Origin of the sequence: Actinomyces israelii (assembly GCF_030253495.1) — a bacterium.
Lineage (GTDB): Bacteria > Actinomycetota > Actinomycetes > Actinomycetales > Actinomycetaceae > Actinomyces > Actinomyces israelii.
On the sequence record NZ_CP124548.1, the window covers coordinates 230,126 to 287,796 of the forward strand.

38 protein-coding genes (2 of these 38 running past the window's edge) are annotated in these 57,671 nt (G+C 72.2%); 21 read left to right on the forward strand and 17 right to left on the reverse strand.

Going from position 1 to position 57,671, the window contains the following annotated elements:
• Together pulA and AIF0345_RS00930 are read right to left on the reverse strand one after the other, a co-directional pair.
• A protein-coding gene (gene pulA, locus AIF0345_RS00925; RefSeq protein ID WP_285296859.1) for a pullulanase-type alpha-1,6-glucosidase crosses the window boundary here: on the reverse strand, nt 1–696 show its 5' portion. Its footprint begins 2,223 nt before the window's first position; only the first 696 of its 2,919 coding nucleotides appear in the window; the start codon lies at nt 694–696; its stop codon lies beyond the left edge, outside the window.
• 36 nt (nt 697–732) lie between these two features.
• Nucleotides 733–1,410 carry an SDR family oxidoreductase gene (locus tag AIF0345_RS00930; protein ID WP_285296860.1) on the reverse strand — a complete coding sequence of 226 codons (678 nt, stop codon included), beginning with the start codon at nt 1,408–1,410 and terminating at the stop codon, nt 733–735.
• A 388-nt stretch (nt 1,411–1,798) separates the two neighbouring features.
• Here AIF0345_RS00930 and AIF0345_RS00935 point away from each other — a divergent pair, with 388 nt between their 5' ends.
• Together AIF0345_RS00935 and AIF0345_RS00940 are read left to right on the forward strand one after the other, a co-directional pair.
• Entirely contained in the window at nt 1,799–2,299 is a 501-nt protein-coding gene (locus AIF0345_RS00935) for a hypothetical protein (protein ID WP_285296861.1), read from the forward strand.
• Between the two features lie 359 nt (nt 2,300–2,658).
• On the forward strand, nt 2,659–3,108 hold the full coding sequence (locus tag AIF0345_RS00940; protein ID WP_285296862.1) for a hypothetical protein: 450 nt from the start codon (nt 2,659–2,661) through the stop codon (nt 3,106–3,108).
• Between the two features lie 24 nt (nt 3,109–3,132).
• Here AIF0345_RS00940 and AIF0345_RS00945 read toward each other — a convergent pair whose 3' ends face one another.
• The 4 genes from AIF0345_RS00945 to AIF0345_RS00960 form a co-directional block, all read right to left on the reverse strand.
• A complete protein-coding gene (locus AIF0345_RS00945) occupies nt 3,133–4,533 on the reverse strand; it encodes a cysteine protease (protein ID WP_285296863.1) in 1,401 nt (466 codons plus the stop codon).
• Nucleotides 4,534–5,550: 1,017 nt separating this feature from the next.
• Entirely contained in the window at nt 5,551–8,220 is a 2,670-nt protein-coding gene (locus AIF0345_RS00950) for a heterodisulfide reductase-related iron-sulfur binding cluster (RefSeq protein ID WP_285296864.1), read from the reverse strand.
• A gap of 385 nt (nt 8,221–8,605) precedes the next feature.
• Entirely contained in the window at nt 8,606–10,012 is a 1,407-nt protein-coding gene (locus AIF0345_RS00955; protein ID WP_285296865.1) for a hypothetical protein, read from the reverse strand.
• A 34-nt stretch (nt 10,013–10,046) separates the two neighbouring features.
• Nucleotides 10,047–11,729, reverse strand: a complete 1,683-nt coding sequence (locus AIF0345_RS00960; protein WP_285296866.1) for an AAA family ATPase — start codon at nt 11,727–11,729, stop codon at nt 10,047–10,049.
• Nucleotides 11,730–12,409: 680 nt separating this feature from the next.
• Between AIF0345_RS00960 and AIF0345_RS00965 the strand changes: the two genes are divergently transcribed.
• From AIF0345_RS00965 to AIF0345_RS01005, 9 genes are all read left to right on the forward strand, one after another.
• Nucleotides 12,410–13,069: a hypothetical protein gene (locus tag AIF0345_RS00965; protein WP_285296867.1), complete on the forward strand. Its 660-nt coding sequence runs from the start codon at nt 12,410–12,412 to the stop codon at nt 13,067–13,069.
• Nucleotides 13,070–13,308: 239 nt separating this feature from the next.
• Nucleotides 13,309–15,144: a hypothetical protein gene (locus tag AIF0345_RS00970; protein ID WP_285296868.1), complete on the forward strand. Its 1,836-nt coding sequence runs from the start codon at nt 13,309–13,311 to the stop codon at nt 15,142–15,144.
• Entirely contained in the window at nt 15,141–16,607 is a 1,467-nt protein-coding gene (locus AIF0345_RS00975; RefSeq protein ID WP_285296869.1) for a hypothetical protein, read from the forward strand. The genes AIF0345_RS00970 and AIF0345_RS00975 overlap by 4 nt, the downstream gene beginning before the upstream one ends.
• A gap of 606 nt (nt 16,608–17,213) precedes the next feature.
• The gene (locus AIF0345_RS00980; protein WP_285296870.1) at nt 17,214–17,888 is read left to right on the forward strand and encodes a hypothetical protein; all 675 of its coding nucleotides are present in this window, start codon (nt 17,214–17,216) and stop codon (nt 17,886–17,888) included.
• 30 nt (nt 17,889–17,918) lie between these two features.
• Nucleotides 17,919–18,701: a hypothetical protein gene (locus AIF0345_RS00985; RefSeq protein WP_043562583.1), complete on the forward strand. Its 783-nt coding sequence runs from the start codon at nt 17,919–17,921 to the stop codon at nt 18,699–18,701.
• A gap of 249 nt (nt 18,702–18,950) precedes the next feature.
• Nucleotides 18,951–20,633: a hypothetical protein gene (locus AIF0345_RS00990; protein WP_285296871.1), complete on the forward strand. Its 1,683-nt coding sequence runs from the start codon at nt 18,951–18,953 to the stop codon at nt 20,631–20,633.
• 44 nt (nt 20,634–20,677) lie between these two features.
• Complete coding sequence (locus tag AIF0345_RS00995; RefSeq protein ID WP_268918296.1) at nt 20,678–22,360, forward strand: serine/threonine-protein kinase; 1,683 nt, start codon at nt 20,678–20,680, stop codon at nt 22,358–22,360.
• On the forward strand, nt 22,357–24,156 hold the full coding sequence (locus tag AIF0345_RS01000; protein WP_285296872.1) for a hypothetical protein: 1,800 nt from the start codon (nt 22,357–22,359) through the stop codon (nt 24,154–24,156). Before AIF0345_RS00995 ends, AIF0345_RS01000 begins: the two co-directional genes overlap by 4 nt.
• Complete coding sequence (locus tag AIF0345_RS01005) at nt 24,156–26,108, forward strand: hypothetical protein (RefSeq protein ID WP_285296873.1); 1,953 nt, start codon at nt 24,156–24,158, stop codon at nt 26,106–26,108. The genes AIF0345_RS01000 and AIF0345_RS01005 overlap by 1 nt, the downstream gene beginning before the upstream one ends.
• Before the next feature lie 242 nt (nt 26,109–26,350).
• Here the strand turns inward: AIF0345_RS01005 and AIF0345_RS01010 are convergent, their stop codons facing one another.
• Nucleotides 26,351–26,878 (reverse strand): hypothetical protein, encoded by a 528-nt coding sequence (locus AIF0345_RS01010; protein ID WP_285296874.1) that lies wholly within the window; start codon nt 26,876–26,878, stop codon nt 26,351–26,353.
• A gap of 1,263 nt (nt 26,879–28,141) precedes the next feature.
• On the opposite strand from AIF0345_RS01010, the gene AIF0345_RS01015 reads away from it, so the two are divergent.
• On the forward strand, nt 28,142–28,300 hold the full coding sequence (locus AIF0345_RS01015; RefSeq protein WP_268918300.1) for a hypothetical protein: 159 nt from the start codon (nt 28,142–28,144) through the stop codon (nt 28,298–28,300).
• A 210-nt stretch (nt 28,301–28,510) separates the two neighbouring features.
• Here AIF0345_RS01015 and AIF0345_RS01020 read toward each other — a convergent pair whose 3' ends face one another.
• The 5 genes from AIF0345_RS01020 to AIF0345_RS01040 all read right to left on the reverse strand — a co-directional run bounded on the left by AIF0345_RS01020 (nt 28,511) and on the right by AIF0345_RS01040 (nt 36,480).
• Nucleotides 28,511–29,491, reverse strand: coding sequence for a hypothetical protein (locus AIF0345_RS01020; RefSeq protein ID WP_285296875.1), 981 nt, complete (start codon nt 29,489–29,491; stop codon nt 28,511–28,513).
• Nucleotides 29,492–29,499: 8 nt separating this feature from the next.
• On the reverse strand, nt 29,500–30,405 hold the full coding sequence (locus tag AIF0345_RS01025; RefSeq protein ID WP_285296876.1) for a hypothetical protein: 906 nt from the start codon (nt 30,403–30,405) through the stop codon (nt 29,500–29,502).
• Nucleotides 30,402–32,174: an Hsp70 family protein gene (locus AIF0345_RS01030; RefSeq protein ID WP_043562569.1), complete on the reverse strand. Its 1,773-nt coding sequence runs from the start codon at nt 32,172–32,174 to the stop codon at nt 30,402–30,404. Before AIF0345_RS01030 ends, AIF0345_RS01025 begins: the two co-directional genes overlap by 4 nt.
• Nucleotides 32,168–35,383: an AAA family ATPase gene (locus AIF0345_RS01035; protein WP_285296877.1), complete on the reverse strand. Its 3,216-nt coding sequence runs from the start codon at nt 35,381–35,383 to the stop codon at nt 32,168–32,170. Before AIF0345_RS01035 ends, AIF0345_RS01030 begins: the two co-directional genes overlap by 7 nt.
• Before the next feature lie 251 nt (nt 35,384–35,634).
• A complete protein-coding gene (locus tag AIF0345_RS01040) occupies nt 35,635–36,480 on the reverse strand; it encodes a hypothetical protein (RefSeq protein WP_268918304.1) in 846 nt (281 codons plus the stop codon).
• Nucleotides 36,481–37,662: 1,182 nt separating this feature from the next.
• Here AIF0345_RS01040 and AIF0345_RS01045 point away from each other — a divergent pair.
• Genes AIF0345_RS01045 through AIF0345_RS01055 form a run of 3 tightly spaced genes read left to right on the forward strand, consistent with a single transcriptional unit; the run spans nt 37,663 to nt 41,408 of the window.
• The gene (locus AIF0345_RS01045) at nt 37,663–39,300 is read left to right on the forward strand and encodes a hypothetical protein (RefSeq protein ID WP_285296878.1); all 1,638 of its coding nucleotides are present in this window, start codon (nt 37,663–37,665) and stop codon (nt 39,298–39,300) included.
• The gene (locus AIF0345_RS01050; protein ID WP_268918306.1) at nt 39,287–39,520 is read left to right on the forward strand and encodes a hypothetical protein; all 234 of its coding nucleotides are present in this window, start codon (nt 39,287–39,289) and stop codon (nt 39,518–39,520) included. Before AIF0345_RS01045 ends, AIF0345_RS01050 begins: the two co-directional genes overlap by 14 nt.
• Nucleotide 39,521: 1 nt before the next feature.
• Nucleotides 39,522–41,408 carry a hypothetical protein gene (locus tag AIF0345_RS01055; protein WP_268918307.1) on the forward strand — a complete coding sequence of 629 codons (1,887 nt, stop codon included), beginning with the start codon at nt 39,522–39,524 and terminating at the stop codon, nt 41,406–41,408.
• Nucleotides 41,409–42,082: 674 nt separating this feature from the next.
• Here AIF0345_RS01055 and AIF0345_RS01060 read toward each other — a convergent pair.
• On the reverse strand, nt 42,083–42,385 hold the full coding sequence (locus AIF0345_RS01060; RefSeq protein ID WP_043562555.1) for a DUF4235 domain-containing protein: 303 nt from the start codon (nt 42,383–42,385) through the stop codon (nt 42,083–42,085).
• Nucleotides 42,386–42,561: 176 nt separating this feature from the next.
• On the opposite strand from AIF0345_RS01060, the gene AIF0345_RS01065 reads away from it, so the two are divergent.
• The 4 genes from AIF0345_RS01065 (at nt 42,562) to AIF0345_RS01080 (ending at nt 48,523) form a co-directional block, all read left to right on the forward strand.
• Nucleotides 42,562–43,902 (forward strand): YbjN domain-containing protein, encoded by a 1,341-nt coding sequence (locus AIF0345_RS01065; protein ID WP_268918308.1) that lies wholly within the window; start codon nt 42,562–42,564, stop codon nt 43,900–43,902.
• A 694-nt stretch (nt 43,903–44,596) separates the two neighbouring features.
• Nucleotides 44,597–45,739, forward strand: coding sequence for a thiamine ABC transporter substrate-binding protein (locus AIF0345_RS01070; protein ID WP_285296879.1), 1,143 nt, complete (start codon nt 44,597–44,599; stop codon nt 45,737–45,739).
• Nucleotides 45,740–45,927: 188 nt separating this feature from the next.
• Complete coding sequence (locus AIF0345_RS01075; RefSeq protein ID WP_268918309.1) at nt 45,928–47,640, forward strand: ABC transporter permease; 1,713 nt, start codon at nt 45,928–45,930, stop codon at nt 47,638–47,640.
• A 10-nt stretch (nt 47,641–47,650) separates the two neighbouring features.
• Entirely contained in the window at nt 47,651–48,523 is an 873-nt protein-coding gene (locus AIF0345_RS01080; RefSeq protein ID WP_229118491.1) for an ABC transporter ATP-binding protein, read from the forward strand.
• A 628-nt stretch (nt 48,524–49,151) separates the two neighbouring features.
• Here the strand turns inward: AIF0345_RS01080 and AIF0345_RS01085 are convergent.
• A complete protein-coding gene (locus tag AIF0345_RS01085; RefSeq protein WP_268918750.1) occupies nt 49,152–49,550 on the reverse strand; it encodes a hypothetical protein in 399 nt (132 codons plus the stop codon).
• Nucleotides 49,551–50,150: 600 nt separating this feature from the next.
• Here AIF0345_RS01085 and AIF0345_RS01090 point away from each other — a divergent pair.
• Nucleotides 50,151–50,537 (forward strand): hypothetical protein, encoded by a 387-nt coding sequence (locus AIF0345_RS01090; protein WP_268918751.1) that lies wholly within the window; start codon nt 50,151–50,153, stop codon nt 50,535–50,537.
• Nucleotides 50,538–50,841: 304 nt separating this feature from the next.
• Nucleotides 50,842–51,282, forward strand: coding sequence for a hypothetical protein (locus AIF0345_RS01095; RefSeq protein ID WP_268918752.1), 441 nt, complete (start codon nt 50,842–50,844; stop codon nt 51,280–51,282).
• Nucleotides 51,283–51,846: 564 nt separating this feature from the next.
• Here AIF0345_RS01095 and AIF0345_RS01100 read toward each other — a convergent pair.
• The 3 genes from AIF0345_RS01100 to AIF0345_RS01110 form a co-directional block, all read right to left on the reverse strand.
• Nucleotides 51,847–52,686 carry a hypothetical protein gene (locus tag AIF0345_RS01100; RefSeq protein WP_268918753.1) on the reverse strand — a complete coding sequence of 280 codons (840 nt, stop codon included), beginning with the start codon at nt 52,684–52,686 and terminating at the stop codon, nt 51,847–51,849.
• Nucleotides 52,687–52,787: 101 nt separating this feature from the next.
• Nucleotides 52,788–57,065: an RHS repeat-associated core domain-containing protein gene (locus AIF0345_RS01105; protein ID WP_404975961.1), complete on the reverse strand. Its 4,278-nt coding sequence runs from the start codon at nt 57,063–57,065 to the stop codon at nt 52,788–52,790.
• A gap of 51 nt (nt 57,066–57,116) precedes the next feature.
• On the reverse strand, nt 57,117–57,671 hold the 3' end of the coding sequence (locus AIF0345_RS01110; RefSeq protein ID WP_268917943.1) for a DUF6531 domain-containing protein. The gene runs 960 nt beyond the window's last position; only the last 555 of its 1,515 coding nucleotides appear in the window; its start codon lies off the right edge, out of view; its stop codon occupies nt 57,117–57,119.

Consider the following 57,671-nt stretch of genomic DNA (forward strand, 5'->3'; position numbering starts at 1 on the left):
GGTCAGGAGGGTGACTGCCCTGGCGGTGGGCGCCCACAGGGCGAAGGAGGGGCGGCCGAGGCCGTCGTCGACGGCGTGGAAGGCGACGCCCAGCTCGGCGCGGGAGGCGGCCTCGGCGTAGAGGCGGTCCAGGAGGATGGCGGTCTGCACGCCGGTCAAGGCGTCCAGGTGCCCCGGGTCGTCGGGGCCGCCGCCTGAGTTGCCCGGGCCGCCCTCGCCGTCGGGCCCCTCCGCGCCGCCATCCGCGTACTGGGCCACCGCGACCTGGCCGGTCAGGGCCGCGGCGACGGCGTCGTCGTCGAGCAGGGCGGTGCCGTCGTCGTCGGTCAGGCTCAGGGCGATGTAGCCCTCCAGGTGGGGGTGGGCGTCCAGGACGTCTCGGGGCAGGTTGCCGACGATGCGCAGCGGCGTGATCGTGGGGGCGGGCAGGCCGTCGGCGCCCAGGATGCGGCCGTGCACGGCCGCCGCGCCGCCGTCGGGGGCGGTGATCAGCCGCAGGGTCAGGCCGGCGCCGGGGACGGGCTCGCCCGAGGCGGACACGACGCTCTCGCGGCCCGTCCCCCGGGGGAGCAGGGACAGCGGCCAGGCCAAGAGGTCGGGGGCCACCCAGTAGGCGCGCTGCTCCTCGCTGCCGACGACGGCAGGGAAGGCCGACGTGGCCTCGAGCCTGCAGGTGAGCGTGTAGGTGAAGGTCATGGTGCGGTCCTACCGGGGCGACCGGGGCGGGGCCGCTCAGGACAGGTCGGCGTAGGCCCGCGGCACGTCGGCGACCGCCCGGGCGATGGGGGTGTCGCCGTCGCGGAAGGGGATGACCCTCCCGATGCTGGCGGGCTCGGCGAGCACCGCCGCGATGACGCGGGCGACGTTGGCGCGGGAGGTGGGCGCGCCGGCGTCGGAGTCGACGCGCCCCACGGTGATGGCGCCGGTGGGCGCATCCAGCGTCAGCCGGCCGGGGCCGAGGATCGTCCAGTCCAGGCCGGTGGACTGCAGGTGGCGGTCCGCGGCGATCTTGGCGATCGCGTAGGCGCGGATCGGGTGGTCGGCGGGCACTTCGCCGTAGGCGCCGATGAAGGAGACCATGACGTAGCGGCGCACCCCGGCGGCGGCCGCGGCCTCCATGGAGCGGATCGCGGCGGCGCGGTCGACGGCGTCGGTGCGCTGCGGCCCGCCCCTGCCGGCGGCCCCGGCGGACCAGACGACGGCGTCGGCGCCAGCCAGGGCCCGGGTGAGCTCGTCGGTGCCGGCGTCCTCCACGGACAGGACCAGGGGGGTGGCGCCGGTGGCGGTGATGTCGTCGGCCTGTGCGGGGTCGCGGATGATGGAGACGACCTCGTGGCCGGCGGCCACGAGCAGCGGGGCGGTCAGGAGGGCGACCTTGCCGTGGCCGCCGATGATGGCGATACGAGACATGCATTGACTGTACTCAACGGCCTCCGGGTCCCTCTACGGTCCTATGCCGAGCGCGGAACCGGGCCCGGGCGGGCGCTGCGGTTGAGCGGGCGGGGTCGGGCGTGCGCTTACTACGCTCATTTGTTCCTTCCTGTACGGCTCTACAGGGCGTAGTAAGGGACAAACGGGCGTAGTAAGCGGGATCGAGCGACGACGGCGGGCCGGTGGCGAGGGCGGGCCGGCCGTGGTTGACTGTGGACGCGCCGAGCCTCGGGCAGTACCTGTTCGACACCTGTTTCGGCTGTCTGCTCGACGCCGTCGCCGCCCGCCGGGAGTCTCTTGTCGCCCGCGCGGTTGTGAGAATCATGCCCGCCCGTACTTCCGTGGATGAGTCTTTATGCCTAGTGTTATGTCTAGTGTTGTCGGTCTGCTGATTTTCGGGATCATATGCGTCGGTGTGCCCGTCGCTCTTGTCGCGGCGATGTCGGTGGTGCTGCGGCGGGCCGGTCATGCCGGCGGGCCGAGCTGGCTGCTGTACCTGGCCTGCGGGCTGTTCATGGTGTCATGGTTCCTGCCGTCGCCGCTGATAGGGGGGCGGGACACCAGCTTCACCACCCATTTCGTGGGGGGCGGTATGTTCACGGGAGTCCTGTGGTGCTATCTGAAGCTGACGCTCGGGTGGCGGGGGCGCTGGCCGGTCGAGGCGTTCTCGGTGTTCGCCCTGGTGTCGGCTCTCGGTTGCATTAATGAGCTGTTCGAGCTCGGCATAGTGGAGATCGGCCTGTCGCGTCTCACTCTGGACGACACGAACTGGGACATCCTGGCCAACTCGCTGGGCGCCCTCGTGGTCTATATCGCGTATCTGCTTGTCGACTTGCGGAGAAATCATCGCAAAAGCCGGCCCGGCTGAGAATGAAGAGGATTGTGTGTGATCATGCATGGCGCAGGGCGAGTTCGACCGCGAGTCGAGAGGCATAACAGGGCCGCCTGGCGTGGCACAATGAACCACGGTCCGAAAAATCTCCCGGCGCCCGCTCGTGCGACGGCTTTTGTCTTCCGGTGTGGGTGTCTGGGGTGTTATGCTGGTGGTTGTTCCTGGTTGGCGAGTGCGCGGGGTGGGTGATGATGGTGCGGCGTGGCAGCGGGGTCGATGACGGCGGGGTGGGCGAGGCCGGCGGTGTCCGGGCCGGGTGGGCCGGTCCTGCTCGGGTGCCGTCCGGTGGCTCAGTGGTGCGGCGGGCCTGGTCTCGGCGGTGGGTGCGTGCGCTGGTGGCTTTCGTGGTTGTGGTGGTGGTGGCTGCGACGGGGGCGGACGGCTGGTTGTGGTGGACCCACCCGCCGACGCGCAGCGTCCCCCTGCCCGCGGGCGTTGAGAGGGGCGAGTATGTTGCCCTGGGCGGCTCGGATCCATCTTTTCGGACGGCGGCAGACGGGGACCTGTCGTCCGCGGGAATGCACTCTGAGAACCATGAGTGGGTGGCGGCGGTGCGCTGGAGGCCCAGATACTACGATCCCGAGGGCGAGGAGGAGGTCTACAGGCTGCACCTGGGCGAGAGCGTTCATATTGATGGGCTGGGGACCCGCACGCTGCTGGCCGTTAACCCCGGCCCCATTACCCTGCCGGACTTGCCCTTTATCGGCCCTCCGAAGGCCAGACCCAGCACCCCTCCGAACTCGTTCTTCAACCTCGTTCTTGATCCGGGGGTTGATCTTGAGTGATGGCGATAAGTCGGGCTGGTGGGTTCAGGGCGCCTCGCCGATGGTGGTGTGGGAGAAGTACTTCTCGTAGTCGGCGCGGCTGATGCGGATCAGGCCGTCGTTGTCAGCCCGAGGCAGGTTGGGGTCGGCATTGTCGTTGTGTCCCCATGGGTTGCGCAGGGTGACGCCCTCGTCGTCGACGGCCACGATCGTGTACTGGTGGCCGGACTCCGGAGTCGTGGGGTCGTGGTCGTAGTCGCTTCCGACGATGCGGTAGGTGCCCTCCTGGTCGGTTTCCTTGATCGGGGTCTGGTCGGGGCCGTCCCCCACCGTGCCGCTCCTGTTGGTGTCGGTCGTGGCGGTGACCGCGTCGCCGTGGCTGAAGTCGCCTCTGCCCGTTAGCCCGACCACGGGCCTGCCGTCCTGCACGGCCTGCTGGATCTCATCCCACTGGGCGTCGGTGTACTGGTGGTCCTCCTTCCGCGGCCACCTGAACCAGCCCGACCCTCCCCACGTGCTCAGGGTGTGCGCATCACCGCCGGTGATGTTTTGCATTACGCCGCTCGGCCAGTCGGCACCCAGAGGACCTGCGCCGTAGTGGATGCTGTAGGCGCGCTCGTAGATGTCGATCATGCTGGTCTGTCCCCGGCTGCCATTGGTGTAGGTGTCGCGGACCTCGACATCCACGGGCCTGCCGTGGTCGTAGAGGGTGACGACGAAGGCCTGCTTGTCCTCGTCCCAGCGCACGTGGTCGCGCAGGTGCTGCTGGCCCTCCGGGGTCTGGGAGTAGGCCTGCAAGGCGGCCAGCAGGTAGCAGTTACCACCGAGGCGGCCCTGGCTGGCCTGGGGGGACCAGGCCCTGTGCCCATCGGCCTCCTTCCTGATCCTCGCGATGTCGTTGGCATCCAAGGGCGTGGTGGGAAGAGGCGCAGGCGGCCCGCTCGCCCCGCCGCCCGCCTGCGGGTTGTTGTCGTCTGCTGCGGCCTGGAGGGTGGTGGCGGTGCGGAGGGCGGCGAGGCGGACCTCTGCGAGGATGTTGGTCCAGGCGCCTGCGGTGCGGGCGATCACGGCGACGGCGACGGGCGCGGTGGCGGGAGCCGCCTGGGCGGCGGCCAGGACGGGTGCCAGGGCCGCGCGCAGCTGGTCGGCGGCGACAACGGCCCGATCCAGGACCCGGGCGTAGCCCTCCAGGGCCCGGGCGCCCGCCTCGAGGCGCTCGGCACCGTCATCCAGATCACCGGTCAGGGCGGTGGCGGCGGCGGTGAAGGCCCGGGCGGCGGCCCCCTGCCAGGAGGCGGTCGCCGCCCGGGCGCCGGCCGCCAGGTCGGCGCCCTCGACCAGGGCGCGCCCCGTCAGTCTCCAGGAGTCGGCCAGGGCCCGCACCCCGCCCGGGCAGCCGGGCACCGCGCCGACCACCACACCCGCCAGAGCGTCCCCGCCCGTCACCGCAGACCCCCCCAAGGCCCCGCGGCCCGGCCCCGGCGCTCAAAGCGGCCAGGGCGCGGGCGCCGTCGGCGGCCCGCTGGTCGGCCTCGGCCAGCAGGGCCCCCGCCCGCCGCACGCCGTCGGCCAGGCCCCGCGCCCCGGCCGCGGCCCGCCGGGCCGCGCCGGTGCGCACCGAGGCGAACGAGGCCGCGGCACCGACCAGGGCCGCCTCACCCAGGGCGCCGCCGTCGCCGGCCTCCACAACCACCCCGGCGACCTCCTGCCCGCACCCATCAGCCAGGCGCGCGGCACGAGCCAGCTCATCGAAGACCACATCCAGATCCACAGCACACACCCCCACACCCAGTCGGCCACGGGGCCTATCGCAGAGACAACAGAAAGAACACAATGTAGCCCAGCCCACACCACCCCGAAACACCACAGAACCGAACACACCCACCAGACCCCACCCCACCCACAACGAACCGGCACGAACATGACAGCCGGTAGCCCGTGAGCCGGTGGGACGGGCCGCCCCGCGGGGCGCAGCCCTCCGCTGGCACGACCCTCCACCCGCCCCGCGCGGCACCCGGGCCACGGTCTCCTGGCCCGCGCCAACGACAGCGCACCTGATCTCACCGCCATCTGGCACGTGCGCCTGCGAGCGCGTCCAAGGCGCCGACGGGATGGTCGATGCCCGGGTCGTGGATGAGCATCTCGGGGAAGTCCTCAAGAGTGGGACGCAGCCCGGGGCCGCCGACGGGGAAGTGGATGTCGGGGGGGCGGGCGTTTTCCCAGCTGCACCCTGACGGCTGACGGCGCGTCGTCTGCTCCCCTCCCCGTGCCGGCACATGAGGAAGGTCCAGGCGTCGCGATGGGCGTGGATCTGAAGGTGGGGGCACGGGATGCTGGACCTGGGACGCTGATGCGGTGCGTACCGCCTGCTGGGCGGGGCTCCGGCGCCTGAACCGCCGCATCGCCCGGGCGGTCCGGAACGCCCCGCACTCGGGCCGCTGCCCGCGGCGGTCGGCGGGGTCCTCACTCCTGTCCACGGCGGACGGCCTCCAGCATGAGGGTGGCGACGTCGGCCACCCGCACGTCCGCGCCCTCGCTGGCGACGCCGTCGGAAAGCATGGTGGTGCAGAACGGGCAGGCGGTGGCGATCACCTGCGCGCCCGTGCCAATGGCCTCCCGGGAGCGCTCGACCGCGATACGCGTGCCGATCGACTCCTCCATGAACGCCTTCGCCCCGCCGCCGCCGCAGCAGAAGGAGGTCTCGCGGCTGCGCGGCATCTCCACCGTGGTCGCCCCGGTCGCCTCCAGCAGCTCGCGCGGCGGGGAGTAGACCCGGTTGTGGCGGCCCAGGTAGCAGGCGTCGTGGTAGGTGACGGTCGGGGCGGCCTGCTGCCCGGCCTGCTCATCGGGCTCGACGACGTCGGCCGCCCCGGCGGGCTCGGCCGCCTTGGCCGGCTTCTCCGTACTCTTCGACGACGCCGGTGCCGCGCTCCCCGGGGCGGCGTCCACCGGGGTGGCGGCGCTGCCGGCCACGACCCCCGCCGTTGGCGCCGCGCCGGCCCCTGCACCCGCCGTCGCCGGCCCGACAACATTCCCCGGCCCGGCCACGACCCCCGCCGCCGTCGACCCCTCCTGCAGCCCCGGCCCCGCACCGCCCTGCGGCGCCACCGGCCTCAGCCGCCCCTCGCGCACGAGGCGGCTCAGCAGCTGGGTGTAGTGCAGCACCTCGAAGCGCCCGCCGACCTGCGGGTACTCCCGCGAGATCGTGTTGAAGCAGTGGGCGCAGGTCACCACAATGCGCTGGGCCTTGGCCTCGGTGAGGGTCTCGACGTTCTGGGAGGCGAGCATCTGGTAGAGGATCTCATTGCCGGCCCGCCGCGCCGGGTCGCCCGTGCAGGACTCGGCGTTGCCCAGCACCGCGAAGCTCACCCCGGCGACGTGCAGCAGCTCGGCTACCGCCCGTGTCGTCCGCTTGGCCCGGTCCTCGAAGGCGCCCGCGCACCCCACCCAGAACAGGTAGTCGACCTCGGAGGCGTCCTCGACGTCGGCCCCCACCACCGGCACCTCGAAGTCCAGCCCCTTGGCCCAGTCCATCCGCTTGCGCGGCGCCAGCCCCCACGGGTTCCCCCTGGACTCCAGCTTGCGGAACATCTGCCCCAGCTCCTTGGGGAAGGCCGACTCCATGAGGACCTGCTGGCGGCGCACGTCGATGACGTGGTCGAGGTGCTCGATATCGACCGGGCACTGGTCCACGCACGCCCCGCAGGTGGTGCACGACCACAGCACGTCGGCCGGGATGACCTCCCCGGCCAGCGGCGCCGGGCGCGCGGCCACGCCCGACTCGGAGGGGGCGGCCCTGGCGGCCAGCAGCGCGCCCAGCACGTCGCCGGTGTGGGCGCTGCCCGGCGCCAGGCCCAGCCGGTCGCTGCGCTCCAGGCCGTCGGTCATGCCGCTCAGGCGGCCCGCGAGCCCCCCGCCGGCGCGCCGCTCGGCCAGCACCTCCTCGGTGACCTCCTCCGGGGCGACGCCGAGCGCGCCGGCGGCCCGCAGGTAGGGGGCGACGGCGGCGTGGTGGTCGCGCAGCGCCAGCACGAAGAGCTTGGGGGACAGGGGCTTGCCCGTGTTCCACGCCGGGCACAGGTCTTGGCAGCGGCCGCACTCGGTGCAGGTGGAGAAGTCCAGCAGGCCCTTCCAGGTGAAGTCCTGGATCCTCCCCACGCCCAGGGTCACCTCGCCGCCCGACTCCTCGGCGGCCTCCATGGCGGCGTCCAGGTCGTCCATGGTTCCGGCGGTCAGCGGCGCGCCGTCGGGCAGGAGCAGCGGCTGGGCCGGGCCGAGCGCCTTGGTGCCGTCGGTGTTGCGGCGCGCGTAGAGGTTGACGAAGGCCAGGAAGCGGTGCCAGGCCACGCCCATGGACGGCTGCAGTCCGACGACGACGAACCAGCTCATGGAGATGACGACCTTGATGGTGGCCACCACGGTGATGGCGATGGCCAGGCCGGTGGCGCCCAGCGGCTCCAGCAGCGGGCCGCTCCAGGCGGTCAGCGGGAAGTGGGTCCAGCCCGCCAGCGCGCGCTCGGCGCCGTCGTCGGAGACCGCCAGGCGCGCGTGCTCCAGCATGCGCAGCACCAGGACGCAGGCGACGACGCCGGCCACCACGGCCTCCACGAAGTGCGCCTGGGCGGCCGAGGAGCCGGCGAAGCGGGAGGTGCGAGGACGCCCTGCGCCCTCCTCGGCGTCGGGGAAGGGCGGGGCGGTGGCGCGGCGGGTCTTCCGCCGTCGGACCACGATGAGGTGGAGGATGCCGGCGGTGCTCAGCCAGGCGGTGACCTCCACGACCCAGGCCCACCAGGCCTGGTGGCCGAGCCACGGCAGTCCCCAGGTCGGGCGCGCCAGCACCTGCCCGTAGCCGGTCACCAGGGTCAGGAAGAGCAGCGGGAAGCTCACCATGACCAGCCAGTGGGCGGCGCGGATCCAGGGGCGGCCCCTGAAGGCGGTGTGCCCGACGACCTCGGCGAGCATGCGCACCAGGCGGCGGCCGACCGGGTGCAGGCGCTCGCGCGCCACGGGCCGGCCCACGCGCATGCGGGCCACGATCGTGCAACAGGCGCGCGCGAAGACGGCCACGCCCACCACGGTGGTGAGGGCGACCACGACGGCGCAGATGAGGTGCACGATCGCAAGGGGGGTCATGCCGTCAGCCTAGTTGTCTGCGCCGGCGGGGCCCGCGAGGCGGCTCACGGGGCGGCCCGCGGGGTCGCCGGCGGTTCCGCGCCTCCGCTCATTCGCGCGTCTTCCCGCCTGGACCGCCCCGGCGCCCCGTCCGCCGTCGCCTGTTACCCCTCCGCCGCCCCCTTCGCCGAGATCGGTCAATATCCGCACCGAGATCGGTCGTATTCCGCACCGAGATCGGTTCGGGGCGGAGCTCGACCGATCTCGACGACGGAGGCGCGCCTGGGCGCCCGAGCGCCCGGGTGCCCAGGTGACCGCGTGGAGCGGGCGGGAGCAGGCGGGGACGTGGACGTACCTCCGTTGAGGTCGGGGCCCGCCGTCCGCCCAGCCCGCCCCGCGCCCTGCCTCAGGCCCGCCGGTGCGCGCCGGCCTCCCGTGCGCCGGCCCCCCGCGCACCCACCGACGCCACGAGGTCGTCCGCCCACTCGGCCGCCAGGCGGCGAACCTCCGCCCGTGTCAGGGCGTGGCACGAGAGCTCTGCGGGCGCGTTCAGGGACACGACGGCGCCGATCTCGGCCTGCGCGAGCTCCAGCACCCGCGCCCGCTCGCCCTCCGGGTCGGCCGCGCAGCCGGCGGCGCTGAAGGCCTCGATGACCTGGTTCTTGGCCCGGCCGAGCTGGGAGAGGAAGGACTCGCCGACGTCCTCGTACCCGGTCCCGTCCACCGGAAGGTGATCGCCGCCCTGGCCCGACGCGGCCGACAGCTCGCCGCCCAGGACGTCGCCGACAGTTCTCGGGCTGTCCGCCTTGACGTCGTAGGGCGCCTGGAGGGACGCGGGGCCAGCGGCGTTGCGCTCAAGGGGGTCGGCCACCCTCCTGGTCCACCAGTCGGTGCCGCCGGTGGGCACCGTGCTCAGCTCGGCCTGCGCCTCCGCCAGGATCCGCCTGACCCGGGCGCCCGCCGTCCGGGAGTCGCACGTGTGCCGCATGGCGTAGTGGTCGGCGAGGGCGTCGAGGGGGATGGTGGTGCACCGGCGGTCCGTGAGCTTGTTGACCAGCAGCGCAACCACCTCCTTGGCGTCCGCGGGCAGGCCGCCGGGAACCCGCTTGGCGTCCATCCGGGTGGGGTCCCCGGCCTTGCCCGCCAGGTGGCGGTACATGGAGGTCGTCTCCCTCTCGACGGTCCTGCGGTAGTACCCGGCGAGGTTGGTCACCAGCGGCAGCGGCGCCCGGCCGCGCCTGTTGAGCTTGGCGATGACCCCCGGCGTCGTGACGACGGCGCCGGTGTCCTCGTTGCGCGACACCAGGCCGAATACCACGTTCCAGGCGAAGTCGGCGCAGGCCGGGCACTCCGCGGCGATCCCGGTCCCGAAGGTCTCGGCGCCCCCCGGACCCGACGACGGGCGGGAGAAGGGGCTCGCCCCGCAGCTCCCGCCGTGGCGCCGGAAGCTGTGGAGCTGGCGCGTGATCTTGCTGCGGTAGGCGAAGTCGAGGAGAGTGCGGACCCGGTCGTAGAACTCGTCCTCGTTGACGTACTCGACCCGCTCGAAGGAGGAGGCGACCCGCGCCTCCCGCCCCGACCAGACCATGCCCGCGGCGCCCTGGGCGCTCCGCGCGGCGATGTACACGGTCTGGGGCGCGGCAGCCGGTCCGAGACCCGCGCCCCGCGCGCGCCCGGCGCCCTCCAGGTGCGGTGGGACCGTCAGCATGTACTGGGATGCGAGAATCTCGGCCTCGGTGTAGAGGCTGCGCTTGCCCATGGTGACTCCTTCGGCGGCGGCCCGGGCCGGGTGCTCGGACCTGTCGAGGGACAAGCGCGGTGTTTATTCGTCAGCCGGCCCGGGGCCGTCAGCAGTCGGTGCAGCACTCCTCGCACGGCACGACGGCGATTCCCCCGGCGCCCGCATCCGCCCGGTACGTCCCGGCGGGCCGGCCGAGCAGGGGCGCGGCCAGGGCCTGCTCGACGATCCGCTGCAGCCGGCGGGCGCCGTCGGGCCTGCTGACGGCCTCGTCGAGCAGCAGCTCGCGCGCCCGGGCCCCGATCTCCAGCTCGTAGCCGGCCGCCGTCGCGACCCGGGACAGGTCCGCCAGGACGGCGTCGAGCACCCCGGCCATGCGGGGGCGGGTGAGGTTGTTCATGAGGACGACGGCGTCGAGGCGGTTGAAGACCTCGGGCGGCAGGAGGCGCCGGATCTCGGTCTCGGCGGCGCGGCGGCGGTCCTCGTCGTCGCCGAAGCCGGTGGCCGAGCGGGTCAGGGCGCGGGCCCCGGTGTTGGCGGTCAGAACGATGTGGAGCCCGGAGGCGTCCACGGTCCGCCCCGAGTAGTCGGTCAGCGTGCCGTTGCCGAGGATCTCGAGCAGGAGCGCGTCGCGCAGGACGGGCGCGGCCTTGTCCACCTCGTCGAGCAGGAGGACGGCGCGCGGGCTGCGGCGGATCCGGGTGGTCAGCCAGTCGTCGCGGTTCTCCGAGCCGACGTAGCCGGGCGGCGAGCCGAGCAGCGCGGCCCCGAGGTGGTCGGAGGTCAGGGACCCCATGTCCACCCGGATGAGCGGCTCGGCACCCTCGCCGACCTGCTCGGCCAGGGTGCGCGCCAGCAGCGTCTTGCCGGTCCCGGTGCCCCCCGCCAGCAGCAGGGCGCAGCGGGGGCGGTCGGCGACCAGGCGCAGCCCGGAGGCCCCCAGGGCGACCTGGGTGGCGGCCGTGCGGCACGCCTCCTCCTGACCCAGCACCCTGGAGGACAGCGACTCGAAGAGGGCCTCGACGTCCAGCCCGACGGCGGCGCCCCGCCCGGAGTCCTCGGCCGCCTCTCCGGCCTCGGGGGGAAGGATGCGCGAGCGCCCCAGCAGCGCCCCCTGGCACGCCCACAGGTCCAGCAGGCTCTCCCCGAAGGCCGGCTGGGACGGGTCCCCCTTGCCCGGGACGGCCGCGGCGGCGGTGCCAATGGTCGGTTCGGGGATGGAGACCCCGTGGTACTGCTCCAGGCGCTCGGCCGCTGCGCGCAGGTAGTCCACGATCTCCTTCGACCCGGGCGCGGGGCGGGCGTCCACAATGGCCGTCCCCGGGAGCAGGGCGCTGCACGAGCCCAGGTCGTCGAGCTCGTCCCAGCCCTCGCTGGTGACCACGATGAGCGCTGGGACGCCGAGCTCGCGGGCCGCCGCCCGGGCCGCGTGAGGGATGCCCGACTCGACGGGGTCGGGTCCGTCATCCATCGCCACGAGGATGTGGCGCTGGTCGGCGGGCGAGAGGGGGGTGCTGTGGGCGCACTGCCGCAGGTCGGACAGGTCGTGGCAGCGGTGCAGGACGCACGGCCGCGCGGTGCGCGGCGCGACCTCCGCCAGGCCGGCCTCCAGGCGGTCGACGAGGTCGTCGGGCGTCAGGTGCTCGGGGGCGATGAGCAGGATGTCCTGCGGGTTGCGGGCGATGAGGCGGGTGAGCGCGTCGAGCAGCCATCCGCTCAGAGGACGTTGGTCGGCCGCCGGCGGTGCGGGCGGGGTGCGGTCCTGAGCGAGGACGAGCGGTTGTGTTTTCACACCGCGTATGACGGACACGGGCGGGCATCGATCCGCAGCTCGCAGCAATCAACATGATGTGGCGTGGATCTCCCTGATGCATCTCGGCCACCGGACGTCCTGTCCGCCGAGATCGGTCCGGCTCCGCACCGAGATCGGTTCAAAACGTCCGGTGGGTGGTGGGGCGGTTGTGGGGTGTGGGAGCTGTGCCGGGGTGGGGGCGGTCTTCTCCGGTCCTCTCCGGTGTTGCACATGGGAGGGCGGGGCCTTCGCGGGGCGAGGGTGGGATTTTGGCGGGATCATGCGTTTTCCCGTCGATCGACGTGCTCGGTTGCCGGGCTCCCATGTGCGTTGAGGGGGGACTGCGCACATGGGAGCCGGGTCCTGGCTGCCGCTGAAACCGCTTTTCCGCATGATTCCTGGGTTTTCGCTAACACGAACCGTGCGCGAATGTGCAACATCCATCGTCCCGGCACTCACGGGGCCCGGCAGAGCCGCTCTGCGGCGGTGCGCCACGGCTCGCGCGTCCATCTTGGCGGCAGAGAGCGTCCCCTGACGTCGTTGGGCCGGAACCGAACCGATCTCGGCGAAGGGGGGTGCGGGACTGCGCGGGCGCCCGGGCAGCGTGTCCGGGGCGCCCGGGCAGCGTGTCCGTCAACAGGTTCATCGGGACTCGTCGTGAGGAGACGTGAGGAGGAGGAATGCGCCACGCCAGCCGCTCCGGCGGCTCGAAGAAGGGGGCGGAACGCGCCCGACCGGCACCGAGAGCGAGCAAGGGCAGGGCCCTGAAGGTCGTGGCGACATCGTCGGCCGGTCTGTTCATCCCCTTCGTCCTCGGGGTGCTGCTGACCGTCGACCACGCCGCGTCCGCCCGCACGTGCGTCGCCAGCCGGCGGTACTCGACCTTCATGTCCCAGTTCTCCCCGGGCGGTGGACGGGGAGCGCTGTGGGCGATTATGCGCGTCGGCGCGTCGGTTCTTCAGGCGGCCGCCCCGCTGGTCATCGCGCTTGTCGTCTTCGTCGCCCTCTGCTGGGTGCTCCAGCTGCCCGTGCTGAGTTATATCGGGTTCGCAAAGGGTCCTCTGAATCTCGGTAGCGCGGTGGGTTTCCACACCCTCATTGTGCTCGTGACGCCGGTGGCCCTCGTCCTGATCCTTCAGCACGCCGGCATTATTCTCGCGTTCCAGGGGTGCGAGCTCCCCGCCCTGAAGACGTCGTGGATCCCCTGGGCCCCGGCCGGGTGGTTCCGCACCGGCATGTCGTGGATTCTCTTCGCCGTCTCCACCTTCCTCCTGACGTTCATCGCGAGCGTGCTTCCGGGCAGGGGTCCGCTGCTGTTGAAGGACAGGGACTTCGAGTGACCTCCGTCGGCCAGGATCTGGGCGGGAGGCCCGGGGCCTCGGGGCGCTTGCGGGGGAGTCCCGCAGCCCGCGGCCCGCGCCGGGCGGTGCTCGCGGAGCGGGCGGGCCGCCGGGCAACAGGGCGCCCGCGCCCCCGGGCAACAGGGCGCCCGGGCACCTGGACGACGGCTCGCTCGGGCCGCCCACAACCGGGGCGGACGGGCCGCGGCGCGGGCTGTGTCCCGATGCGATGCCATACCATGTCACTCAGTTCGTCGGAGTGCCCGGAGGTAGGTGTGGTCAGCGCGGAGAGGCCCCTCAGGAGCGGCTGGGAGCGGGTGCGCGCGCATGATCCCGAGCTCGTCGACAGGTGGACGCAGCGGCCGGGCCGCAGCGGCCGCCCGGCGAGAGGCGAGGGCGTGCCGGTCGCGGTGCTCCGCAAGCAGCTGCTTCCGCTGCTCCTCGCAGGGGAGTTCCCGGATCCCTCCGCGCTGCTCAACAAGTCCGGCTACCGCAGCCTCAACCATGACGAGGCCAGAAGGCTGGAGGAGGGGATCGCCCTCGGCGCGCCCAGGATCGTCGCCGCGCTGCGCCTGGTCGAGGCCCTGGACGAGGCCGCCGGCAGGAGCTGGCTGTGGAGGGAGTGCTTCTCGGACCGGTCCAGGCAGTGGCGGAACCGGAAGTTCGTCGCAAGGGCGAGAAAGGGACTCGCCGCCGGGCAGTCCCTTCCCTCGACCCGCGAGGAGGCCGGCACCCTCCTGGAGGAGATCCTGGAACGGGAGAGCGTGCGGCCCACCCTCGACATGGCCCGCCGTCTGCTCGATGAGCCGGAGATCGCCGCAGATCTCGCCGACCGTCTGCGCCGGTCCTGGCGGCCCGCCTGCGACGGCGTCGTCGGGCCCCGGGCGGCTGCCGCCCGTGCGCTGGGCCGTCAGCTGCGCGAGCTCGTGGGCCTCCCCTTCCAGGCTATGGACGTGGCCGGCCGGGAGACGGATCTGCCCGAGATGACCGAGCGGTGGCGGGCCATGCGGGCGAGCGCCGGCGGAGCGGACGAGCCGGCGGACAGGCTCCTGCGGGACCGGACCGGCGCGCTCGGGCTCACGCGGGACGCGGAGGCCTCGTCGATGAGCGCACCGGTGCGCCTGCGCGGGAAGAGCGAGAGCCGCGCGCCCCTGGACTGGAGCTTCGAGGAGCGGGTCGCCTCCGCCCTGAGGCGGCTTCCCGAGGACTACCGCACTACCGGCCTGCCCGACGACCTGCGCGGCGAGGCCGCCAGGTGCGCCCACTGGATGGGCCTGGGGCGCCCCGATGACCGGCTGGTTCTGCTCCTGGCGGCCGTCGTCGTCGAGGAGGCGCAGCGGCTGGGCTGGCGGCGACGCGGGGCGATCGGCCGGCCGGAGCGGCGCACCCTCGTCGACTGGCTGATCGCCGCCCACGGCCGGGTCGAGCGGATGGTCGCGACGGCGTCGTCGGAGTCCGTGCTCTACGACGCCCGCTGGAGGGGCCGGGTGGTGGGTGTGGACAGCCTGGTCGACCTGCGCGGGCAGCCGGACGCCGGCCACCGGGTGGAGACGCGGCTCCTGGGCGAGATCGGCCGCACCGCCTGGCGGAGGCTGCACCGGCGCGAGTACGTCGGCGACCCGGGCGGGCAGGACCTGACGAGCTTCTCCCGCGACCTCGCCCGCTGGATGCGCGACGCCGCCCGCTTCCTCGTGGAGCGCCAGAGGCGGGACGGCGAGCGGGTCGGCGGGCCCGCCGTGGCCGGCGACGCCGCGGACGCGCTCATGCGGGGCCTGTACTCGCCCGCCGAGCAGCACAGCGGCCTGGGAAGGCGGGCCCTCGGCGCCTACCTGGTGGCGCTGCGGCGCTGCCGTGACGTCGATGAGCCGGCGGAGGAGGACCGCGGGGCGCTGGCCGCCGCGCGCAGGGGGATCGGGGAGATGCTTCGGCGCTGGCGGCGTGAGGGCGTGATGAGGGCGGCCGGTGCGGAGCTGACGGTGAGCGCCGTCGTCGCCGTGCTTGAGAGAGCCGACGGCGCGGATGGTGCCGACGGCGCCGGGGATGCCGGCGGCGCGGGGGAAGGAGCCGAGCAATGAGCCCCGAGTCGGAACGCCGCGGGCCCGGGACCCCCTCCGGGCTGGACGTCGTCCGCCTCCGCCTGGCCGACGACGGCCTGGTCATCGCCCCCGGCGGGCGCGGGCCCGATGAGGGCGGTGCGGGCAGCGGGGGCGGCGGGGACCTGGTGCGGCCCGCCCTGCCCGTGGACGGCGGCGAGCTCGTCTGCGACCCGGGGATCGCGGACCCGGCCGCGGCGGGCTGCATGAGCGCCCGCGTCCTGGCCGCGGAGGTTCCCCAGTGGGTCGGCCTGGTCTACGGGCCCGACGTCGCCCGCGCCGCCCACGAGCTGCTGGCCGGGTCGGCCGGGGGCGCCGACGGCCCGGCGCGCACCGTGCGCACCACCTGGTTCACCCGCCCGTCCCCGGCCGCCTGGACCCTCCTGCGCATCGCCCAGGGGCTGTGGATGCGCCGCTACTGGCCGACCCCCGCCGCCCGGCCCGTGCCCGCGCCCGACCCCTTCCTCCTTGACCTGGAGCTGGGCGCCCTCATGCAGGCCGAGCCGGTGCCCGCCTGCTTCGGCACCGACGTCATGGAGCTGCTGGTCTACGGCCCCCACCGGGACCGGATCCGCGGGGCCGCCGAGCAGCTGCGCGACCACGGCGCGCCGGACGTCCTGGCGCGCAGGCTGCATATTCTGCTGCGGCGCGCGCTGGCCTGGCTCATTGCGCGGATCGAGGACGACGACGGCGAGGGTGTCGGGGCCGGGGCCGATAGCGGGACCGGGGCCGACGACATCGGGGCGCTGTGGGCCCTGTACGACGACCTCGGCGGGCTGCCCCGGCCCGTGAGCGAGTCCTACTACGCCTCGACGGCGCGCGGTCCCGCCCGGGATGGGGGCGCGCCGCGCGCCGCTGCCGGGCCCGAGGGCGAGTGGGGCGGCGGTGCGCCCGTGCGCCACGGCGTCGACACCCTGGACTGGTCGCAGAACCTGCACGGGCTCCTCGACACCGGGGACGGCGCCGTACGGTGGTTCGTCGCTCCCGCCGACGACGGCCGGCTCAGGCTCGAGGTCTCCGCGCCCCTGGCCGAGCGGCTCGTGCGCGACACCGAGGGGGTCAGGGCTCTGGCCCGCGTCCCGATCCCGGCAGGGCTGCCCGTGCTGGTCGAGCTCGCGCCCGATGAGACCGGGACGCGTCTGACGGGGTGGGCCGCCGTGTCGGCCGACGAGGCGCGGGTCGTGGACACCGTTGACGTGGTGAGCGCGCCGGGCGGGCGCGGGCCGCTGCGGGGGGCGGCGCGCGAGCGGATGCGGGCGGCTCAGCGCGAGGCGGCGGCGTGGGCGCGCCGTCGGGCGGGGGCGGTGCGGCGGCAGGGGGGTGCGGACCCCGAGGGGTCGCCGTGGGATCGTCCGGTCCCCAGGCGGATCCCGTCGGGCCTGGACCTGAGCATGCCCTGGGCGGCCGAGGTCGCGGCCGTCGTCGGCACGCCCCTGCGGTCGTAGGCGCCCGTGCCCGTCAGTCGGGGTGGCGGCCGGGACGGGCTCCGGGGCTGCGGGCGGGCCCGCCGCCCTGGTGACCGCGTGGAGCGGGCGGGAACAGGCCGGAACGTGAACGTACCTCTGCGACGTGAACGTGCCTTTCTCCCGTCCTTCTGGGGGTAGGCCTCAGAAGGGTGGGAGAAAGACGCGTTCACGTGACGAACCTCCGTTGGTGTTGGGGCCCACTGTCTGCCCAGTCCGCCCCGCGCCTCCGGAATAGATAGTCCCGGGTGCTCGATAAGAGGCCTTTTACGGCGCTTTCCAGTCGCGCTAGTAGTTCGTCCTCGACCTGCGGGTGATCGCTGGTTGGGGGTCGAGAAGGAGGAGAACGGCGGGTGACGCCTCATTTGGATGATGCCCGATCCGTTCTCGTCGTCGGGCGAGTGGGCGCGCTTGACGCCCCGGTCTCGATGCGGCGGCCGCGGGCCGGCGCCTGGACGCCTCGCCCGGAGGTCGCACCCCATGGGGCGGTGCGGTGGGGACCGGCTCCCCGGTGATGTGGCACCTCGGAGCTCGCACCCCGTGGGGCGGTGCGGGTTACTCTTGACGGGACTGTGGAGCGGAGGACGTGTGCTGGTACTGGCTGAGGAGCCCCGGATCGATCTCATTGTCAGGATCACGGGAGCGTGCGGCGGCGACGGGGCGCACGCCTTCGCGCTGCGGAGGGATGAGGCGGGGCGGTGGGTGGAGGGCGATGCGCTCGGCGGTGCGCCCCATCCGGTCGAGGTGGACCTGTCGGAGCCGGACCGGATCTCCATTGTGCTCAGAATGGACCGGGAGTACCACCTGACCGCGATGCGGAAACGGGGCTCGCTGTTCGCCGGCGTTGAGGTGAGCAGCCTCGGTGAGCGCCCCTATGCGGTGATCGCTCTGAAAGGTGCCGAGAGGATTCCCCTGCCGGTTGAGAATCGTGACGGCACCTGTCTCGTGATCCGTTCGGAAGGGGCGACGGTGCTCGGGGACTTTGAGAGGCGGCAGAACAACGAGGGGTCCTTCTTCGAGGGAAGTGAGCTGTTCTGGGGGAGCGGAAGAGCGAAGAAGGTGGCGAAGTGGTATGTGGAGCGTTCTCTCGACTGTGCGATGAGCGTGCTGGCCTTCGAAAAAGGAGGCGCCATTAAGGACGCCACTCTTTGGCCCGCGGAGGACTGCTGGCTGGGCGTGGAGAGAGGGGCTGCGGGAGAGGCGGGCCACCTCATCTGCATCACGTCCGCCCCCTTCTCGCCGTTGAGCGGACGAATCAGTTGATGCCGCTGAGCGCGGCGGAACGGAGGAGATGTGCTGGTACTGGCTGAGGAGCCCCGGATCGATCTGATTATCAAGATCGCGGGCGCGCACGGCGGTGACGGGGCGCACGCGTCCATTATTCAGAAGGACGGGACGGGGCAGTGGATGGAGAGGGGCGCATTCGATGACGACGACGCCCCGCCTCATTCGGACGAGGTGGAGGTGGACCTGTCGGACCCGGACCGGATTGTTATGACAACCGGGCCGGGCCGCAGGTGCCAGCTGCTGGCAGCGACACGAGTGCGAGACTCGCTGTTCGCAGGCGGCGAGCGCACAGGTGCTAAGAGTCAGCTGCTGGCATGGGCGCGAAAGCGAGGCTCCCGGCTCCCGAACCGCGAGCGAATCGATCCCGGCGACATGCCGTTCACGCTGCTCGCCCTGAACCTCGACAGCGCCAAGAGGGCGCCCCTGCCGTTCGATATTCATGAGGGCACCCACCTTGTAGTACGCCCCGACAGGGTGACAGTGCTCAAGAAGTCGGCCATGAAGGCAGTGGAGCGCAGTCCGCTAAGGCATCTGGAGTCGGTCGGGTTCTCTCTCGGGCAGGAGCTCCCCTGGGAGAGCGGGACGGGGGAGAGCGCAACAGAGTGCGCGGTCTCGCGCTCATTCCAGGGCGGGATGAACATGATCACCGATGAGGGCCTGATGACCTTCGCCCGTCTGTGGCCCGTGGACGGGCGCTGGGCGGGGGTCGAGGAGAGCAATGGCAGGGGCCGCCTGATCTGGATCACCCCCGACCCGTTCCCTCCGATGGGCGACTGCACCGGCCTGTAGCGCTGGGCCGCCGGCCGCTCCTGGACGCCGGCCGGCCCGGGCTGGACGCCGGGCGGCCTGGCCCCCGGGCGGGCCATGCGCCGGCTGCAGCGTCAGGCTCAGGACCTGTGGCGGCGGCGGCCCCCGGGCCGCCGGCTGTTCTCGGTCCCGGGCGTGTCCGTCAACCATGACGTAACACCCCAGACGACGGAGACAGATCGGCCGACGAAGCGATGCGACCCCGTTCACCCCTCCCCAGCGAGGACTCCCATGACGAGCACCGTGTTCCCGGCGGCCGACTCCGGTAGGCGGCGGGGTGCGCCGGTCGCCGTCGAGAACGCCCTGTCACTGGCAATGCGCCTGGAGGAGGTGGCCGGCCGCCGAGACTCCGACGTGCTGCACCGCGCGGCGGCATTGGTGCGGGAGTCCGCCGAGGAGCTCCGATCCGCGGGCCGTGACTCGGAGGCCGTGCTCCGCGAGTGCATGCGCCTGGCCAGCGACGCCCTCGACGCGGCGGACTCGATCCTGGAGGCGGAGGCGGAGTGCTGGATCACCCTGGCGGACCTCCACGACCTGCGGCAGGAGCCGACGGACTTCAGGGGGCGGGGCATCGCCTGCCTCATCCGGGCGATCCCGCTCTACGACGACGAGGAGCCCGACCCGGGGCACGCCGGGTGGAGGCTCTTCGCAGGACGACACCGGAGTGACCGGACGGCGTGGCGGGCGGGGCTCATCCTGCGGGCGGCGACTCAGCTCCAGGCCGAGGGGAGGGCGCAGGAGGCCGGCCAGTACGCCGAGGAGGCCCGCTCCCTGTTCGCCGAGGCGGGCGAGCACGGCAGGGCCGAGGAGTGCCGGAGGCTCTCCGAGCTGGTCGGGCGGACGCCGGCGTGCCCAAGTCCTCCGCCCGCCCCGACCCAGCACGCGCCCGCCCCGACCCAGCACGCGCCCGCCCCGACCCAGCACGCGCCCGCGGCGCCGTCGTCGAGAAGGGCCCCGCGGCGGGCGCCACTCGCGACGGTGCGCAGCGGGACGGGCCCCCTCGACGCGATCCGCGACCTCAGGCCGTTGCCGTACACGGAGATGGACCGGGCCGACGCCGCACGGAGGCGCGAGGCCGGCTTGGTCGTCCCCGAGGGCGATCGCGCCCGGTTCGAGGAGGCGGGGCGCCTCGCACAGGCCGCCCTGGCGCAGACCGAGGCCGGACGGCACCGCGATGCCCTCCTCCTCTACGCCATGGCGCAGCCCCTGTGGGCCGGGATCGCAGGGGCTGAGCTCGCCGGGGCCGCATGCCGCTACGGATTGTCGACCACCTGCAGCGCTCTCAACATGCCCATTGAGGCCTGCGCGGCAGCGCGGACCGCGCTCGGGCTCGTGGACGCGGTTCCTGCCGCCGCCCCCTACCGCGCCGCGTGCAGCAGCAGGGTCGAGGACCTGCGCGGGGTCATCGCCGAGCGCTATCCCCGGCCCGAGCCGGCCGGGAGGGGCTCGACGACGACGGCGGAGATGCTGCTGGAGGTGACCGAGCGGTCCTTCCGGCTGGCTCAGGCCGGGGATCTCGGCGCTGACCTCGACCGGGACGTCCTGGGCAGGACCATCGCCATGGCGCGCAGCGCCCGCTTCGAGCTCGAGCCGGCTGCGGCGGTCTTCTCCGGCGAGCAGGTGAGGCTCGCCCGCTGCCTCTTCATTATCGGCGCGTGCCTCGTTCTCGTCGCCGGGCACGGGCACAGGATCGAGGGCCCGGTGAAGGCGGATGAGGCCTGGGCCTCCCTCCTCGGCGCCATCGTCCTGGCCGAGAGCGGCTCCGGGGCGCGGGTCCTGCGGGCCAGATGCGGCTCCATGATGGCGCTCATGGCGCGCCTCGACTTCTTCGCCGACGAGGCCCGGCGCAGTGATGTCCTCCGCGAGTCGCTGGACCGTTACCTGGCGGTGCCGGCGCCCGCGGCGCGTGTCTGACGTGCTGATGTCGAAGCGGTTCCTCGACTCGAAAGGAGATCGGAATGAATGAGCCTGCGGCGCGTCCTCAGCCTTCTGGCGGCCCGCACGAGTCCTTCGCCCCGGGAACATACGTCCTGGGAGGGCGGTACTGGATCGAGGGCCTGATCGGCCAGAATGCCGGGAGCGGCTCGCACGTCCACCGGGCCGTCGCGGTGGCGGGCGTGCCCGGTGCCGGGCTCGCCCAGGGCGACCGCGTGGTGATCAAGGTGATGCCCTCCGCCGACCTCAAGATGGCGCAGGACGAGTACGCCTTCCTGCGTCAGGCCGTGGACAACTGGTGGGACGCCAATGTCGCCCAGCCGGTGGAGGTGACCCTGAGCGGCGGCGGGGCGTGCATTGTCACCCGCTATGTGAGCGGAGACTCGCTGAGGGGGGTTCTTGATCGGGCTCCCGACGGCCTTGAGGCCGATCGTGCGCTCCGGCTCGCCTACAGCATCCTCAACGGTCTCGATGTTCTCCACAGGGTTCCCAGGGACAAGGCGAATCACGGGGTCATCCACCGCGACGTCAAGCCCGAGAACATTATTGTGACCAGCCCCGGGACGCACGACGAGAAGGCGGTGATCATCGACCTCGGCATCGCGTCCACGGCGACCAAGGCCTTCGCGGCCCCGTTGAGAGCCACGCTCCCCTATGCGTCGCCGGAGCAGCTTCTGAGCCCGGGGGATGTCACGGTCAGGTCCGACCTGTTCGCCGCGGCGATCGTCCTGTACGAGATGCTGTGCGGTGCGCGCCCGTTCGGCCGGGGCGTCGCCCAGTTCGTCGTCGGAGCCGACGGGACCGCGGTCGAGGTGCCCGGACTTGCGGGCCCGGCGGCCCGCAGCGGCGAGGTGGGCGCCATCAACGGCTTCCTCCGGCGGGCGCTCACGCTCGACCCGGCGAGAAGGGCCCGGTCGGCGGAGGCGATGATGAAGGAGCTCCGGGGCATCCACAGCTTCGGCGGCGGCGTGGTCCTGAGCGTCGGCGACGGCGTTCTCGATCTCGGCTCGTGGGGCGGGCGCGCCGGTCCTGACGGCCCGCCCCCCGGTCCTGCGGGCGGGCCGGGCCGCGGCGGCCCGGTTCCCCGGGTGCCGGGACCCGACCCGGCTGCTCCCGGCCGGGGCCGCACGGCGTCGCCGCCGGGACCCGGGGCGGTCGCTGATGGTCAGCATCGCACGGCGCTGCTGCCGGGAGCCGAGGCGGACGGCTTCGGGCGGCCCTGCCCGGTTCCGGGGCTGATTCCGGGGGCCGGGCCGGGCGATCCCGCTCGGCTCCCCCCGATTCCCGAGCCCGACGAGTACAGCAGGCTCATCGACGCGAGCATCACCGGGAGGAGGTCCGCGGACTGGGAGGCCGAGATCGGGAAGGCGGTGGCCCGCAAGAGCCTGGAGACCGCCCGGGAGGCCTATCTGGACAACCTCGTGTGCCACGTCCTGGGCAGGATTCGCGGCCGGGGCTGGCTCAGTGCGCGGGCGGAGGCCTGCGCGTCCGCCGCGGCGCCGTTCAGCATGACCGACGTCGAGCGCCGCAGCCTGCGGAACGACCAGTACGTCCTCGAGCTCCGGGCGCACATGAGGCAGCACGACGCCGACGTGCGCGGCCGGGCGCAGGCCGACGCCGCCCGCGTCTCCTCCCGGGTGACAGCCGTGTGCGGGGGCGCCCTCGCCGTCATTGTACTGTTTCTCATCTTTTGGAGCGTGTCATGACCCGTTCGCTTTTTCCCGATGAGCCCTCTCCGCTTCAGCGCGAGAGTAGGTGCGAGGTCCCCCACTGCGACTTGTGCAGCTCGCCGCGCGCCTGGTTGAGAATCGAGGAGCGCGAGGGATTCGGAATGGGCCAGCAGTCGATCCGCATATTCGAGGTGGGCCACCCCGAGAACTTCTGGGAGTCTCCCGGGGCCGATTCGAGTGTCGCGCCGACCCGCTCCTATGACGTGTGCTCCCACGGCCACGTCCGCGAGAGCATGGACTCCCCCGGAGGCAGCGGGGACGATCGCATCAAGGTGTGCCTCCTCGGGCCCGTCGGCGGCGGGAAGTCCCAGCTGCGGGAGACGCTGCTGCGCATCCAGGCGCCGATCCGCAGCGATGCGGGCGGGGGAGACGACCTCGTGCGCAATGCGAGGTTCGCCCGACCGGTGCAGAAGTACAGCCCCGCCGGGGCCTCGGACCGGGAGTCGATCGGCGCGACCCGGGCGGCCTCGGGCGAGGACATGAGGACGACGATCGAGACGGGGCTGCAGCGCCTTCCGGGGCGCGGAGGGACCGGCGACGTCCTGGCCGGCTTCGAGAAGGTCCTCCGGGACGCCATCCGGGCGACGCCGGAGGGGCGGGCCCTGTCGGCCGAGGACGTGGACGCCCGGGTCGGCGACTGGGGCTGGGGGCGTCCGCCCTACCTGCGGCCGGTCCGCGTCGAGTACAGCAACGACAACCGGGAGGGCGAGAGGAAGAGCGGCTTCGACGTCGCCTTCGTGGACCTGCCGGGCGAGGCGACCGATGCGTGGACGAGCCCGGGCGACGAGCACTACGTGGGCTCGCAGGCCGACGTCGTTCAGCTGCGCCAGTCCGCGCACTACCTCGCCGTCATCGACCCGCTCGCCGCCGACTGGTGCCTCGACTCGCTCAAGGACTCCCCCGCGCTCGATCTGTCCCTGCGGGCCGTCGGCGCCCCGGATGACGCTCAGGGCCGGTGGAGGGACCTGGAGGCGCGCGGCCGCCTCGCGCGCGACGCCACCGAGGACATGATCGCGGTCATGACCGACACGATGGACGAGGAGGAGTCGGTCGGCGCGACAATCGTGCTCACCAAGTGCGACGCGATCCGGGCCCTCCTCGCCAGGACCCCCGAGAGCGACGACCCGCTCGGCCGGTGGGCGCAGCTCGTTCCCGCAGAGGACCACGAGGACTTCCGGGAGTGCGCCCGCACCGCGCTCCTGGGGTGCGAGAGGTCCTGGACCGTGCGCAGCTCCGACCCGGCCACCTGGGACTTCCTGACGGCGGTCGTGCGGTCCGGCGTCGCGCGCCAGATGGAGGCCGTGGCACGACTGCTGTCGCAGTTCTCCGACCCCGACAGGTTCTGGGCGCTGGCCCACTCCGGGGCCGCCGTCGAGGTTCCCCTCGAGGACGAGCTCGCGACCGCCCCGATGGGCTCGACCGGGCCGCAGGACCGGTCGGGGACCCGGGTGGTGCCCGGGGCGTCCTTCGCAGGCGCGCTCACGGTGCCGACGAGCGGCGACACGTGGTACAGCGGGCTGGGGGCGCAGCGGCTGCAGATGCGCGACGTCATGAGCGCCGTCGTCGTCAGCGCGATCCTGTCGACCATGGTGCGGCGCAACGACCTCGAGCAGCTCCTCGGCCAGCGCGAGGTGCGCTTCGCCCTGGCGAGCGCGTGGACGCGCGTGGACAGGGACGGCCGGAAGATGAGGGACCGGAGGGACGACGACGCCGGGTGCCTCCAGGTGTTCCGGCACATCCTGGCCCCGTTCCTGGGACACGGAGGGCACTGATGGGCTGGGTGATGCGCACGGACAGGGACAACTCCGCCCTGGGGGGCGGCTTCAGGGAGGACCCCGAGTACACCAGCGAGGCGACCGGCGCGGAGCGCCAGGCCCTGTCCAGGTGCTCCAGCGGCTTCACCCAGCTGAGCGTCGACATGTCCACCTCGCCGAGGGCCCTGCGCTCGGTGACCTTCGTCCACGACCGGGGCACCGGCCGCTGGGCGGTCATCGTCATCGGGTCGGGCGGCGAGTACGGCTCCGCGGGCACCATCCAGGTCGTGCTCGCGCCCGAGGGCCTGTCCCTGACCGGGGCCGCGCACCACGTGCTCGGTGCGCTCGACAGCGGCCCGCTGCTGTCGCCGTCGTCGCTCAATGCCGCGGCCCCGGGCCGACCGCTGCCCCAGGCGGGCCCCGAGGCGGACGGGAGTGCGCTGGCGCAGGAGCTCGCCACCGTCCTGAGCATGGACGAGACGCGCCGCCACACCGTGCTCGACCTGCCCGGGGCGGAGGACGAGCGGGCCCTCGTCGCGCTCATGGGCGCCGTGCCCGAGGCCATGGCCCGGCTGGTCCAGTGGTCGACCGCCTACCCGCGTCCCGACCGCAACCCGGGGAGCAAGGTGGTCACCTGCCCGTGGCCCCCCGTGCTCGCGCAGCGCCATCCGCGCGAGCACGACTCCGCCATGGGCGCGGCGCGGCTGCTCGCGCCGTCGGTCCCGCTGTCGGAGGTGCCCAGGGGTCTGGTCTGGTACGCGGGGCTCGTGCTCACCGCGCGCCCCGAGGCGGATTCCGCGCGGCAGAGGGCCTGCGGGCTCTTCGAGGCGCAGCTCGACGGCGCCCCCACCGCCGCCGACTGGGGGCGGGCCGCGACGACGTGGGAGGCGGTCCTGGAGCGGCTGCGTCCGCTGAGCGATGACGAGCTCGGCGCCGTCGTCGACGGCGCCGAGGTGCCGCCGTCCGTGTCCGAGCGCTGGAACGACGCGGCCGCCTCGCGCCTGCTGCACCTGCGGCGCGGCTGCCTGCGCGACCTGCTCACGCATTCCGACGACGCCGTGCGCGCCTCTGCCTGGCGGGTCGCCGCGGGGGAGGGCGCGCTGTACCCCGACCTCGTGAGTTGGCAGGCCGAGCTGGTCGGGGCCGGGCGCCCGGCGCCCCGTGAGGCTGCGGATCTCGCCCGGAGCACCTCCCTGGTGACGGACGTCCTGGCCGCGACCGCGGCCAGGGGGACGCCGGGCTCCCGCTGGGGGCCGCGCGCCGTCGCCTGGATCAAGTCGCTCGGAGCCGACCCGCGGGCCTACGGCGAGGCGCTTCCCCAGTGGCAGGAGAGGGTCCTGGACGACCTCGAGCGGGAGCCGGCACGGGCCGCCGAGGTCGTCGCCTACGCGCGGTCGGCCCCGGACGGCGCCGAGACCCTGATGAGGGCGGTGCGGCAGGTGCCGGAGTCGCTCGGGCCGCTGCTGTGCGGGCTGTGGCAGGGGCCGGCCGGGGGCGTGACGTGGCAGCAGCTCCTCCGGGGCGTCCTGCCCGCGGACGCCCCGCCCTCCCGGGTGGTCGAGGTCCTGTCCCTGATCGACGACTCGGCGCCCGGGGGCGGCCCTGCGGCGCCCGCGGCCCAGGATTGTGGGGGCGGGCCGGCCGGAAGCCCGGTTCCAATGGAGCTGCGGCGGGCCATTGCGGATCTCCTCGTGACCGGTTGGTCCCGGGTGGTCTGCGCCGAGACGGCGGCGGCCCTGCTGGCCTTCGAGCGCGCGCTGCCGCTGCCCCGGCCCTGTGCGGGCAGCGCGCCGCCCGCGCGGCGCCCGGCCCCGCGCGCCGCGGCGCAGCCGCGAGTATCGTCGACGGCGGATGACCCGCCCTGCTGGCGGCACTGCCTGGAGTGCGTGCAGAGCTCCTCGGCGCTGGGCGCGAGCCTGGTGCTCAATGCGGTCTTGCTGGTGCTGGCGCTCGTGCTCTGGCTCGGCTGAGCGTCGAGATCGGTTCAAGGAGTCCGGCGGGACGCCTGACTGGTGCCGTGCCTGGAGGAATAGTGCCATGACCGGAATTAAACAAAATGGCATTCTGGGGCGGCTGCTGCGGGACTGGACTGCCGGGCGTGTCTCGGACAGCCCTGAAAGCGGTCTTTCAGGGCTGTCCGAGACACGCCCGGCAGTCCAAATACCATTTCGTTTAATACCGGCCAAAGAGCCGGGTCCCGTGCTGCAGGTCGTCAGGGTATCGGGTTGTAGTACAGATCTATCCCGATGTTGCACAGCAGTCCGACCAAGGCGCCGGCCAGAAGGAAGACAGTCGATACGATCACAATAGTCAGCCGCCTCACAACGCGCCACACGCTGCGCCGCGGCGCCGGACGGTCAGACTCGCGCAGAAAGACGACGAAGCCGAGGACCGCACAGAGCGCCCAGCACACAAAGCCTGCGACAAGCGCAGCCAGAATACGCTCCTCGGTGAGCGTCAACATCAATAGAAAACGATCCACATCCCCCGTCGACGTATCGAGCCGCGGCGGAAGAGACGCAAAGAAACCGTAAATCGCATCTTCGTTATAGAGCGCTGCCGGGCCGGGGAGCAGCAGCACCAGACCGGCCCACCACAGAATCCGCTTCAGCACCAGCAGCGTCCTGCCGCGCGACCACGGCCCCGCCGAACGGGCCTCCCCCGTCTTCGGCTCCCCTGTCAGGCCCTTCTCACCGGAGTGCCGGGGCTGAAGAGCATCATTCTCTGTCTCCGGGCCCACTGGGCCTCACCTGACGATGTGCCAGATAACGAGGAACAGGAAGAAGATGATCCACCCGACGTAGGGGCCGACCCCCTTGTTCCGGCCGTGTCCGACAGACTGAGAAGGACGAGCCCGACCGGGGCGGCCGTCGACCCCAGGAAGCGCGTACGGGTCGGCGCCCACAGGCGCCACCCGGCCGGAACCGACCCGCCGGCCCGGCAGGCCGGAACCGGCCGGCTGTCCAGGCGCTCCCGGTGCGCCGCCGTAGCCCATCGGGCCTCCGGGCCCGCCGCCGTAGCCCATCGGTTGACCAGGGCGGCCGCCGTATCCGCCGCCGTACCCGCCGGGCGGCCCCGGCCGTCGGCCGTAGGACGACTGCGGCACCGGCGCGGGCGCGGTCACGGGCGCGGACTGCCGCACAGGTCTCACAGGCTGCCGCGCGCCCCGAGAGCGCCGCCCGCTCGCAGCAGCGCCCAGCCCTACCCCAGGGGCGCGCCCGTACCCCGAAGACCGCGGAGCCGCCCGCCGACCCCGCGGGACTCCGCGCCGCACGACCTGCACCCGCTCTTCAGCCTGCGCACGCAGCACCGCAGCCGGATCGGACTGGGCGCCCTCGGCCGATGCCGCTCGGCCCCCACGCGCACTCTTCCGGTCCTCCAGCCGATGCTCAAAGGGATCATCGAGCACCGCGACATCGAACAACGGCGAACCCATAAGAGGATCACCGAGCACAGACCCGAAAGGCGCCTCATCGAAACCCGGGTCACCAGGCACCCACCCGACGGGAGCCCAGGTGACAACACCTCCGCGACCACTCAATGTCCTCATAGGACCAGGATCTCACACCCACCCCGCCCAGCCCCCCACCCCCCGAGCCCCCTTCGAGCCTCCCCGCCCGCCGGACAGAGCCCCCGCGTTCAAACCAGAGCCCCACGACCGCGAGGGACCCCCGGAGGCGGGACACCCCCCACGATCACCGACCCGCACGAGTAACCCCAGACCGACAACAGGAGATAGGCCCCACCATCAGCAGAGCCCCGTCACACGAACACATCCTTCTCCCATCCTTCCGAGAGCAGACCCCAGAAGAATGAGAGAAAGGTATGGCTTGGGCTGCCGGGTGCGTCGGATGGGCGGGAATGAGAGGAAGGGAAAGATGGCCGGGTCTGGTGGCGAGCAGTGGACGACGTGGCCCGATTGTACTGGCATGGGGCGGATGGGGCCCAGGAGTGCGTAAAAGTCGACTGGAAGGGCATCTAGAAGTACGCTCTGCCTCATGTCATGACCTCCGGCGGGGTGGCGGCGGAGGACTACTTCCCCGTGGCGGCCTCCCTGACCCAGATCGACATGATTCTCCTGGGTCGTCTGGGCGCCTCAGTCGTGAACACGGTCGCCCGGGTTCGCGGTGAGATCATCCTCCCGCGTTCCGAGGGGCCGTGACTCGCGGGTGGGTGGGGACCTGCCCTAACGTCAACGGAACCTCGTCGCATGAACGTATCCTTCTCGCATCCTGCTGAGAGTAGAGATCAGTAGGATGCAAGAAAGGTACGTTGACGCTGAAGAGGTACGTTCACGTTTCTCGCGTTTTAGGCGGGCGCCCTGAACCGATCTCGGTGCGGAATACGACCGATCTCGGCGGAAGTCCTCCGCTCATCGCCCCGGCTCCCCGGGCGGGACCCGGCGGAACTTCTTGTCCGCCTCGTCGTCGGGCAGGTCCCGGGCGAGGGCGCGGATGTCGCGCAGCAGGCGCTCCGCCTCGGCCGACGCCGGTACCGAGCTGAGCCGGCTCAGCTCGCCGAACAGGGCCTCCGCCTCCTCCAGGCGCTGCCGCACCTGCTCGCGGTGCTCCTCCAGCGCCCGGGTCTCCTCCTTCGTCCGGCGGACGCGCTCCTCCAGCGCGTCGATCTCGCCCCGGGCGCGGTCCCGCTCAGCCGCGGCCTCCTCGGCCCGGTGCTCCAGGCGCGTGCGCTCGGCGTCGAGGTCGGAGACGGCGTGCCTGGCCGTCGCGAGCGCGGCCTCCCGGTCCTTGACAGAGGCGAGAAGCGTCTGCTGCTCCTCCTGCACAGCGTCGATGCTCTCCTGCAGCTGCTCCAGGCGGGCGCGCTCCGCGGACAGGTCGACGCCGCTGACCGCGTCGGCCTCGTGCTGGAGGCGGGTCTCCTTCTCCTGCAGGGCGACCAGCTCGGAGTACGCGCCGTCGAGGTCGTCCGCCAGGAGCTCCGCCTTCCTCTTCTCGAGCTCGGCGATCTTCGCCCCCAGCTCCAGCTCGGTGACCCGGGCCGTGTCCAGGACGATGCCGAGATCGGCGAGATGCCGCTGAAGGTCGCGGAGCAGGTCCGCATTGCGTCCGGCCGAGCCGGCGGCGTCGTCGAGAAGGGTCTCCCGGATCGCGTCGCGGGCGGGCAGGGCCTCCGTGCCGGCGACGGCGAGCCGGCGCAGCACGTCCGCGTAGACGCTGCTGTCCTCGTAGAGGCGGCGGATGACGAGATTCTGCGAGTCCTCGTCGAGGGCCGCCCAGGCGCGCGCCCATGACTCGGGGTCCTGCGCCTCGACGACGAGGGGCAGCCATCCGATCCAGGGGATCGGGCCGGAGGAGCCGGCGAGGTCGGAGAGGAAGTCGGTCAGTGGCATGGCGTCTCTCAGTCCCTACCGACCCGGAGGCGGCCCATGAGTGCGGGGCCCCTCCTGTCCGCGAGCGGCGGCGCCGCGCCCAGCTGGGTGAGGGCCTGACCCGTGCCCGTGAGCTGAGCTGAGGCCTGGTCCAGGGCGGACTGAAGATCGTGGATGAGCCTGTCCAGGCCCTGGGCGACGGCCTGAACCTGGGCGACGCGCTGCTGAGTCTCGGTCACCTGCGTCCGGAGGGACTCCAGGCGGGCCTGCTTCTGCTGCCACTCCGCCTGGACCTCGGCGAGCTCCTGCTTGGCGTGCTCGTGCTCCTGGCGCGCTTCGCGAATGCTCTCCTCGAGACGCATCTTGTTGGCCTTCAGGGCCTCCGTGTCGCCTGCGAGCCGCCTCTGCTCGGCTTCCCGCGCCTTCCAGTCGTACGCCTGCAGGGTCGACATGAGGGCCTTGAGGCGGGTGATCTCCTTCTCGAGGGCGTTGCGCTCCGCGAGCTCGGGATCGCGCGCGGCCTGGGCCCTGAGCCGCTCCGCCTCCTGCCTGAGACTCTCGATGTCGATATGCGCCTCGAGCGCGGCGCGCGCCTCCCCGGTGTCGAGCTCCGCCCTCCGCCCGATCCGCTTCAGACGCTCCAGCTGCCTGGCGGTGGCCGCCGCCGCGTCCTCGTGCGCCAGCTCGAGGGTCGGGTCGTCGAGCTCTGTCAGCTCCCTGGGCAGGATGCTGCGGATGACGTGGTCGGCGAGCGGGCCGGCGTCATTGTGGAGACGGGTCAGGAGGGCCTCGCGATCGTCCGCGTCGAGCCTCTCCCAGGCCCCGCGCCACTGGTCCGGCTCCTCGTGCGCGGCAAGCGCCAGGACGTACCACTCGTCCCAGTCCAGTTCGGACTGCGATCGCGCAAGTCGTGCGAGCATTGTCTGAAGAGTCATCGTGACGCCTTTCTGGCCTCGGCGATCTGCTGGGGGGTTCTTACTGGGGCGAGGGGCCGCTCCGACTCGTCGCGCAGAAGGATGCCGCCCGCCTGAGGACGGCGCGGACGGTGGAGCTTGCCGTCGACCTCGACGAGCCTGCGCCCGTTGTTCCCGGTGACGGTGAAGTGGAGCATGCCCTCGGTGTCCGCGGTGAGCCTCACGTCAACGTTCTTGAGCGCGTCCCCGGAACCGGACAGGGAGCGCTCCCAGGTCTGGTCGTAGGGGCTCCTCATGTCGTCGAAGACGACAATGAGCTGGGTGAACAGGTCGTTGGCCTCGATGTCCAGCGTCCCGAAGCCGAGGTCCTTCAGGCCGACCGTCGCCGGCAGGCGGGCCCCCTTGACCAGGAGCGGCGAGGCGATGCAGCGGCGGGAGTCGTCCAGGTCGAGCTTGTCCGCCATGCTCTCGGGGACCGTCACCTCCAGCCCGACGTCCCACAGGAGGCGCTCCTCAATGGTGATTCTTCCCGAGGCGACGAGCGCGGCGCCCATGGCGACCGCCGTGGAGAGCCTCGACTCGTTGAGCCGGAGCCTGCCGAGGCGGTCGAGGATGCTGCGCGCCTCCGAGCGCGTGGTGAGCTCGCGGATCACGGGCTCGATCACCTGGGAGCGCAGGCCGCCGATCCTGCTGCCGCCTCCCGTCATGAGGACCGCGTAGGGGAGGTGGCCCGGCTCCCCGATCCGGGACAGGAAGCGGGTGAGGAGCTCCTTGGCGCTCTCGAAGAAGGGGCCCAGGCGCGCGAGGTAGTCCGAGCGCGACATCGGCGTCGTCACGAGGGCGTCCCCCACGGTCGAGCTGATCGGGACGACGCGACGCCCCCAGCTGCCCTTCACCCGGTCATCGAGGTCGTTGCGCCCCTCGGCCATCCTGAAGGCCTCGGACAGCGTGTGCAGGTAGCCGGTCTCCGCCGCGGCGAAGGCCTCGCGGAGCCAGCCGTTCTCCTCGCCCTCCAGCGAGCTCAGCACCGCCTCGGCGGTGCTCGGCACGCCGATCCCGGTCTGGGCGGCGATCGCCTCGAGGTGCTTGCCGAGCAGGAGCGCGGTGGCGTAGTCGCCGCCGACGTCGTTGTTGATCGCATCGACGACGACGAGCTCGCTGGGGGACTTGATCCGCACCAGGCTCAGGTCGGTGGTCCCGCCGCCGATATCGACGATCAGCAGGTCCTTGCCGGTGAAGGCCGAGGCGTCGCCGACGGCGTGCAGCGCATACGCGGCGGCCGCGACGGGCTCGTCGACCGTCCTGTCCAGGACCTTCGTCTCCAGGGGGCGGCCGCCCGCCCGCGCCGCTCGCGCGGCCTCCCGGGTCGCCAGGCACTTCTCGACGTGCTCGCGGCGCCAGCCGTGAGGCACGGTGACGACGACGGACTCCACCTCCTCGCCGCCCAGGCCCCCGGTGATGCTCTTCATGACGTGCTCCACGAGCCATGTCGTCAGCAGCTCGGGGGTGATGGGCCTCGGGCCGTCCCCCCAGTCCTGGGTCGCGAGGATCGTCTGGTTCGCCATGGACATCTTCCACCTGCGGAAGGTCTCCGCGGGGTTCGCGTCCGGGTCGGCCCAGAAGTTGCGGGCCGCCGCGCCCACGGTGAGGTTGCCGCCGGTCTCCTCGACGTGGATGACCGACGGCAGCAGGTCGCTGTCCTCGAACTTGTGGATTGCGACCTCCCCCTTGCCGTCGACTTTGGCCACGACCGTGTTCGACGTCCCGATGTCGATCCCGATGCTCACCACGATGAATCCGCCTCCTTGACTTCCGATTGACTCCGGTCCTGTTCCGGCACCCCGGTGCCCTCGCGGTCGCGCCCGTCGCGCTCCAGCAGGCTGCGCACCTGCTCGATGCGCACCATCACCTTGACGGTGCTGCCCACCCCGCCCCGCACGAGGCCGACCGCGGCCCCCTGCGAGGGGTCGATGAGGGGGCCTCCGCTGGCGCCGTGCTCGACGGCGCCGGCGACGTCGAAGACCTTCTTCGACCGCATGTTGCGGCTGACCCGGACCTGGACGATGTGGGGGTCCTCGCCGGGCTGCCAGTGGTGGTACCCCGCCGCCCACAGCTCGCTGCTCACGGGCACGTCCCGGCTGTGCCCGAGCGGCAGCGGCCGGCGGCCGGCCACCGCCTGCGCGGGGACCCGCAGCAGCGCCGTGTCCGTCTCCTCATCGACCGCCACGACGCCGGCGCTGATCTGTTTCGGGCCGATGTGGGCGGTCACCCGCGTCGCGTCCTGGAGGACGTGGGCGGCCGTGGCCACCAGCCCGGAGCCGACGACGAGGAACCCGGTCCCCATGGCCTGGCAGTCCTCCTGGTCGACCACGAGCGGCAGGACCGCGTCGCGCAGGCACTCCTCGCACTCCGAGGCGCTCATCGCCCCCGACGGCGGGGGCGGCGCCGCGTCAGGGCGGGACGGGGCGGCCGGGTCGAGAAGCCGCGCGAGCCGCGGATCGGCGTCGTGCACCGCGGCGAGCAGGTCCTCGCCGGTCAGGCGGGCCGCGTCATCGTCGGGATGCGCGCGGGTGCGCGAGATCATGGCCTCCTTCGCCTGCCGGTACATGCCGACCGCCCACCGCGCGTTGCCGAAGCCGGGCCCGGCGACGCTGCGCGCGATCGGCGCCAGTGAGACGAAGCGCTGCTCGAAGCCGGCGGCCAGGCGGTACCTCTCCGCCTGCGCGCGCCCGCGCATGATCGCCAGCAGCTCGGCGGTGGACAGGGGCTCGAAGACGATCTCCCGGGGGAACCTGTCCTTCAGGCCCGGATTGCGGGTCAGGAAGTCATCCATCTCCGCCTTGTAGCCGGCCAGGACGACCAGCGTGCGGCGGTTGGCCGGCCGGGTGGTCTCCGCGACCAGGGTGTCGATGACCTCGGCGCCGTAGCCGTGCTCGGCCGGGACGCTGTAGGCCTCGTCGATGAGGAGCACGCCGCCGCGGGCCGCCCGGAAGAGCTCCCTGACCTTCTCCGGGGTCTGGCCTGAGTAGCCGGCCTGGAGGTTGGCGCCCGTGGCGGCCGTGACGGTCGGGCGGTCGAGGAGGCCGACGCCGTACAGGTAGGGCGCGATGACCGTCGTCGCGATGGAGGTCTTGCCGGTGCCGGGCGGCCCGACGAAGCGCAGCCCGTCGGCGGCCGGGCGGGGGCGGCCCGTGCGCAGGCAGTGCGCGAGGTAGTCCCGCTGGGACTCCAGGTAGCGGCGCAGGGCGTCCAGGCCCGTGTACTTCCCGAGCGCCTCCAGCGCCTGCGCGACCAGGGCGCCGTCGGTGCTGATGACCGCCGGGATGTCCTCAGCCCCGATGACGCCGGGGGCGGCCTGCGGCCTGGAGTCGTGCGCGCGGCGGATCTCCTGCCAGGTATTGCGGGCCCCGCCGGCGTTGCCGAAGCCCGCGTCCAGGCGCCGGTCCGCGAGCAGCCGAGCCAGGGGCGCCTCCGCGGTCCGGTCGAGGGCGAAGCCGTCGTCCCGCGCCATCGCGCGCACGACCCGCCCGAGCTCCTCGACCGTGTAGTCGTGGAAGGACAGGACGTTGGGGAAGCGGCGCGGCAGGCCCGGGTCGGCGCGCATGAGCCGGTCGATCTGATCGGAGTAGCCGGCGAGGATGATGACGGTGTTGCTGCGGTGGTCCTCGGCGAAGACCAGCAGGGGGTCGATCGCCTCCCGGGAGTGCCGGTCCCTCATCAGGTGGTGCGCCTCGTCGATGAGGACGACGCCGCCGACGCCCTCGCCGAGCCTGGCCTGCATCCGCGCGCCGGTCTCGCCGGCGTGCATGACCTCGCCGAGGGGGATCTCGACGACCTTGTCGGTGGGCAGGAGCCCGAGCGCGTGGAAGAGCCGGGCGGCGATGCGGGCGACCGAGGTCTTGCCCGTGCCCGCGGGGCCCTTGAAGACCATGTGCATGGTGGCCTGCGGGATCGTGCCGCGCTCGCGCAGGTCGGCCCGGCGGCGCCGGGCGAGGGCGGGCAGGCTGTGCATATAGGCCTTGATGTCCTTCAGGCCGATGAGCGAGTCGAGGTCGCGGAAGACGGCGTCCACCCGGTCCGCGTCCGGCTCGGGCAGCCTCAGGAACGCGTCCGCGGTCATGATCCGGGAGTCCCGGGCCGCGGAGGCGGCCCGCCTGAGGGCGCCGTGCAGGTCGGTGCCCGCGGCCAGGTGGGCTGCGATGCTCCCGGTGTGGCGGATGGCCAGATCGTGGCGCAACGAGACCCGTATCAGGGCGGCCTCGACCTCCTCCGGCCGCGGGGTCGGCAGCCCGAGGGCCTTCACGGGGCTGTTCCACAGGGCGAAGGCCTCGAGCTCGTCGCGGGGGTCGAGCAGGACGAGCAGGAGGCCGGTGCTCGCCCGGGCGCGCTGGACCAGCATCCGCATGGTCCGCTGGAGGTCGCGCAGGGCCTCGGGGCCGGCCTCCTCGCACTGCTCCGGCAGGCCCTCGACGACGGCGATGATGCTGCGGCCCTTCGGGTTGCCGAATGCGGCGGCCAGGCGGGCGAGCTGGTTGAGGTAGCCCTGGCCGTCGGCGCGCGAGCGGGCTGTCTCCGCAGCACGCCGGGCGGGCTGGCCGGCCTGTTCGGTCTGCTCTGCCTGGCCGGCAGGCTGGGCCTGCGGTGGGCCGGCCGGCTGGGCCGCCTGAGTCGCCTGGGGCGTGTGAGCCTCGCGGCCGTCGTCGGAGCCCGGGGTGCCGGCGGGATCGTAGCGGTGGGCCGGCCGGCCTCTGGGCTGGAGCAGGTCCAGGAGGGCGGCGGCATCGTCGTCGGGGCTGAGATCGCCCTGGGCGGTGAGGGTCACGGCGACGACGTCGGGGTCCTGCTCCCGCGCCCAGTGCCGGATGGTCTCCGCCAGCGGGAGGCAGCCGAGGTAGGCGTCGTGGAAGAAGATGTCGTCCGTGTTCGCCGTCAGACGCCACACGGGCTCCACGGCATTGAGCTCGCGACCGTAGAGGAAGCGGTGAGCTCGTGAAACCATGGGCGGCTCCTTCGAGGGCGGACGGCGCGGACGAGGCGGGCTGAACGGCGGACGTGTTGGCGGTCAGGATGCCAGCATCCTGTGACGGACGTGAAGGCCGGCCGGCGTCGCGCTCCCACTGTGACGGATGCGGATGCGGGCCGGGGTCGCGCCCCTGGGCGCCCAGCGGGGGCCTCTGGGCGCCCGGAGGCGTCGGGCTGAGACGTATTGCCGCCGTGAGAGCCCGTCGCCTCCTTTCCCGGCCGCGATCGTTAGTCGAAGTCCTCTCCTGTGCCTACCAGCAGTGGGCCGGGGGCCGAGAACATGAATGCCACGATTGATGCAGCGAGTGTGAGAAGAAGGGTGGAGGCAATGAAGAGGACCCAGGACATTCCGGTGCGGAACCACGGGGCGGGGCTCCAGGGGAACCACGAGGTTGTGAGGGCGGGGAGCTCGCAGCCCTGGAGCGCCGGGATGACGTCGGCGTGCTGAAAGGCGAGGACGAGGGATACTGGTGTTACGAGCGCAATCATTGCCCGAAGCGCCTCCACGAGGAGGCGGTCTGGACTGCCTTTTCTGAGTCCTATGTAGGCGAAAGTGGGCAGCTGGAGGATGCAGCAGAGCGCGATGAACCCCACGAACATGATGAGCAGTGGGGCGACCGTCTGGAGGGCGGACGCTCCGAGGCGGATAATCGTCCACTGGCCGTCGTCGGGCGCGAGATGGGCCATGAGAGCCGAGTACTGATCCTTCGCGACGCACGAGCGGGCGGGCGCGGAGCGGTCGACAGTGAGAAGGACCCCGAGGACGAAGGGGATGAAGAGCGAGGCCTGGGCTATAACGACGTGCTTTCTGGCTCTGCGCTTCTTGCGCCTTATTGATGATCTCCTGATTCGCTGAGGTCTCCGAGATTCTTTCGGCCGCGAGGACTCGGGGGAGGTGCGGTCGTCGGGGGTCTCGGGAGACTTCTCCCCCGGGGTGCCGGGAGGCTCAGGCTTCCTCTTCGGGATGCCGGGGCGTCTGGGCTCCTTTACCGGCGTGCTGGGGCGTCTGGGCTCCTTCGCGGAGTCGCTGGAGGGCTCCGGCTTCTTCTCCTGGTCGCGGATGACAATTCCCAACTGGACTCCTCGGGCGGTTGGGGGCCTCTCGGGCGGGCGGCCGAGGGGCGCTATAGGACAGATACGGTTACAGATACGGTCATGACCGCCGTATTGCGCGGCGGCGGGATGGGTGCTGATGAGTCGCGTCGGCGTCGTCCGGCCGGGCATGAGCGCCGTGCGGTGGGCGTGCACGTCCGTGCGGGCCTGCGCCCGGGGCGGCGAATCCTCATGGTGATGTGGCGGCCTCACCTCTCGTACATCGCCCGCTGCGCCGGCGAGCGCTGAGGCGGTGCCCCGTTGCGTGAGTCCCCGCTGGCGAGTACATCTGGCCTCCTTCGCCTGTCGCTGGTGCGCGTTGCGGCGCAGCGAGTCTAGATGGCGCCCGCCGGGCTGTGGAGCGGAATACCTGTATAAGTTGTTGTACTTGTGATGGAGTCGGTGTCGTATGACAATGCCGGCTCTCGGCAGAAGAGGTGCGGAGACGATCCGGCCCGTTCCGTTGAGGCCGATCGTCTCGTTGATCGGCGTCGCCCACCACCGTGGAGACTACGAGGGCATGGTCCCTGCCCGATGAGTGATTCTGAGGGCCGGGTCGGGCGGGCGGTGGGCCCCGACGTCAACGGGGGTTCGTTCACGTTGCAAAGGTACGTTCATGTTCCGGCGCGCCCCGTACGGGTGCCCGGGCGCCGCGCCCCGCCCCCGGCGACCTCCGCCGCCCTCTTGGCCGAGATCGGTAGATCTCCGGCTCGAGACCGGTTCAAGAGGGCTTGCGGACGCCCGCCGCCGGGCCTCCGCCCGACCTCCGGGACGCTTCAAGACAAGACCCCCGGGAGGTCGACACCGACCTGAGGGGCCGCAGCGCCAGGCGGCGCCTCGAACCGATCTCGACGCGGAGTGCGGAGATCAGCCGATCTCGAGCGGCCCGTGTCCGTCACAGGAACACGGGAGCCCCGCCCCGGCGCAGTGGGGCAGCGGGAGCCCTGGGAGCCCTGCCCCGGCACGGAGGGGTGCTCGTCCGTGACGGCGCCTCACCGGGGCGCAGGCCCGGTTCGGCGCGGCGGGCCGACCCCATCCCGGAAGAGGAGGTACCGGCAGTCAATGAGATGCCATAACATGGCGCTGGGACCCTGTGAGTGCCCGGGGGTGGGGATGAGTCCGGAGTTCGTGTCCGACCGAGGGCATCAGCGGCGCACCGCGGAGGTGAGCAGGCTTGACAACGTGCTGCGCTCGGCGTGGGGATCGCTGCTTGAGCAGGCCGAGGACGACGTCAGGATGTGGACCATCGGCCTGCAGCGGCGGGGCCGGTCGCCCAAGTCGGGCGCAAGGGTCGGGCTCCCCAGCCAGGATGTGTGGTCGGCGTTCCTCGGCGACATCCTCGACTCCCGCGGGCTGGCGACCAGGGCGCGGATGGTCGAGCGCCACTCGGTCGCCGCCGCGGAGGCGGCGCGCATCGGCGAGGCTATCGACTCCCAGCGGGACAGCATCCTCAGCTGCCTGGGCTGGGCGACCGCATTCGTCGGTCTTTACTACGAGGACGAGGAAGCCGCCGATTTCCGCGAGGCCCTGGAGACCGACCGCCGGCTCCCCAGGCAGGAGCTGCGCAGGCGCCTGCTTCCCGAGGTCTGGCGGGCTGTGGCCGACGAGAGGCTCGAGCCGTGGGACAGTGGCATCGACCGGTCCGCACTGCGCGAGTGCCTCATCAATATGCTCGTCCTGGTGGCTGACAAGGCGACGGTCGGCGACGTTATCGAGCTCGTGGGCGACCAGGAGATCCACGACGAGCTCGACGGCGCTCTGTCCCGCTGGGTCGCGCCCCCGGGCCGGGAGGGGGCGGGGAGCGTGGGCGCGGCGGCCGGCGGCCCGCCGGTGCTGGACGCGTTCTGGGCCGTGGCCTGCCAGAACCGGAGCGCTGACGGGGGGATGGAAAGGGCGTGGGACGAGGCCCGGCGACTCATCGAGCCCGACGCCGACGCCGACGACGACGGCGTGCGCGCCCGCGTCGCGCAGATGGAGGCGGGTCTCGAGCTTCAGGCGGAACAGCTGCTGGTCGATAAGGCCGAGGCCTCGTCCTTGAGCCGACGCGTGCCGTTCGGGCGGATCGACGCCCCGCGGGCCCGGCGCGACGCCGACCAGGCCGAGTGCGCCGACAATGCCGACAATGCCGGTATTGCCGGTATTGCCGGTATTGCCGGTATTGCCGACGACACAGCGGGAACCGCCGTCCTCGAGCTCGACTTCATGGGGCGGGTCCGGCGCTGCATGCGCGGGGCCGTCAGCCGCAGGGCCCTGAGAGGGACTCTGGCCGACGAGGCGTCGCGGTGCGGCCACTGGTCCGGGCTGGGGGACCGGACCGATCGGGCCGTTCTCCTCGAGGGCATGATGTCGTCCGCCCTCGTGCCGGGCGACATCGAGAGGCGCAACAATGTCGCCGCGCGCCGCCTGCACGACTACTCGCCCGCCCCGTGCGGCGGGCTGGCCGGCATTCTCTCCTTCCACTGCTGGGAGGCGCTGCCGACAATGAGATACGCGCTGGAGGCCTCGAGCTCGGTCATCTACGACGACGAGGACGAGGACCTCGACGACCCCTGGTCCGCGAGCACCCTCAGCCTCGGCTCGCTCCGGGCCCAGGACCTGGCGCAGCGGATTCCTCCGCGCTTTGCGCGCACCCTGTGGAGCCGACTCCACTACTGGGAGTTCATCAAGCGCGACCGAACCTGGACGTGGAGCACAATGGTCAGCAAGTTCTCCCTGATACTGAAAGACGTCAACAGATGGATCGAGAAGGGCCGCGAGGACGCTGACGAGACCGCCGTCGTGTACGGAGGTGAGCGGTCATGAGCCGTCCGGTCCCGCCCCCGCCGCCTCCGGCCGGGGCTTCTTCTCCGGCCGCGCCGCCGCCGGGCTCGCCCCCGCCACCGCCCCCGATCTCGCCACCGCCGTCGGGGCCAGTCCCGCCTCCACCGCCCTCGGGGGCGGCCCCGCCATCGCCCCCGGTCCCGCCCCCGCCGCCGTCGAGCGCGCCCCCGCCCCCCGGTGCGGCGGACGAGGGGCCGGATAGGGTGATCGTCCGGCGGGACGAGTACGGCGTGCTCATCTGCCCGGACGGGCGCGAGCCGGCCGAGAGCCTCGGGTGCCCGTCGCTGCCGGTGGACGGGGGCTCCGTCTTCTGCGACCTGGGCATGGGCCCCGCCGCCGCTGCCGCCCCGGCCTACATCGGGGCCACGATCGTGACCGGCACCGTCCCCGCCTGGGTGGAGGCCGTCTACGGCCCGTCCGTCGCCTCGGCCGCGGAGCGGGCGCTCGCCGGAGACCCCGCCGCCGGGACCGTCCAGACGCTCCGGACCGACTGGCGCCGGCGCCCCACCGCCGCCGCCCGGGCCCTCCACCGCCTGGCGGTGGGAACCTGGATGCGCCGCTACTGGCCCTCCCCGGACGACGGCCGCCCCTGGGCGACCCCCGACCGGACGCTGATCGACCTTGAGACGGCGGCCCTGGCCGCGGCCCCCGAGCTCGCCCCCTGCTTCGCCGACAGCGCCCTGGCCCGCCACCTGCTGCGGCGCTCCCGGAGGGGTCTGCGCGCCGTGTGCCAGGACGTCCTGGAGCGCGGCGCCGGCTCCCGGGTGGCCGACCGGCTGCGCACGGTGCTCTCCGCGGACCTCGCCCTGGCCTGTGAGGAGGCCGAGGAGCACGGCGACGAGGCGCGGCTCGCAGAGCTGGGGGCCCTGGCCGACAGGCTCGACGCCGGCTTCGACGTCGTGCCCGCGCCGCCTGCGGGGCCCCGGGCGCAGGGGCCCGCCGTGCCCGCGCCGTCCGGCCTGGGCGCAGTGTGGACCGAGGCCCCGCGCGGGCCCGCCGGCGGGAGCGGGGTGTGGGACGAGCGGGACACCATCGACTGGGGGAACAACGCCCGCGCCCTCTTCGACACCCGCACCGGCGCCGTGCGCCGCGATGTCTACGAGCGCGACGGCGCTCGCGGGCTCCTCATCGAGGCGCCCCTGGCCCCCGGGCTGCCCCCGGGGCGCCGCATTCCGCGCTGCACCGCCCGGGTCTGCCTGGAGGGGGTGCGGGCTCCGCTGCTCGTCGCGCTCACCCGGCGCGGGGACCGCATGGTAGGGGAGGCCGCCCTGGAGGGGACGGCGCGCGTCGAGTGCGTCGACGTCGTGAGCGTGCCCCGGCCGGGGCCGCCGCGGCTCGGGGCGCGCCGGGAGGCGATGCGCGCCGAGCAGGAGGTGGCGACCCAGTGGGCCTGGCGGCGCGGGCTCGACGACATCCCGCAGGAGCTGCCCGCCGAGCTCGTGCCGGAGGTCTTCGACGCCGGGCTGCCCTGGCTCGGCGAGCTCGTCACGGCCGAGGACCCGAGGGGGCCGGCGGCTCCGGGGGCTGCGTCTGCCGGGCCCGCCGCCGGGGCCGCGGAGTCCGCTGCCGAGCCCGGGGACTCCGACGCCGGGGCCGCCTTCGCCGGGCCGCGGGTCCGCCTGGACCGCTTCGTGCTCGCCGCCGCCGAGCACACGACGACGTCGGTCGAGGGGCGCAACCGCGTCGGGGACCTCGAGCTGCACGTGGTCGGCCTCACCGCCTCGCGCGTCGTCGTCACCGTGACCGCGGACCCGAGGATCGCCCGCAACCTGGATGTCGCCATGCTCAGAAGCGCCGCCGACGGCGAGGGCGGCGAGGGCGAGGAGCTGGAGCTCGCCGTCGTCCTCACCCCCGACGCCGGGGGGCTGCTGTCCGGCGGCACGGTCATCTCGGGCCACAACCGCTGGGTCGATGTCACCCTGGGGGCGCCGCGGCCGCTGCGGGACCTCGACGAGGACCTCGCCCCGGTCATCTCCGCCAGCGTGCGGTCGGTCTCCACCCAGGAGGGCCGGCGGGCCTGGATCGACGCGGCCCGCACCCTGCCCAAGGGGCACCGCCTGCGCGCCGCCGTCCGCGAGGGGCTCTCCTGATGGGAGTGCGGCGCACGACGGCGTCGAGGGCGCTGACCGTACTGAGGGCGCTCGCGGCCTGCTGCCTGCTCGCGTCCTGCACGGGCGTGTCGGGCGACCAGGGCGGGTCGGGCGGGCGCGGCGTGTCGGGCGGGCAGAGCACGACGGCGAGCTCCGCGGGGACGACGGTCGATCCCTACGGGCTGCTGAACGCGGAGGTCCCCGCGCTGTGCGACCACTCCGCCGGCGGCCGTCTGATCAACGGCAGCCTGCCCGACGCCGGCGCGCAGGGAGGGCGGGTGAGCCTCCGGAAGGACGTCCTGTCGGCGGTGACCAGCGCGTCGTCGTCGGACGTCCTGGCCATTGGCACGGACCCCTCCGCCGCTATCGCCGCCGCGGTGTCGTGCGAGCAGCAGGAGGGCGCGGCCCGCTCCGAGAGGCATATGTCCTGGCCCGATGCGGTAGTGGTGTGGGACGACGCCTTCAACCTCGTGGCCTGGGTCGACCTGAGCGGCACCGAGGGCGAGCGCGGGCGCATCAACGCCATTGAGATCAGCGGCACCGACATGCAGATCAAATGGACCTACGCGGGCGACGGCGACCAGACGACCAGCAGCGGCACCTACTCCGCGCAGGGGCATGTCGATGTCGCCGAGGAGCAGGGCGGGCGGGCCGGCCCCGGCGTCGTCCCCGGCTCAGGCCTCCAGGGCCCCGGGGCGCCCGCCGTCCGAACGGCTCAGGCTGCGCCTGCTGCGCCACCTGGCGGCCTGGCGCAGGGTGAGCTGGCGCGTGAGGGACATGGCCGCACCCGAGACGACCGCGAAGGCGACGACCTCGCCGAGCCGGTAGTTCAGCACCTGGTCGTCGTCCTGGGGCGCGGGCCGCCCGGTGGCGGCCTTCCAGCCGGCGGCGACAACCTTCTCGGCGACAATGCTGGAGGCCAGCAGGATCAGGGCCGAGGCGGCCGCCCAGGCGAAGTCGTTCTTGCTGTCGGACATTATGGCTCCGTTCTTCGATTCGTGGGCCGACGGCGGCGTGCGCGGCTCCCGGCGTCGAGATAGACATTTTAGGACGAGATAGACGGTGTCACCGCCGACCTCGTACGAAAATGTCTATCTCGACAGTGCGGGGGCGCCGTGAGACTGTGAGGCTCCGCAACCGTCTGGAGGAACCCTTGGCACGACGCAGCAGGAAGCAGAAGACAGGCACCCGGTCCCACAGCGGCGGCACGCCCGCCCGGCTGACCCCCAAGCGCCTGGAGCGGGCGGCGGCCGAAGTCTTCGGCCAGGACTACGCGGTGGCGCCCGACAAGTCGGTCTGGGTGAGCCTCGGCAGCAGCAGGGGCGTGTTCATGGTGGACAACGACTGTCTCAGGCTTGTGGTCCAGTGGGCGCCGCGGGCCCCCTCGGCGCTCGAGGGGGTGATGGGGGTCGTTGTCAACACCTGGAACCGTCGTCTGGGCGTCCCGGCTGCCAGCGTCGTCGTCGATGAGGACGTCCTGCTGCAGCTCAGTGGCGTCCTGAGCGTGCCTCTCGGGGGCGGGGTGACGGACGCGCAGCTCGTCTTCCACCTGCGGGACGCCGTTGACAGCAGCCGCGAGATGTTCGACTACCTGGAGAACGTGCTCCCGGAGAGCAGGTTCGACGAGATCGCGAAGAGAGTGGGCATCGACCTCTACGGCGAGACCAGCCCCGATGCGGTCATCGCCACCGCCAAGCGGTACATGGCGCAGGCCGAGGGGCTCATGTACGCGGACTCCGACAAGGCGGCCGAGCTGATCGGACGCGCGGGTGAGTGCGTGACGCGCGCCGGGCTGGATCCGGAGGAGATCGGCATCGATGCGGGGCTCGCCCGAGTGCTGAACAAGCAGCTCCGCGACCGGGGAACGTCCCGGGAGGAGCTCGCCGGCGAGCTCGAACGTCTTCTGCGCCGGGACAGGGACGGGGCGGCGTTCGAGAACAAGTTGTTGCGGGATTCTCACGAGTCTCGGAACCGGCCCGAGAACAGGCGGACGCGGATGGCGCAGCGCGTGGCGGCCCTCCTGGAGGGGCTCGGCGTGCAGCCGGCCGCCGACCCCGAGGACAACGAGCGCCTCGTCGCCCGGCTCGACGGGAGCACGCTGACGATCAGCACCACGGATCAGCGGCTGGACGTCGTCTGCCGTTTCGACGACCTCACCGTGCCCGCCCCGGACGACGATCAGACCTCCACCGCGCTTGTGGTCGCCAGAGCCTGGAATCAGGGTTTCAGCGCCCTGGCCGTACGGGTCACCGGGGCGGGGCCGGCAGATGGCAGGTACAGGGGCGAGCCCGGTGCAGGTCTGGGGACGGGCGCCGATGCTCCGCTCGGGGTCGAGGGCTACGCCTGCTGGCTCGAGCGTCCCGGAATGACCGACCGGCAGCTGACGGCCCTGCTCGAGGCTGTTCTCACCGAGGCGCCGAAGCTGTCCACCTTCTGGAGGGAGAACGTCGCCGACGCCGAGGACGAGCGTGAGTTCCTGAGGCGTCAAGGCTGATTCCGACGCCCCCTCTGCCGAGATCGGTCGAGGCTGTTCGGGTGGGTACGGGGCCGGGCTGCACATGGGAGAGCGGGAACTTTACGGAGCCAATGCGATCTTTCGTTGGAATTCTGCGGATATGCGAAAGCCGTCAAGATTAGTTGACGGGCTCCCATGTGCGCCGAGGGGGTCTGTGCACATGGGAGAGGCGCGCCGGTGCTTGTTGAGATTCCGTTCCCGCGCGATTCCGCGGTTCTGTTCAGCACGGGTCGCAAACGAATGTGCAACATCCCCGCTCCGGCGCTCGCGGGCACCGGCCGGGCACCGGCCGACTGCTTGCCGCGCCGCCTTTTCCGGCCGAGGCCGGCCTCCTGGAGGTTTCGGAAAGTCTCGGAGAGTCTCGGAGTGCCGATGGAGCTCCGACAGCGGGCGCCCGCCGGGATCGGTCCGGCTCCAGCGTGAGGACTCCAGAATCGACCACCTGGGAACCGATCATCTAGGCTTGCCCCTGCGACAGGGGAGCGCCCCGACGTCGGCCCCGGGGCCCGAGCCGCCCCGCACCGGCGGCAGCGGCGCTGAGAGTGCGGGCGACCGCAGACCCTCGAACCTGCTCCGGTTAGCACCGGCGAAGGAAGTCGAGTCGAATCTCCCCGGGCGCGCGGACACCGGCCCGTCGCGCCCGGGCCCTCCCGGCACCCATCCAGGAGGAACCATGACCACCCATTTCACCAGTGCACTGCCCGACCGCGCATGGTCCCCGCGCCGCGCCTCGCTTCCGCGCCGCACCCGGACGTCCCGCCGCACCCTGCTGGCCGGCTCCGCGGCCACCGCCGTCGGCCTGGCGCTCGCGGCCTGCGGCTCCAAGGGCTCCGGCGGCTCGGGCTCGGCCGGCGACACCGTCACCGTCGTCACCCACGACTCCTTCTCCGTGCCCGACGACCTCATCACCGCCTTCAAGGAGGACACCGGCTACACCCTGAAGACGGTCGCCTCCGGGGACGCCGGGGAGCTGACCAACAAGCTCGTCCTGACCAAGGACGCGCCGCTGGGCGACGCCTTCTTCGGCGTGGACAACTCCTTCGCCTCCCGCATCCTGGACGAGGGGGTCCTCGACACCTCCGTCGCCGTCGACCTGCCCGAGGGCGCCGACCAGTACGTCATCGACGGCACCCCGGCGCTGACCCCCATCGACTTCGGCGAGGTCAGCATCAATGTCGACACCGCCTGGTTCGCCGCGCACGGCGCCACCCCGCCCACCGCCTTCGAGGACCTGGCCAAGGCCGAGCACAAGGACCGGTTCGTCGCCATCAACCCCTCGACATCCTCCACCGGCCTGGCCTTCCTGCTGGCGACCGTCGCGCACTTCGGCACGGCGGAGACCGGCGGCTTCGCCGACTACTGGAAGCAGCTCGCCGCCAACGGCATGCGGGTCGACAAGGGCTGGACCGATGCCTACTACACCGACTTCTCCGGCGGCGGGAAGGGCGGCGCCTACCCGATCGTCGTGTCCTACTCCTCCTCGCCCGCCGCGACCCTGACCGAGGACGGCTCGGCCTCGACCACCGCCGCGCTGCCGGCCACGGCCATCCGCCAGGTCGAGTACGCCGGCGTCCTCGCCGGGGCCGCCAACCCCGATGGCGCCAAGGCCTTCCTGACGTGGATGCTGTCGGCCGACGTCCAGAGCTCCATCCCCGAGAGCATGTACATGTACCCGGTCAGCCCCGACGCCGTGCTGAGCGAGGAGATCAAGAAGTTCGGCGCCGCCTCCGACAAGCCGGTGACCGTCGCCGCCGACGACATCGCCGCCAACCGCGAGGCCTGGCTGGAGACCTGGACGGAGGCCGTCGGCGCGTGAGGGGCCCGCTGGGCGGCTGGCTGGGCAGCCGGTTGAGGAGCCTGCGCGCGCGGCGCACCCGGGAGGCGGCCCGCCCGGACGGGCCGCGCCGTCGGCCCGAACCATTCTCGGCGCGGAACTCGACCGATCTCGGTGCGGAAGTGAACCGATCTCGGCGCGGAACCGGACCGATCTCGGCGGCGGCGGCGATGGCCGCGGCGGCGGCGGACACTGCGCCCGCTGCCCCGGCTGCGCCCCCGGCGCGAGGCCCGCGGCCGGGGGCGGGGGAGCGCACCGCCTGGGCCCTCGCCGTCGGACTGCCCCTGGTCTTCCTCGCCGTCTTCTTCGCCTGGCCGGTGGCGGCCCTGGTCGCCCGCGGCCTGGCCCCCGACGGCCGCCTCGACCTGTCCGGCTTCGTCGAGGTCCTGGGCCGGGCGCGCACCTGGCGGATCATCCGCGCCACCCTTATCCAGGCCACCGCCGCCACCGCGGCCTGCGTCGTGCTGGGCGTGCCCGGGGCGGCCGTGCTCTACCGGCGCAGCTTCCCCGGCCGCGACCTGCTGCGCGCCGTCGTCATCGTGCCCTTCGTGCTGCCCGGTGTTGTCGTCGGCGTCGCCTTCCACGCCCTGGTCACCACCGGCGGGCCCCTGGGCGGGGCCGGACTGGACGGGACGACGACGGCGGTCGTGGCCGCCATGGTCTTCTTCAACTACGGCCTGGTGGTGCGCACCGTGGGCACCATGTGGTCACGGCTCGACCCGCGCGCCGTTGAGGCCGCACGGGCGCTGGGGGCCTCGCCGTGGCGGGCCTGGCGCACCGTCACCCTGCCCAGCCTGGCGCCCGCCATCGCCTCGGCCGCCTCGATCACCTTCCTGCTGTGCGCCACCGCCTACGGCGTCGTCCTGGTCCTGGGCGGGACCGGCACGGGCACCATCGAGACCGAGATCTACATCCTGACCGCCCAGTACCTCAAGCTGCGGGACGCGGCGGTCCTGTCGGTCGTCCAGCTGGTCGTCGTCGCCGTCGCCCTGTGGGCGGTCGAGCGGGCGCGCCGCGCCTCCCAGGCGCGCCTGGCCCTGCGCCTGGACGTGCCCGCGCGCCCGCTGCGCGGCGGCGACCTGCCCGCGCTGGCCCTGACGCTGGCGGTCGTGGCTGGCCTGCTCGTCGGGCCGGTCGCCGTCCTGGTCGCGCGCTCCCTGCGGCGCGCGGGGCGGTGGACGACGGCGAACTACACGGACCTGTCGACCACCGGCGGCCGCAACGCCCTGACGGTCACCGTGTGGGAGGCCGCGGCGAGCTCGCTGCGCACGGCCGCCGTCGCCGCGCTCATCGCCCTGGCCGTGGGCGCGGCCGTGAGCCTGGCCGTCTCGCGCCGCCCCCGCAGCCGGCTGCTGGCCCGCGGGGTGGGGGCGCTCGACGCCGTCTTCATGCTGCCGCTGGGGGTGAGCGCCGTGACGGTCGGGTTCGGCTTCCTCATCACCCTCACCCGCCCGCCGCTGGCGCTGACCCGCAGCTGGTGGATCATCCCGCTGGCGCAGGCCGTCGTCGCCGTCCCCCTGGTGGTGCGCACCCTGCTGCCGGCGCTGCGGGCCATCGACCCGCGCCAGCGCGAGGCCGCCGCGGCGCTCGGCGCGGGGCCGGGCCGGGTGCTGGTCACCGTGGACGGGCCGCACTTGCTGCGCGCCGGGGGCCTGGCGGCGGGCTTCGCCCTGGCCACGAGCCTGGGGGAGTTCGGGGCGACGTCGTTCCTGGCGCGGCCCGAGGCGCCCACCCTGCCGGTGGTCCTCTACCGGCTCATCGGCTCGCCCGGCGACCAGAACCAGGGGATGGGGCTGGCGGCCGGCGTCGTGCTGGCGCTGGGGACCGCCGCGATCATGCTGGTCTGCGAGTGGTTGCAGACCGCTCGTCTGCACCGCGAGTGAAGGGAGAGCCATGAGTGATAGCGGAGACGTGAGGGCCGGGGCCGGCGGGGACGGTGCCGGCGGGGGCGGATCGGCCGGAGTCGGCGGGCCCGGCGCGGCCGCCGGGGCCGGCGGGGGCGGCGGAGACAGCGGGCCCGGCGCGGCCTCCGGCGAGCCGGCGCCGGAGGGCCTGAGCCTGCGCGGCCTGAGGGTGGTCTACCGGGGGGCGCGCGGCGGCGCCCCGGTCACCGCCGTCGACGGCGTCGATCTCGACGTGGCCCGCGGCCAGACCGTCGCCCTGCTGGGGGCCTCGGGGTGCGGGAAGTCCTCGCTGCTGCGCGCCGTCGCCGGCCTGGAGGACCTGGCGGGCGGGACGATCGCGTGGGACGGGCGCGACGTCGTGCGCGTGCCGGTCCACAAGCGCGGCTTCGGCCTCATGTTCCAGGACGGCCAGCTCTTCCCCTTCCGCGATGTGGCCGGCAATGTGGCCTACGGGCTCACCGGCGTGCCGCGCCCGGAGCGGCGGGCCCGCGTCGAGGAGATGCTGGAGCTGGTCGGCATGCCGGGCTACGGGCCGCGCGACGTGACGACCCTGTCGGGCGGGCAGGCGCAGCGCGTGGCGCTGGCGCGGTCGCTGGCGCCGGAGCCGCGGCTGCTGCTGCTCGACGAGCCGCTGAGTGCGCTCGACCGGGCGCTGCGCGAGCAGCTGGTCGTCGACCTGCGGGACATTCTGACCAGGCAGGGCACGACCGCCCTGTACGTCACCCACGACCACGGGGAGGCCCGGGCGGTGGCCGACCGGGTGGGCGTCATGGAGGCCGGGCGCCTGCTGCGCGTTGACGCGCCCGAGGCGCTGTGGGCGGACCCGGGCGGCGAGGCGGTCGCCCGCTTCCTCGGCCTGTAGGCGCTGCGCGCGGGCCGCCCTCCCGCCCCTTTTCCCCGTTGCCCTTTCCCCGTCGCCCCACCTTCGCCGAGATCGGTTCGGTTCCGCGCCGGGATCGGTTCAGGGCGCGGCGGACGACGACGTCGGCGGAATAATGCCGGATGCCCCGCTGAGGGGCGAGTGGCGCTTTCCGTGTCGGTCCACGCCAGGTACTCCTCCGGAATCGTCTCGTCCGGCCGGTCCAGGTAGCGGAAGAGGCTGCCGACGTCGACGTCCAGCCTGCGGCCCGGGTCCCGCAGCGCCTCCAGCTCCTCGGGGGAGGGGAGGCTGTCGTGGTCGTCTACCCAGAGGCGTTGAGAAGTCATAGTCCTCGAGCTCCCGGAACCCGATCCGCGACAGGCGCTCGCCGAGTCTCGCCCAGTCCTCGGCGCGCTCGCCTTCGATCCTGCAGGTCGAGAACCTGATGGCCTCCCGCAGCTTCAAGACAGACCACCAGGAGGTGACACCCAGTGATCGGGCCGTGGCGCTCGGTCTCCTCTCGCAGCCATCCGGGCGCGCACACCAGCATGTCGAACGATTCCTCTCCGGGGGTGCCGCCCCAGGCCGCCTGCGGATTGTCGTTCGTTTTCACGACGGCAAGCGGGGCGGTTCACAGGTAGAACCAGGACTGCTTGTCCGGGTAGTGCTCGTCGGTGATCATATGAAGAAGGGTCCGCCATGCTTGTTCGGCGCTCATGGCGAAGCACGAGTCGTATTCGGTGCAGTCCTCCATAATGGGGACGCGAACTGATTCGCATCCTGTACCGAACATCGAGTCGTCTGCCGGGACGAAGATCGCGCTGCGGTTGTCTCCGTCGATCATCTGTATGACCGCGATCTCTCCGGTGCTTCCGGCGGCCAGCAGGCGGCCCGCCTCGCCTCCGGTCTCGACTTCGGCATAGGTGTCCTCGGTTAAGAAGTGCTTTTCGTATCTCGCGATAAAATCCGACAGGCTAATCTTCTGCTCGATTCCATTCCACTTCCTGTTGCGCCCGACATTTCCGGACACATACATAATTCTCAATCCGATCACACTCCTCCGGCTTAGAGGGTGACGGGGATCATGATGGCGTCGGGGTCCAGCTCAGGGCGGTGTCGCGTTGTCCGGTGGTGTGGAAGGTGGTCAGGGCGCGGCTACGGTACCCTCAAGGGAAGGGGTCACCGGTGGCCTTGGAGGCGCAGCAGGCCATAGCCTGACTGCCCTAGGCCGCACCGTCCTGGGCAAACTGAGGCCCCAACCCCCAGTACCAACACCATTCAAATCACCGCGTATCTGGACAGATCGTCATGGCTTTCTCACCAATGGCACCTACGCTGTTGACTCAACCGCAATGCGTCTACACACCGATGGAAACCTTGGCTCAAAAAGAGTCAGTGGTGGAGTTACGTAGATGCCGACAAAGCAACGCTTGATGCTTCCGCATATGCGGATGAGTACGGACTGTGGCGCGGACCGAAAGCAAAAGTTGTTTCAGTTAACGGAACCGTTGGCACATGCGGAGAAACGGGAGAGGAGACAAATGTAATTAACTTGTATCGCGGCAACCCAAGAGGGGGCGTGAGAAGGGTTCATGGGTCACCAGGGAATTAACTGAAAAGTAGGAGCAAAATGATCAACATCGAACATTCGCTGCAGATGGCGTGGAACTCTAGTGACGACTGGTCTCATATACTCGCATCCATAATGGGGTGGACCATGTCGCTGACCATGAACACGGAAACTGACTGGGAGCCTGACGAGGGGTGGCTCACGATCAACAGGAACGGGAAGTGGGTGGGATACCTCAACGCCGACATCCCCCTCCTCATCCGCACCGACCAGCTCTCCTGCACCTACTGGCCCCACCCGCTGCAAGTGATAGTCCTGAGGACCCCGGACCGGCCTGAGATGCGCTGTGACATGGATGTCCTCATTCAGTGCTTCAAGACCGAGTTTAATCCGTTTTTTGACTCGAGTTCCTTCAGCGCGACGGAGTTGTGGTATGCCACCGTCTAACTGCCCAGAGAGCACGGCACCCAGGCAGCACGCTACACGCGCTCCGGACGAGCCGTCGTCATCTTACGCCCGGGCCCCAGGTGGGGACCTGCTCGCCGCAAGCGGGACACCGCGAGCAGGTCTCCTCGGACTCCAGGGCCTACCCGCCGCCCCGGCATAGAACCAGCCTGAGGAACTACAGCATACTATAGATAACCTGGAACGGTGAGATAATATGACATGGTACCACGCAATGGAACCAGGACACTCCCTGCGGCGCAAGAACGAGCCGCGAGGACCGGGAGGGCCTGACCGGCAGGGGGCAATGACCGATATTATGGCCCCGCTGTGGACCGCATGGAACACCAAGGACAGGAGCTGGTCCCACTCCCTGGCATCCATGACCTGTTGGATCATGTCACTGACCATGGGGGTGGAGACCGAGGAGGACACCGGCTCGGGGTGGCTCACGATCAACAGGAACGGGACGTGGGTGGGATGCCTCGACACCGATCTCCCTCTCCTCGTCCGCACCGGCCAGCTCTCCTGCACCTACTGGCCCTACCCGCTGCACGTGGTCACACTCAGGACCCTGGACCAGCCCGAGATGCGCTGCGACACGGACATTCTCGTCCAGTGCTTCGAGACCAGGATCGACGTCACCTGCCTCGACCCGGAGTCATTCAGCATGGCAGAACTGCGACGCGCCACCACACAACCGCATCCAGGAGCACAACACCCAGGAACTCGCTACACGCAGTCCTGACGAAGAGTGTCATCATTCGTCGTCTGCGACGATGAGGGAGGCGGAGCCGAGGTAGTATGTCTTGGTGGTCGTTTCGTAAGGAGTGGACCTGTAGTGGTCGGGCGGTGGGCACATCCTGCAGTGGTGAAATCCGCGCGTCATCCACACCCGACCTAGCGCCGCTCTTTCCAGCACCTCAAGATCCCTTGGGCTCGTAGGGCCAGAGAACTACGAAACCTGGTGGCTGAGCCAGCCAAAGAGGTGGACGCTGGGGACGTCGAACGGGGGCTGCTCCCCGCGGCGCCTCCACTTGAAAAGACGACGACGCCTGGGCCACTCGCGTTCCGGTAGTTCCGCGACGGTCCCGTCAGGAATGTAAGGCATATTTTCCTCCTTAGCCACCGAGCTCTCTTCTACATGCGGCCCAATCGTACACCCCAACGTCGCCTTTCTCGATCAGATGATGTCGTCGCCGGTGCTCTGATCGCGCTCATAGTATAGTAAATCCCTCTCGGGAGGATAGTGTGAACTGGTGGTGTTTTCGGCTGTCGAGCATCGGCAGCGAGAGGATATTTATGGCGCTGATCATGGAATCTTCTTGATTCGTATTCTCTTGGTCAGGAGGCTGGCCGGGGTCAGTAGGGCGCCGGTGTCGATGCGCAGGTGCTCCCCGGCGGCATGGATGGCGGCGAGGTCGTCCGGGCCCAGGGGGGCGCGCGTCTCGCACAGCTGGGTGCACAGGACGGTCAGGGCGACCTCCCACTCGCCGGCCCCGATCAGCTTCAGCACCGGTGCGAAGTTCCGGTATTCCAGGTCTGGGATCTTGGCAGCCTGGAGCAGAAGGTGGCGGGCCCGCCGCTCGTAAGGCGTGTCCGGAAGAAACATCCGATTACGCGTTACTACTCGTCGGTGGTGCAAGTCGGCAACAATGTCGATCTCCATGTGCTCGGGATAAGCGATGATCCAGTGCAGAGGCGGTGTCCCATTGCGTGGCCAGCGGCCCCAGGAGCCGCCCGTCAACCGCGTGCACTCATTTCGCAGAAGAGCGAACCTGATCATGGTGGGAATGAAGACGTCGGCGTCCTCCTGTGTCCAGCCCTCGGGCAGGAGGATGTTCTGGCACTCCCAGTCGGTCCACACCAGGTACTCCTCCGGAATCGTCTCATCCGGGCGATCGAGGTAGCGGAAGAAGCTGTCAACGTCAACGTCCAGCTGACGCCCCAGATCGCGCAGCGCCTCCAGCTCTCCCTGCGAAGGAATGCTGTCATGCTTATCGATCGCCTCGCATATCCACTTCAGCGGAATTACGTATTCACCCTCGGAGATGTCATAGAGCAGGCTGCCTACATCCGACGGACTCAATGCCCGGGCATTATCAACTCGGTCAATAAGACAATATGCGAGTTCGACTTCTTCATCTCTCATGGATTTCATCGGTGACTGCGATTGTCGATTGTTTTAAAACATCGAGAAATTTATTCTCTACGAATGGGTTGCGTCTCATGCCCCTCTCTGCCGTGCTTTATTTATATTTCGCCTTTCGTCCAGGGCCACACCCTGTCGTACCATGGTTTCTTCAGCCGAAACCCGGTGATGACCTCTGCATTTGCTGGTTGATAAATCACTCTGATTTGAATACCGTTTCGCCATTCGTCCGCCTTGAAGCGGGAAGGTTTTCCGGCGTTGGTGTAGAGTGAGCCGGTCGGTCCGGTTTGCTGCTCCCAGCTAGTTGCAGGATTGGTGGCGATATCGGAGATGTTGTGCATGATCTGATCGCGAGACCAGTCTCGTGGGAACGGCGTCTTCTTTGGGTCGCCGGGCCAAAGATGACCTTGAATATTTGTTGGAGAACCGTGGTCCCCGTAAAGAATATGCTGCGTTCTCGCAGCGTCCACCACATTGACACAATCTTGAGACAGGCGTGGCGTCGTGGGCCGGAGCCTGCCCAGGGCAGTGCGGCCTAGGGTGGTCAGGCCGTGGCCTGCGGCACCTCCAAGGCCACCGGTGACCCCTCCCTCAAGGGTTCCGGTGGCTGTGGCCTGGAGGAAGCCGGCTGGGGTGTGGGGGCCCGGGCTGCTCATGTAGCTGTAGCCGCCCATGGTGCCGCCGGGCAGGGCGCCGGCGCCCGCCCCGGAGGCTGCTGCGGCCCACACGCCCTTGAGGCCGAGTCGCCCGGCCAGGGCTGATCCGCCGGCGCCTCCGGCTGCGCCGAGCAGACCGGAGACCACGACCTCGATGTAGTTGACGGATCCGGTGGTGGCCCGCTGGATGATCATGTCGGCCCCGGCTCCGATGAGCATCATCCCCAGGGGCCCGCCGAAGCCGGTGGCCGCGGCGATGCCGCCGGCGATCACCAGGGCCCCGCCGATGAGGTAGTCCTTGTTGTCCTTCACCCAGCTCCAGGCGGCGTGCCAGCCGGTGTGGGCGTCGTTGTAGGCGTTGAGCTCGTCGTCGGTCAGGGGCCTCAGGCCCAGGGGGTCGGACAGGGCCACGGGGTTGTTGCCCGCATAGGAGTAGGGGTTGGCCGCCCAGGGCGCCGCATCGGCGTGGGTAAGCGGATCGGTGGACAGGAAGGCCATGGTGGCGGGGTCGTAGGCCCGCGCCCCCAGCAGCTCCAGCCCGCCCACGCGCAGCGCCCCGGAGACGTCCACCCCCGCCGCGCCGTCCCGGGCCAGCAGGGCGGGCAGGCCCCAGGGGTCGGCCTCCAGGCCGGACCGCACCGCCCGCGCCCCGGTGGGCACCAGGACGTCGCCGACGGCGCCCGCCCCCGGCAGCAGGCTCACCGGCTCCCCGCCCAGGGAGCAGGGCGCGGGCAGGGGCCCGGCCAGGTCCCAGGACACGGCCGTGCCGTCCACGGCCACGGGCAGGCCCAGGGCGTCGCGCTCAATACTCGCGGTGCGCTGCACGCCGTCCCCGTCGGGACCGGTGACGCCCACCAGGTGCCCGGTGGGCGCCCAGGAGTAGGTGCGCTCCCCGGCCGGGCCCGACTCGCGGGCGCGCCGCCCCGCCGCGTCGTAGAAGTAGCGGGTCCGCCCGGCCTCGCCGGTGCGGGAGACCAGTTGGCCCGCGGCGTCGTAGGCGAGCACTTCGCGGTGGCTCACCCCGTCGGCCCCGACGCGCTCGACCGCCGTGAGGCGCCCGGCGACGTCGTAGGCGTAGGATGCCCGCCCGCCCGGCCCGTCCACGCCGGTGAGCTGGCCGGCGTCGTCGTAGGTGTAGGACACCTCCCCCTCCGGGGTGCCCGCCCGGACCAGGCGCCCGGCGCCGTCCCAGGCCAGGGTCTGGGCGGCGCCGACGTCGCGCCCCGCCCCCGGGCCGGGCCGTGCGGGCCGGCCCTCGGGCGCGGCCCGCCCGGGCCGGGCCGCGCGGTAGCCCGTCACCCGGCCGGCGTCGTCGTACCCCCACCACTGGGACAGGCCCTCGCCGCGGACCTCCCTCAGGCGGCCGGCCCCGTCCCGCTCGTAGACCAGCGTGCCGAAGGCCGTGCCCTCCACGCGCGCCGGCCGCCCGGCGTCGTCGTAGGCGTACCGGACCTCCTCCCCGCCAGGGCCCGTGAAGGAGATGCGCCGCCCCGCCGCATCCCAGGTCCAGCGGCCCACCACGACCCCGCCGCGGCGGTGCTCCACCAGGCGGCCCGCCCGGTCGTGGACCAGCTCGATGGGGCCGCCGGGCCCCTCCACGTGCAGGCTCCGCCCCTGCCGGCGCCAGGACGTCGCGACCTCCCGCCCGTCGGGCCCGCAGGCCCGCACCCGCTCCACCTCGCCCGCCGCGTCGTAGCCCCACTCCAGGCGCTCCCCGGCATCATCCTCCTGCCAGACCTGGCGCCCGGCCGCGTCGTAGCCGGCGCGCGTGACCCTGCCCAGCGGATCGGTCAGGCCATCCACCCGGTCCAGAGGGTCGTAGGTGCGGGCGGTGACATGCCCCAGCGGGTCCGTGCCCGCCACCATGCGGCCGCAGTCGTCGTAGACGTAGCGGGTCACCCCGCCCAGCGGGTTCGTCACCGCGACGAGCCGGCCCGCCTCGTCGTAGGCCAGGCGCGAGGTGCCCCAGGCGTCCGAGCGCACACAGCGCACCCGCCCGCAGCGGTCGTAGGAGAAGCGGGTGCGCCCCCGGGACGGGGAGCGAACTGCGGACACGCGCCCGCACACGTCGTAGGCGACGCTCGTGCGCCCCGACGGATCGGCCACGGCGGTCAGGCGGGAGTCGGCGTCGTAGGTGTAGACGGTGCGCGCCCCGCCCGGCCCCGTCCGGGCCGACAGGCGTCCGCAGGCGTCGTAGGCGAAGGCGGTCACCGCCCCGGTCGGGTCCACCTGGCGCACCACCCGGCCCGCCCGGTCGCGCTCGTAGCGGGTCAGGGCGCCGTCGGCGTCCAGGGACTCCACAATGCGGCCGCACAGGTCGCGCACCACCACCTCGCGGTCGGCGTCCCGGTCTTCCCGCCCCGCCCGGCCCGGTGCGGCCGCGCCCGGCGCGGTGACGCCCAGCGCCGCGGGCCGCCCCAGGGCGTCCACGTCCAGGTGGGCAGTGGCCGCCGCGTCCCTGACGCTCACCGCCCCGGAGGCCCTGTGGGACAGCACCCGGCGCACGCCCGCCGGGTCGCTCACGCCGCTCAGGTTCCCCAAGGGGTCGTAGTCCAGGTCGGTGACCCCGCCGGCGGGATTGACCACGGCGCGCAGGCGCGAGAGCGCGTCGTGGGTGTAGGACCACTGCCGCCCATCCGGCAGGCGGGTCGCCGCCAGGTTGCCCAGGTCGTCCCACTCGGACTCCACGCGGTGCCCCAGCGGGTCCACCGTGGCCGACTCCGAGCCCGAGCTGTCGCGCTCGATCCGCGTCACGGCCCCCAACGGGTCCACCGCGGCCGTCAGCCGCCCGGCCGCCGAGTACTCCCAGCGCCACACGGCGCCGTCCGGGTCGCGGCGGCTCAGCAGGCGGCCCGCGGCGTCGTAGGCGAAGCGGGTGACCGCCCCCGAGGGCGTGACCGCCTCCACCACGCGCCCCGCCTCGTCGCGCACCAGGCGGGAGACGTCCCCCGCGGCATTGGTGATCGCCACCACGTCGCCGTGGGCGTCGTAGTCCAGGGTCAGGTGCACGCCCTCGGGGTCGGTCATGCCGGTCAGGAGGTTGCCCTCCCAGGTCAGGCGGGTGACCCCGCCGAGGGGGTCGGTGACCCGCACAGGGTTGCGGCCCTCGCCCTCGTACTCCAGGGCGGTTACGGCGACCGTCCGCTCGCCCTCACCCGGGGCGCGGGCCTCATCCGGGGCGCGGGCCTCATCCGGGGCGCCTCCGGTCGTGCTGGTCTGCGGCATTGTGACAGCCAGGCGGGTCAGACGGTCCGCCTCATCCCAGGTCCTGTCCAGCCGGGCGCCCGACGGCGTGAGACTGGCCGTCTGCCGGCCCCGCTCGTCGTACTGGCTCACGCCCCGCCTGCCCGCGCGGTCCCGAGTGACCACCAGGTTTCCCCACCGGTCCCAGCTGGTGCGCTGCGCGCGCCCCTCGGAGTCGATCTGCTGCAGGATCCTGCCGCGCTTGTCCGACACCCAGGTGGAGGCCCGCGTCCCGTCCTCGTCCGCCACGCAGGTCACGCGCCCCGGCAGGTAGCTGTAGCGGGAGACGCGCCCGAAGGGCGAGCGCTGCGTGGCCACGCGCCCGCGCGCGTCATAGGTGTTGTCCACCTCGACGACGCCGTCGGCGTCCGCCACCCGGGCCAGCAGCCCGGAGTCCTCGTCCCAGCCGTAGCGGCGCCCGCCGTCGTCCCCGCCCCGGGAGCCGACCAGGCGCCCGTGCGCGTCGTAGTCGTAGGACACCGCACGCCCGTCCGAGGCTCCCACCCGGACCACGCGCCCGGCCGTCTCGTCTCAGACGAGCTCCAGCCACCGGCCGCGCTCGTGCGACAGGCGCGTCAGGCGCGCCCCCGCCCAGGTCAGCCGCACCTCCGTCCCCGGGCCGCGACGCACCGCGAGCGGGCGCCCAACGCCGTCGAACAACCAGGACCCGCCCGAGCTGTCCGTGATCTCGTAGGCGGCGGACTGGTCCGACGGCGCAGGCCCGGCCGGCGGAGTCGCCCCGGCCGCCGGAGCGCTCTCGGCCTGTGCGGCTGCGGCAGGCGGTGCCTCCCCGGGCGCCGCGTCAGCCGACGGCGCCGCGTCAGCCGACGACGCCGTCCCGGCCGACGGCGCGGCCGAGGCGCCGACGGCGGTCAGCCACAGGCTCTCGCCGTCCGCGCGGTCCCAGCCCCGGCCCAGACGCGGGAAGATGCTCAGGCGCCCGTCCTCGTGGCGCCACCGGGCCTCGCCCTCCTGTCCGAAGGAGAGACGCGCCTCGCACCAGCTCGACCAGCCCGGGCCGAAGGCACTCGCGCCGCCGGCAGCACTCGCGCCGGCAGCGGCCTCCGGAGCGTCGTCGCCCCTGTC

Excerpts from the sequence above, each read along its gene's own strand:
- AIF0345_RS00930 (WP_285296860.1), bottom strand. The coding sequence starts at position 1,410 with ATGTCTCGTATCGCCATCATCGGCGGCCACGGCAAGGTCGCCCTCCTG.
- AIF0345_RS00935 (WP_285296861.1), top strand. The coding sequence starts at position 1,799 with ATGTCTAGTGTTGTCGGTCTGCTGATTTTCGGGATCATATGCGTCGGT.
- AIF0345_RS00950 (WP_285296864.1), bottom strand. The coding sequence starts at position 8,220 with ATGACCCCCCTTGCGATCGTGCACCTCATCTGCGCCGTCGTGGTCGCC.
- AIF0345_RS00965 (WP_285296867.1), top strand. The coding sequence starts at position 12,410 with ATGCGCCACGCCAGCCGCTCCGGCGGCTCGAAGAAGGGGGCGGAACGC.
- AIF0345_RS00970 (WP_285296868.1), top strand. The coding sequence starts at position 13,309 with ATGTCACTCAGTTCGTCGGAGTGCCCGGAGGTAGGTGTGGTCAGCGCG.
- AIF0345_RS00975 (WP_285296869.1), top strand. The coding sequence starts at position 15,141 with ATGAGCCCCGAGTCGGAACGCCGCGGGCCCGGGACCCCCTCCGGGCTG.
- AIF0345_RS00990 (WP_285296871.1), top strand. The coding sequence starts at position 18,951 with ATGACGAGCACCGTGTTCCCGGCGGCCGACTCCGGTAGGCGGCGGGGT.
- AIF0345_RS00995 (WP_268918296.1), top strand. The coding sequence starts at position 20,678 with ATGAATGAGCCTGCGGCGCGTCCTCAGCCTTCTGGCGGCCCGCACGAG.
- AIF0345_RS01000 (WP_285296872.1), top strand. The coding sequence starts at position 22,357 with ATGACCCGTTCGCTTTTTCCCGATGAGCCCTCTCCGCTTCAGCGCGAG.
- AIF0345_RS01005 (WP_285296873.1), top strand. The coding sequence starts at position 24,156 with ATGGGCTGGGTGATGCGCACGGACAGGGACAACTCCGCCCTGGGGGGC.
- AIF0345_RS01015 (WP_268918300.1), top strand. The coding sequence starts at position 28,142 with ATGACCTCCGGCGGGGTGGCGGCGGAGGACTACTTCCCCGTGGCGGCC.
- AIF0345_RS01020 (WP_285296875.1), bottom strand. The coding sequence starts at position 29,491 with ATGCCACTGACCGACTTCCTCTCCGACCTCGCCGGCTCCTCCGGCCCG.
- AIF0345_RS01025 (WP_285296876.1), bottom strand. The coding sequence starts at position 30,405 with ATGACTCTTCAGACAATGCTCGCACGACTTGCGCGATCGCAGTCCGAA.
- AIF0345_RS01035 (WP_285296877.1), bottom strand. The coding sequence starts at position 35,383 with ATGGTTTCACGAGCTCACCGCTTCCTCTACGGTCGCGAGCTCAATGCC.
- AIF0345_RS01060 (WP_043562555.1), bottom strand. The coding sequence starts at position 42,385 with ATGTCCGACAGCAAGAACGACTTCGCCTGGGCGGCCGCCTCGGCCCTG.
- AIF0345_RS01070 (WP_285296879.1), top strand. The coding sequence starts at position 44,597 with ATGACCACCCATTTCACCAGTGCACTGCCCGACCGCGCATGGTCCCCG.
- AIF0345_RS01075 (WP_268918309.1), top strand. The coding sequence starts at position 45,928 with ATGGCCGCGGCGGCGGCGGACACTGCGCCCGCTGCCCCGGCTGCGCCC.
- AIF0345_RS01080 (WP_229118491.1), top strand. The coding sequence starts at position 47,651 with ATGAGTGATAGCGGAGACGTGAGGGCCGGGGCCGGCGGGGACGGTGCC.
- AIF0345_RS01090 (WP_268918751.1), top strand. The coding sequence starts at position 50,151 with ATGATCAACATCGAACATTCGCTGCAGATGGCGTGGAACTCTAGTGAC.
- AIF0345_RS01095 (WP_268918752.1), top strand. The coding sequence starts at position 50,842 with ATGACCGATATTATGGCCCCGCTGTGGACCGCATGGAACACCAAGGAC.
- AIF0345_RS01100 (WP_268918753.1), bottom strand. The coding sequence starts at position 52,686 with ATGAGAGATGAAGAAGTCGAACTCGCATATTGTCTTATTGACCGAGTT.